Genomic DNA, 54,187 nt, shown 5'->3' with positions numbered 1-54,187 from the left:
TGCAAATCTGTATAAGAATTGCAAAAGTTAAAATTGAAATCCGTTTAATCGAAAAACCTCTGTAACTAACTATATTTCAAATATTTCAAAGAACTATTTTAGATTTTAATGGGACAGTAATGATTTAAACTGTTAAATAAATTAATAAAATCATGTGAGGTCCAGCTTTGGTCAATACAGATTCTTAAAATTTTGTTTTCGGTCAAAGTTTTTGTCTTACTCAAAATTAGTTATTTAATTAAATACAAAGTACGCATGTAGTACGAAGTTACAATATTCCTATATACGCTAATTTAGTAATTTTTGACCGGGTATTTCCAGTTTGAAACTTGATCTTCTACATCGCAACCTAAGCTTTAATTATAGGGGTCTTTGTTTGCTTCCACTTATAGAAACAATACAAATAACATTTGAAACTATATTCTTTTCAATGGAATTGCCAATTCCAGTATCCTGCTCTGCGGAGGATAATGGCTATTCTCAAGATACAGGAAAACAGCTCCCTTTTTTAATTCCCTTTGTTGCTTACCCGTCTGTTTCAAACGGCAGTCCGTTTTCTTTTATAATTTCTTCCAAACATTCCATTTCTTCAAATGGGAGCAACTGTAGAATATGTTCCAATGCCGTTTTAACATTAATATTAGGTTGAGGGATAAGCTTATTGAAATAACTATCAGTATAACTTAAGGTTATGATACAGATTTTCATAATACTGGCAATGTCATAAAGTACATCAGTAAGTCCGGTTACCATAAATTCGGCTTTATAAAAACTTTCAGTTTCACCAGGTCTTAATTTGTATTGCTTTTTATTGATCATGTCACTAATCTTTGCCATAATCAAATCATCTTTCTTAGGAGAATCATTTTTCGTTTCTATTTTTTTGGTATTATTGACCTTGTTGTCCGTTCCATCAATACTTTGTGTGCAATGGTTCAGGTGCTTGTTGTACAAGGTTTCGATCTCTTTGATGAAGTCATTGAATTCAGAACGTATTTTACCGACCTGGACTTCATTTATTTCATATTCATCGCTGTATCTCGCCACACTATAGGCATGTTCCAATAAAAGAAGCAGTTCATTATTGTTGGTTTTTGTTACTTTCAAAAAGGGTTTGAGCATTGGAAAGAACGGTTCACAATATTTGATATGGCTAATGATACTATGGGTAGTTTTGCTTTTGCCCAGACATATTTGTTCAATAAACCGAAAGCTAAGTTCAAAGGCCTGATGCAGGTTGAAGGCAGCAATCCCTAATTGTTTTTCAGAAATAAGTTCGTCAGCAGCTTTAACAAAAGCATTTACTTTCTTCATTTCTGTATTATAATATCTAACAGCCCTTTTAAGTAGAGTGTTCAATGCCAGGTTTTTATAATCCAAAATGATCTCCCCTCCAGAATGGGCAAATAGTGTAAACCCCAAACAACAATGTTCAAGAAAATAGAGACTGCCCCGCTCCAATGCCTTTTCTGAGGTGGCCTCTGTATAAATACGTATTTTAAATTCAGGGAATTCTTTTTCTATTTTGGCAATTAGATTAATGACTTCATTGGGGATAGGGTCAATATTGGCATCTACCAATGCTGTGATAAAATAATACGGATTTTCTCCTTCGATTTGAAGTTCTGATAGAAAAATAATATCGAGGGTCAGTATATTGAGCATGCTATCCAGTAAAGTCGATAGCCTTTCTGCCATTTCAAAATTCGCCGGCACGTTAATGTAGTGGTTCATGATTATAAGTTTTAAGTGTTACCATTGATTTATTATTTGATGAATCTAGACCTTGGATACCCTGCTTTTTATTATATCCCTAAATCCCATACGTTCTCAAACAATACCTTCGTTAAGCCTTAATTCCCCTTCAAGGTGGCCTGTTTTTGAGTTTACAAAAGGCAATTCATTAAAAGGAATGTCAATTTCATCGAAATCATTATGTTTCTTATTAACCCTAAGTATTATATACCTCGTATTGGCATAATTATTTGAAAATATTGGCCATTCGTGATATTTAATGATGGCAGAGGGTTCTTGGCTATTGATAATTTCCTGTATAAGGTTGGAATCCATTTGATTTTCCTCTTTATAAAGTAACATTGCTATTCAGGCGTACCGAACCAAAACTTTTGGTTTTTTACCAAGGAAACGGTGTATCTTACCAATAATGTTTGAGGATTTTCCACTATCTTTACCTACACAACATATAGGATAAGTTATTATATTTGAGATATGAGTACAGCAACAAAATCAAACCATATCGGTAGAAAGATTGGCCGTATTAGGGAATTACGCGGTATGAAACAGGAAGCCTTGGCTTTGGAGCTTGGCATTAGCCAACAGAGCGTTTCTTTAATAGAACAAAGTGAGGCCATTGAGGAGGAAAAGTTGGAACAAGTTGCCAAAGCCTTGGGCGTTACCGCAGAGGCCATTAAGAATTTTTCTGATGAAGCTGTTTTTAACATTATTGGTAATACAGTTACCAATCACGATAATTCTTCACTTTTTGCTTACCAACCTACATTTAATCCTATTGACAAAATTATAGAGCAATCTGAAAAGATTGAAGAACTTTATAAAAAATTGTTAGCTGCTGAAAAAGAAAAAATAAGCTATTTGGAAAAGTTGTTGGATAAAAAATAATACTCTTTTTTACAGAGGTTTCCAAGTTATAAACCATAAGTGATTTCAGAATATACGAGTCGCTTATGGTTTAATTTTTTATTCAATAATGAAGCACTTTGCAACCATCGGGCGCAAAGCAAGATCGTTTTTGTGGCAACAAAAACACATCTTGAATTCCTTCCCCGATGGGTCATAGTTTTTCCGACATCCACCATGCGTTCACATCCTTATAATCCTTGTATAAGTTTGACATGTCACTGCATTTTGGGCTCTGTTCCAATAATATTTCAACTGCTCTTTTACCGGCTTTGTCATTGTCCAGGTAGAGTGCTATGGATACATGTTTTTCAAATAGTCCAGGTATTTTTTCCGAAAAGTTCAGGGAGTTCAAAGTCAATAGATCATTTTCACCCCGTAGTTTGTTATTCTTGTCCAACGGGCTCAATAGGTCTAACTTGCCCTGGGTAATGTTTGGTTTTTGGTTGTTTTTCTTAAAGCATTAATATCGTTGGCGAGCTGGAATTTTTATAATATTTATGACGCTGTTGCTTTCACTATTATTTTTGATATCATCTAGCCTGATCTCATTAATATGTTACTGGTGAAAAGAAAAAGAGATCTGGCCATTATCCAACCAGCCCAATGCTTCCCTTACGGTTGATCTGTTAAGAAGACAAACCAGGTCGATCCCATTGCCCCCTTTCCCTGCCCCATGGTCGTACCATCTGTTCAATGGCCTTGAGACCTTGAAAGAGGCTTGGGTTTCTGACCTGAAAGGACTCAGGAACCAAGCTTCTTTGACCGATGTCCGTGTGGGAAAGTGCCCGAGTTTTGCCAGCGCTTTTTTGATGGGAAAATCCCGGGCTGTTTCACACCGTGTCCTAAATGTTTTTTTCTTTTCATCAGCCGGTTCTTTTTTTGGGTTTTCTCTTACCTTCTTACCTAAGTCCCTGTTTATATAGGTTAGGAACCTAGGTAGTACTGTTTTTGATGTTACCCATCCTACCCTAAAAGGTAGGTTAGGTAATACCTAGGTAACTAGTGGTTAATGTATCCTACCTAAAGGTAGCTCCCGCTGTTGGGGCGGTCATGGCCCATTAGGTAACTAGGTAGGTGCTTTTGCACTTTTTCTAAACTTCCATCTCCAAAGGGCTATTGGTAAACACAGGTTTCGCCAGATACCCGTATACCTGCCGCTAGGGATGTTTCACTCTTTGGACGTTAAATCCGGAGAGGGCAAGACCGAGATTTATCTCGTTCAACTTGAGGTTAAGCCCTTGTATAATAGCCATTGTAAGAAACCGCAGCCCCAGACCCAAGATATGCTTCCATTGCAGCAGTTATATTAATTTCAAATGCTTCTGTAACTTCTGCTGCCGTCATATATAGATTAGTTTTAAATTGGGTATTTGTAATCTATATAGCTTATTATATAACCTGAGCAGTTAATGTAGCCACAACCTGAAAATAGCTATCCTAAGGCAATAAAATATTGAGGTACTCTTGCTGTCAAGGCAATGAAGGTCAGATCAGCCTTTTTAAAAACTCTCGCTTCCAATTGGAAATTTGACAATTGCGTTATCCTTTTTGAACTTCCGACTATCAACAAAGTACCTTGATATTTTTTCCTGTTTCAATATGGATGGTGGAATTGTCTTTATTCTCAAACCTCAATTGAAGATTACTGATATCCTCCGCAAGTTTGGTATCCAGTATTTTGGCGTAATGCTGGGTTGTCTTTAAAGATTTGTGCCCCAGCATTTTACTCACAGATTCAATGGGAACGCCATTGGATAAAGTTATAGTAGTGGCAAAGGTGTGTCTTGCAACATGAAAGGTTAAGTTTTTGGTTATTCCACATAGGTCTGCTATTTCTTTAAGGTAGCCATTTGTTTTTTGATTGCTATAAACTGGTAATAATTGATCCTTGTCACAAGGTATAGAGGAATACTTAGCGATGATTCTTTCGGCAATCGGTAATAGAGGAATACTGCTTAAGGATTTGGTCTTGGTTCGTTTTACTTTAATCCATCGTTTCCCATCTATTCCTATTACAATATCACTTGCAGTCAGTTTTGCAACATCTATATAGGCCAAACCAGTATAACAACTAAAAATGAAAACATCCCTTACCTGTTCCAATCTTGAAATCGAGAATTGTCTTTCCATAAGGGCATTTATTTCTTCTTTGCTTAAAAATTCCTTATCAATTGATTTTGGGCGAAGCTTAAAATTGTAAAAGGGGTCCCTATCGATCCATCCATTGGCATAGGCCTGGCGAATTATCTTTTTGAAGTAGGCTATATATTTTAAGGAAGAATTGTGTGACAGACCTTGAACGGCCTTTAGGTAGTAAATAAAGCTGTTGATGAACTTAACATCTACCTGGTGTATAGGCTGGTCCCCGGAGTTATAGTTCGATATAATAAATTTTTGGAGGTGCTTCTTGGTGGTTTTATAACGTTGAAGTGTCCTAAAGGAAAATTCTCTTCCTACCAATTTTTCCATTCTTTGGTTATGTTCGTCAAACATTTCCAAGATCAATTTTTTATTGGTATTTGCCCCTATAAATTCATCCCTGATTCCTTTTGCCGATATATAATTATTATCATCGTACAAAAACTTTTGATAGATCTCATATATGCGATTTTTAATGATATCCAGTTGACGGTTGGTTTGTTTGGCTTCCGGGGTGTAGCCTATAACCTTGTTCGACTTAGCATCCCACTTGGAAATAGCAACTTTTCTCATGGTACTAACTTCAGCTCTTTTGCCGTTGTACGTTATTCGTAGGTAAATTATGGCCTGAGAGGGGTCACTCACCCCCTTTTTCCGGATATAAAACAGGATTGACAATAGATCTTGCATAATTTTGATTTTTAACCACTTAAATATAGTGAATTAATAACAAAAGCATACGATGTAACATGTTGTATATAAGGTGTTTGTGGTTAATTCGGTGGCACTAAATAATGATTTATTGGTGCCACCGAATGGGACACTTTTTGGATGGTATTAAATGATATTAAATGGGGTTTAATAAAATGAAAAACCCTGTAAATATTGATATTTACAGGGTTTTGATTGAATTTGATATTCAAATCGTACTCGAGGTGGGAATCGAACCCACACTCCGAAGAACTGGATTTTGAATCCAGCGCGTCTACCAGTTCCGCCACTCGAGCAAATTACTATTTTTTAAATTTCAATTTTCTCAGCTGTTCTTTTAACCCCTGATTCATTTGAGACTGCAAAACTAAAAAATATTTTCTTTATAACACCAAAAAAATAACAACAATTATACTTTAGCAACCCAAATTAATTTCTAAATTTGCACCTCCTTATAAAAAGGAGTGCCAATAAACTAATAAACAATACGTTAACAATGCCATATCAAGTGCCAGAGCCTAAAATTTTTACCTGCACCCAAAGTACAAAGCTATCTGAAAAGATAGCCGAACACTTTGGTTCCAATTTAGGCAATGTTATTTTTTCTAGATATAGCGATGGGGAGTTTCAACCATCCTTTGAGGAATCCATACGTGGAATGCGCGTATTTATTATAGGTTCTACAAATCCTAGTTCTGAAAACTTGATGGAAATGTTGTTGATGTTGGATGCGGCAAAAAGGGCATCTGCCAGGCACATAACCGCAGTTATGCCTTATTTTGGGTGGGCCAGACAGGATAGGAAGGACAAGCCCAGGGTTCCTATAGCCGCCAAATTGGTAGCTAAAATGTTGGAGGCCGCAGGTGCTACACGGATTATTACCATGGACCTTCATGCGGATCAAATACAAGGTTTTTTTGAAAAACCGGTGGATCATTTATTTGCCTCTACGCTGTTTTTGCCCTATTTGAATAGTCTAAATTTGAGTAATCTTACTATTGCTTCGCCAGATATGGGCGGCTCCAAAAGAGCCTATGCCTATTCCAAGGCACTTAATTGCGATGTGGTTATATGTTACAAACAAAGGGCACAGGCCAACGTTATTTCGCACATGGAACTTATTGGTGATGTGCAAGGGAAAAATGTGGTTTTGGTAGATGATATGGTAGATACGGCGGGAACCTTGACAAAAGCAGCTGATTTAATGATGGAACGGGGAGCTCTAAGTGTCAGGGCCATTACTACCCATGCACTTCTTTCAGGTGATGCATATGAGAAAATTGAAAATTCGAATTTGTCGGAACTTATTGTTACCGATTCCATCCCACTTAAGAAGGAAAGTAAAAAAATAAGGGTTATAAGCTGCGCAGAGTTGTTTGCGGATGTAATGCACAGAGTGCACCACAATACTTCCATAAGTTCTAAGTTTCTTATGTAAGTAATACCGAATAAAAGAGTAAATTAATTAATATTTAATACATACAATGAAGTCAATTACAATTAAAGGATCAGAAAGAGAAAGCGTAGGCAAAAAAGCAACAAAAGCCTTACGTAATGCTGGAAAGGTTCCTTGCGTTATTTACGGAGGGGAAAAACCATTACACTTTGCAGCAGACGAACTAGCGTTCAAAGATTTAGTGTACACTCCAAACGCACATACTGTTGTGGTTGATTTGGAAGATGGTAAAAAGTTTGATGCTGTTATGCAGGATATCCAATTTCATCCCGTTACCGATAGCATTTTACATGTAGATTTTTATCAGTTGTTCAAGGATAAGGAAGTTACTATGGATATTCCTGTAAGGTTGTTGGGTAACTCTCCAGGGGTTAGAAATGGTGGTAGGTTATTGTTTAGAAAAAGAAAACTTGCCATTAAGGCGTTACCGGACAATTTACCAGATTTCTTCGATGTTGATATTTCTAAATTGAAAATCGGTGGAAATATTTCCGTATCCACATTGTTGAAAGATGAGTTTACCATCCTTCACCCTGAAAATACCGTGGTCGTTCAGGTTAAAGCTGCACGTAATGCTGTCTTGACCGATGAAGAGGATGAAGAAGGAGCAGAGGGAGCAGAAGGAGCAGAAGCTGCTGCAGAAGCATCAGCTGAAGGCGGTAACGAATAGATTTTATCCAAAAAAAAAGTAAAAGCATCCCGTAACTGCGGGATGCTTTTGTATTTTTATGAGTTTCAAAAATAGGGCTATGTTCCAGTTTTTAAATTGGTTTTTTAAATTGAAGGGGGCGTGGTTGGACGAAAAAGACGGCATGAAAAAATTTTTAGTTGTGGGGCTTGGCAATATTGGGGAGGAATACGCCGACACCCGACATAATATTGGGTTTAAAATATTGGATTCCCTATCCGTAGAAGAGGATTTTACCTTTGAAACGGTTAAGTTGGGGGATGTGGGTACCTTTAAGGTCAAGGGTAGAAGTATATTATGCCTTAAGCCATCTACCTATATGAACAGAAGTGGAAAAGCCGTAAAATATTGGATGGACAAGGAGAAGATCCCTCTTGAAAATGTTCTGATCATCACAGATGATATCAATCTTTCTTTCGGAACCATCCGTTTAAAGACCAAAGGTAGTGATGGAGGACATAATGGGTTGAAGGATGTTCAGCACTATCTTCTTACTACCAATTACAATAGATTGAGGTTTGGTGTTGGATCCGATTTTGGGAAAGGTAAACAAATTGATTATGTCTTGGGTGAATGGAGCCAAGAGGAAAAGGATGCCCTGAATGAACGATATGAAAGAGTCAATGCCCTAATTCGATCATTTGTGCTTTCTGGTGTCAATAGAACAATGAACGAATACAATGGCACCTAATAATAAAGCTGGCTTTAGCGAACTTTAAATTCTGAAATACTATTGGTGGCTGTATTTCCTTCCCTGTCCATAGTAGTTATTCTCCAGTAATAAACAGTATTGGCTTCAACACTGACCTTTAGATCGGATTTACCCGATGTTAAGGTGCTTATCAAAGTAGTTGGTGGGGTTTCAGTTGAAAAATATACCTCGTATCCTTCCAGATCATTATCCACATCTGCACCTTCCCATTCCAAAAGAACTTCATTATTAAGGTCTTTGGAGATATTGGTTCCAGTTTTGGGAGATATAACTTCTGCAGGAAAAGGCGCGTGGGTGGTTTCCGCACCTGCATTGAAAAACCGCCAAGTTTCACTGCGGGCCGTTTCTGAAACTTTGGTGTTTTTGGAAACTACCAACCAAGAAAATGGGGCTCCTCTTTCAATAGTTAAATTAGCCGAGGTGCCTTTTACCACAATAGTTTCGGTGGTGTTGGTGTTTAAGTTGGTGGCCCTAAGTTCATAGGATTCCGTATGGTCCGAAGTTTGCCATCTAAATTCCACGATGGAATTATTGGTTCCTGTTACGTTCTGGCCCGTTGTGCATTCCGAGTTTTTTAAGGGAAAGACCAGCTGGGTAGACAAGGGGGGCTTGGGAGAATCTTTACCACCACATCCCACTAGGGCCAAAAAGCATAAAATTATGGCTGTTGGTTTCATCCTTCTATTTTTTTACGACCTTAAAATTACTATTCACACCCTCTCCTTTTACCTTCAGGATATACATACCCTGGGACAGGCCTGTAAAATTAACCTTAATTTCATTGCCATGTAGGGTGTAGTCCTTATTGCCCACCAATTGGCCTGCATAATTAAAAATTTGGGTGTTTACGATATCCGGTCCGTTGTTGATTAAAATGGTAACTTCCTCCTCAAATGGGTTGGGGAATACCACGGGTTTGTCCATGAGTAACAATTGATCCTCGTAGACACCTTGACATGGTAGGTTGGTTGATACCTTAATTTGGTTGATTCCTTGTTTAAGCTCCAATGTAATACTGGATGATTTTGTTTGCGTAACAATACCATTTAATTCAACATTGTACAAGTCGCCCCCTTCCAGGTTCAATATGGTCTGATTCCCCGAAGCCGATAGCTTTGAGGTAACCGATAAGGGTGGAGGTTGTGTAATGATGGCCTTAAAACAATAGGGCTCGTATACCTTGTCATCTTCGGTGCCTACAATACATATTTCATAAGTGCCAGCCGAAAGGCCTTCCCTAAAAAAGAAATTGGTAAAGTTAATGTCCTCATTTATTCCGTTACCGCTAAGGGTAATTTCGTAGTCCATATTAACGTTGGCTACGATACGTAAGGAGCCGTCATTTTGATTGCTACAGGATTCACTGTTGATTTCTACCTCAAAATTGTCTATGGGAAAAATATAAACGGCACATCCGTTTAAATCAACCGTGGCGCCCATGGGAGTGTTGAGGCAGAGGTCATCCCCATCATCAAAAACACCATCTTTATCCTCATCCGCCCTAAAGGTGCCTTCTACACAAATGTCCATGGAAAAGGCATTTAATGTTCCTCCGTCCGAAGCTGCTATATCCTTGACTTCCAATATCCAATCCCCATAAGTAGATTCCCCGTTAAACGCCGCCAAGGAGCCTAGTGGTCTTACCGTGCCCATAATAGCTGGAGTTGTTCCGCATATAAATCCTTCTGCGCTATCATCAAAAGTTGCCAGTATATCCTGATTTCCTCCACAGGAATTGGATACGAGAATTACCCTGGTTCCAGCAGGTGATATAAGGGTTACTTCCAAATCGGCAAGAAAGCTATGGCTAAGGTCTAAATTAACATTTATGTCCGCCACCGGTAGATCGTTCAAAAGGGTGATTTTAGAAGTAATTGTGGGTGCCCCGGTAGTTGATATGTCTATGGGTAGATCCTTGGCAGCTTCCAAGGCACAGTTCAATTCCAGGGTGGTAAAGCTAAAAGCAGGGCCAAAAGTTCCCTCTCCACAACTATTCTTGGGTTTAACCCGCCAATAATAAGTAGTTTCCTCTACCAGATCGGTAGTTATATAGGAGTTGAAAATAACGCTCGCAGTCTCAATAATATTGGTAAAGGCCGCATCATCGGCAATCTCAACATCATAGGAGGTATAGGAAGTATTGGATTCCCATTCCAGTTGCGATGCTATACGTGCAGAAGTAGCGCCATTGGTCGGTAATTGCAGGACCACATCCGTAAATGCAGTTTCCAATATTTTTACATCTATGACAACTTCCTTGGTGACATTTTCTGTAGTGGCCACTATGTTTATGGGGTAATTGCCAGGATTTACCAAATCTGTATTGGAAAAAGTAACGTTCACCGTAGTGCCGTTCACCGCTGTAGAGGTGGGAGAAAAATCAATAGACAATCCCGGGGGCATACCGGTTGCGGAAAAGGTGGCTTCCTCCGTAAACCCATTATAAGTTTGGTAGGTAAAGGGCACAATTAAATCATTGCCTTGGCAAACTTCGTGCTGCAATTGGGTAAAATTAAGCACTATGTCCGATGGTGTAATGGTAAAATTGGAAGCGTTTACCGCTAAAAAGATATTGTCGTGTGCGCTGACCATTATTCGGCCCGTAGGAGTGGCAAATCCAGGGATCAATATATCCTGTTGGCCATCATTGGGCACGCTATCGGCTAATTTTATGGGAAAGGAAGCTCCGCCATTGGCGGAAAAAAAGATGTCTACTTTTTGAGTGTTTACTGGGCCTTGATTGGTTTTTGCCACATCCCAGACAACCTGTTGCCGTGTGCCGGCAGCATAAGTCTCATTGGTAGATTGGGAAGTGATAACAAAGGGCCCTGCATTGTCTATGACCATGACCTTGACCAAGTCCGATGTAACCTGCCCCCCCCCTAGAGCGTTGTCCCTGACAGTAAGTGCAAATTCAAGTTCCCGTTCTACATCGGAAACGGTCTCCCATGTAGTGTTGACATTGGGATTGGTTTGGGTAAGATTGCCCGATACAATACTGCTTAGTTTTGGGAAATATCTGGAAGGTGCTACCGTAGGTTTAAGGGATCTGAAATTGGCCCCACTTAGATTTGTTGGCCCAAAGGTGTTATGGGTAACGATACCATCATTTATTTGTTCCCAATTGTATGTAAGTATATCATCTTCATCCACATCCGTTGCATTGCCTTTTAACCTAAAGGCAGTGGATTTTGGAATGGTATAGTTACCAGTGGGCACTATTTCTGGTGGATTGTTCAGCAAGGAGATCTCCTGGGCACAACTCGTTGTTTTGATATATTCCAATATTTGAAAAATACTGTAATAGTGAAAATAATCATCTCCGTTCAGGGCCACATTATTGTTGCCGGAAATGCCGGCATATCCCATTATGGTTGTTCCGCTTCCTGGTTCGGCCTGTACCAGAGTGCCTTCAGATTCAAAGGACCATGTGTGGTTGGCACCAAACTGATGTCCCATTTCATGTGCCACAAAATCCAGGTCAAAAATGTCCCCTTGTGGAATTAAGGCCGAAGAATAGGCACTTCCTTTTCGGGAATCTATACATACAGAAGCAATAAATCCGGCATTACCTCCATTTTCATCCTTTTGGAACAAATGGCCTACATCGTAGTTTTCGGCACCAATAACCGTAGTCAAGGTATTTTGTACTTCAGAATTAAGATTTGTTCCATAGGGATCAGAATTCTTATCCGTGTAGATTACCTGATCGGTATTGGCCACAATCTCCAAACTGATTCCCAAATCGGTTTCGAAAACTTCATTTACCCGGGTAATGGTAGCATTTATGGCGGCTAGTGCATCAGGTACGGTTCCACCGTGGAACTCGGTATACTCCCCTGTTGCCGAGATGGCCACCCTGAATTTTCTTAATACTTGGCCGTCCACCAACTTTAAAGCGGAAGGTCCTTTGTCCTTTTCTATCAGGGAAGTGGTTTCGCAAATGAAGTTGGTGTTCATCATATAGGCGTCCTTCCTATTGTACACTACATATTCATTGTCCGAATCCGATACTTTTTGCATAAAGGTGGCATTTTTGCTTTCACCGTATACGATCATGCTTTGTATGCCATTTTGGGAAACACTAAATCTTACCCTGTCCTTTTTGTTATTTAAACTTCTGCCCACATATGACTTTATCTGGGGATATTTCTTGGAAAGTTCTGGAGACAGTACGGAGGCTTCATGAACAGCGAAAGGTATCAATTCCCCATCTTCGTTAGGAAAACTTATAGTTTTGGATGATTTTTGGATATGGGTGGCCTTTAGTTCATTGAAAAAAGCTTCCTTTTGCAAAGAAAAGGTAAGGCCGTTATTTACCTTCAACTCCGCCGTTTGTCTTTGGGAATTCCTGCTCCTAGAATCGGCTTTTTGCCAATACTTGGTTTGCCCGAATCCGCAAAAGCAAAGAAAAAATATGGATATTGAAAAAACAAGACGTAATTTTACAACCATCAAGCGGGTATTTGTACAAACTCAAAGATAAGTTTTTTTTATTATTCCAATTTGTGATAACAGTTCAAAGCATCTCCAATTACGATAAAGCGTACCCTACTGCCATTACTATTGGCACTTTTGATGGGGTACATATTGGTCACCGTAAAATATTGGAACGTCTCATAAATAATGCCAAAGTGCTCGAATTGAAATCTACGGTACTTACTTTTTTTCCCCATCCCAGAATGGTGCTTCAAAAAGATGTCTCTATAAAGCTTTTGAATACCATTGATGAAAAGATCAAAATTTTGGAGCAAATAGGTATCGATTATTTAATTGTACACCCCTTTACCAAAGAATTTTCGCGCTTATCGGCAACACAGTTCGTGAGGGACATTTTGGTGAATGATTTAAAGACGAAAAAAATCATTATTGGCTATGATCATAGGTTTGGCAGAAATAGGAATGCCAATATAAATGACTTGATGGCTTTTGGAAATGCGTTGGACTTTGAGGTGGAAGAAATATCGGCACAAGAAGTGGATGACGTTTCCGTTAGTTCCACCAAAATTAGGAAAGCCTTGGATGAGGGGGATATGAAAACGGCCAATTTGTATTTGGGGTATAAATATATGCTTACTGGGGAGGTTGTGAAAGGAAAGGGTTTGGGACGTACGTTGAACTTCCCTACGGCCAATATTTCCATCCCTGAAGAATACAAACTTATCCCTAAGAATGGAGTTTATGTAGTGAGCAGTGTATTGGATGGCAATACTGTATTTGGAATGATGAATATCGGTTTTAATCCTACCGTGGAGGGCAAGACAAAAAGTATCGAAATTAATTTCTTCGATTTTGATCAGGATCTTTATGGGAAAAAAATTCAGATCGATATTATTGATCGTTTAAGGGATGAAAAAAAGTTCAATTCCCTAGAAGGCTTACAGGCGCAATTAAAAAAAGATAGGGAAACTTCCCTTTCCATAATCTCCAAGTAGATGTTGGATCGGTTTCTTTTTAAGCAAATCGATAATAGTCCGCTCCTAATTTTCAGGATATTTTTTGGTATTTTGGTAAGCCTTGAATGTTATGGGGCCATTGCCACGGGTTGGGTCAAAAAAAACCTGATAGATCCGGAATTTACTTTTAATTTTATTGGTTTCGACTGGTTGCAGCCTTTGCCCGGTATAGGAATGTATTTGTATTTCATTGCCATGGGCACCTTGGGAATTTGTATTGCCCTGGGATATAGGTACCGATTTAGCGCCGCTGCCTTTGCCATACTTTGGACGGCAGTTTACCTTATGCAAAAAACCGCATATAACAATCATTATTACCTGTTGATTTTGATTGCGATGATAATGGCTCTGATGCCTGCTAATAGGAATTATTCGCTGGATGCCAAGAGAAATCCTTCCATAAGGACCAATCATATGTCCTCCTATTTAAGATGGGCAATTATCTTGCAATTGTTTATAGTCTATTCCTATGCCTCCTTGGCCAAGTTGTACGGGGACTGGTTGGATTTTAGTATTATCGAGATTCTTTTCAAGAATAAAAAATCCTACCCTATCATTGGTGGTCTTCTCCAGGAACCTTTGGTTCATAAAGTGGTTGGGATTTCGGGTATCCTGTTCGATTTGTTGATTGTACCTGCCCTCTTGTGGAAACCTACTAGAAAATTGGCTTTTGTGGCTTCCCTGTTCTTTCATTTGTTTAATTCCATTGTTTTTCAGATTGGCATTTTTCCCTATTTGGCCTTGGCTTTTACAGTCTTCTTTTTCGAGCCTGAAGTCATTAGGAAATTGTTTTTTAAGAAAAAGGAGCCCTATAAAGGGGATGCCCTTGTTGTACCACCCCGAAGAGAATGGGTTTTGGGTCTGTTGTCCCTGTATTTTTTGATCCAATTGGCCTTGCCGGTCCGACATTATTTTATAAAGGACGATGTGTTGTGGACAGAGGAGGGGCATAGGCTGAGTTGGAGAATGATGTTACGGAGTAGGACCGGAATTACAACGTTTAAAATAGTAAACCATACCAATGGCAATTCGTATCTGGTAAATTTGGACGATTATTTAACAAGGGGACAGAAAAGTAAAATTAAATCCTATCCGGATTTTATGTGGCAGTTTGCCCAACGCTTAAAACGGGAATATAAGGAAAAAGGGGAGGATATCTCGGTTTTTGTGAATTCCAGGGTCAGTGTAAACGGTAGACCGTACCAAGAATTTATAGATCCCAAAATAGACATTGGCAGTGTGTCCTGGAACTACTTTGGACATAATGATTGGATCTTGCCTTCCCCGTCCAAAAATTAAGGGCACAGGAATGCCGTAAGGCTCCCTAAAACGGTTTGGCCCTGTGGCAAAGTTGCAATGGCATGCCCCAGGGGTCCCGAAGCATTACCAAATGGCTGCCGTCTTCCTTTCTTATTTCCTCTATAAAACTAGCGCCCTTCTCCAATAGCCTAATCTTATCTTTTTCAGCATTTGGGGAAACAAAGGCCAAATGAAAGGTAAGAGGGTGCTTGGTTCCAAAATCTGTAATTTCTTCATCTGGTCTATGGTAAAGTTCCAAAATTACACGTCCGGATGAATCCTCAAAAAAGGTCATGAAAGGAGCTTCGGTTTGTTCAAAAACTACTTTTAATCCCAAATTGGCAACATACCAATCCTTAATGTCCTCAATGTTTTTTACGTTCAGGGCGAGGTGTTCAAAAATCATATTTTTTAGAATTACGTTTTATATCTAGGCTAAATTTATGCCGAAAATCCGAAGATTAGGTTAAATTTGCACGATAAAAATTAAAAAAAATGTTGCAGTTACAGGCTATTCGTGAAGACAAGGAACAAATTGTTGAGGCTTTAAAAAAACGTAATATCGAAGCCCGTCCACTTATTGAAAGCGTACTTCAATTGGATGAAAAGCGACGGTCCCTACAGACACGCCTGGATAATACACTTGCAGAATCCAATAGTATTTCAAAAGAAATCGGCCTTCTATATAAAAGCGGTAAGGCAACGGAAGCCAACGCTTTAAAGGAAAGAACAGGTAGTTTAAAGGAGGAGTCCAAGGAATTGGGCGAGGTTTTGGCGGCAACGGCAACCGAACTTCAAAATTTACTGTACCAAATTCCCAATGTTCCACATAAATCAGTACCTGCTGGTAGCACAGAGGAGGATAATGAAGAGGTGTTCCGGGAAGGGGAAATTCCTGCGCTAACGGAGGGTGCACTTCCGCATTGGGAATTGGCAAAGAAATTTGATATTATAGATTTTGAACTTGGGGTAAAAATAGCTGGTGCCGGATTTCCGGTGTACAAGGGTAAGGGAGCCCGATTGCAAAGGGCCTTGATTTCCTATTTTTTGGATAGAAATTCAGCCGCTGGATATAATGAAATTCAAGTGCCACATTTGGTAAATGAAGCTTCAGGTTATGGTACCGGACAGTTGCCCGATAAAGAAGGGCAAATGTATCACGTAGGGGAGGATGATCTTTACTTGATCCCTACGGCCGAGGTACCGGTAACCAATATTTTTAGGGATGTGATTCTCAATGAGGCCGATTTCCCTATTACGCATACGGCATATACGCCATGTTTCAGGAGGGAAGCAGGGAGTTACGGAGCCCATGTGCGCGGACTGAACCGCTTGCATCAATTTGATAAGGTTGAAATAGTACGGGTGGAGCATCCCGCTAAATCATACGAAGCCTTGGATGATATGGTAGAGCATGTGAAGAATATCCTTAGGGAACTAAAATTGCCTTATAGGATCTTACGCCTCTGTGGTGGGGATTTGGGCTTTACCTCTGCCCTTACCTATGATTTTGAGGTCTTTTCAACGGCCCAGGACCGTTGGTTGGAAATTAGTTCGATTTCCAATTTTGAAACCTTTCAGGCAAATAGATTGAAATTGCGCTATAAGGACGAAAATGGTAAAAGTCAATTGGCACATACCTTAAATGGCAGCTCGTTGGCTTTGCCCAGGGTTTTGGCCGGAATATTGGAAAATTATCAGACCGAGGATGGAATCCAAATTCCCGAGGTCCTTATCCCTTATACCGGGTTTGATAAAATTAGCTAAAACTGGATAGACTAAAACTTGTATTTAAAGCCTAGAAGATAGTTGTCATCACTACTGTTAAAGGTGATTTCCAAATGTTCTTTTTGATATTGGGTGGTGAAAATGTACGAACTGCCAACACCTATTATGGCGCCTGCCAAAACATCCCAACCATCGTGTTTATCGGCCTGTATTTTTGGATAGCCAGTATAACTCTACAGAAACATCAATCCAAATAACTTATAATGGATTGTTGTAGGGAAATTTCGTCTTCTGCAATTAATAGTTTCATCAACTTGGAATATATACAAAGTTACATCTTAAATCTAAGCTGAATTTAAAGTTAGGCCTACTTATAATTCTTTATATTGGCCTTGACTCCCACTTTGGACATTCTGCGTATCTTTGAAAAAAAAAAGAATCGTTGCGACTATCTATCTTCATATTTATATTTTCTTGTTGCCAACTGCTTTTTTCCCAGGAAGACTTTTTGGCGAAACAGTATTTTGAGGATGGTGCTTTTGATAAGGCCCTGGTGTTCTATGAAAAGTTGGTCGCCAAAAATCCGATGCGGACAGATTATGGCGAAGGCCTAGTGGCCTGCTACCAACAATTGGAACAGTATGATAGGGCCGAAGAATTTTTGTTGAAGGTGGTCAATGGGAAAAATATCTATCCTACCATGCTCATTGAGCTGGGATATAATTATACGTTACAGGACCAACCGGAAAAGGCAATTGAATACTACGATAAAGCACTCCAAAAAATAAATGAGAACCCTAATTTTGGCTATGGTCTGGGTTATAGGTTTCAGAAATATGCCTTGTTGGATTATGCCATAAAGGCGTATTCCACAGCCATGGAGCTAAATCCAAAATTGGATTATAATTTTCAAAAAGCCAGGATTTACGGGGAACAGGGGGATATAGAGGAGATGTACGAATCCTATTTAAAATTAATAAGTGAAGGCAAGGCTTCACAGGCAAATGTTCTTAGAAATATTAACGATTTTATTAGCTCGGAAGCCGAGAACCCTAATAACATTAAGTTCAAAAAGGTATTGCTACAGAATGCACAAAGAAGCCCGGATATCCTTTGGAACGAATTGTTGAGTTGGCTTTTTGTTCAACAAAAACAATTTAAGAGTGCCTTTAACCAGGAAAAGGCCATTTACAAAAGGAGCGGGGAAACCTCTTTGCAGCGTTTGCAGGGATTGGGGAAACTTGCCATGGAGGAACAGGACTTGGATACGGCTAAGGAAGTATTTATATATATATCGGAAAATAGTGCCGACGATGTAGTGGCCTTGGATGCCCAACTAAATCTTATTGAAATGGATTTATTGGAAACCGATGAAAAGGTTTTGGAGAAGGTCCAAAAGAAATTTGATGACTTACTAAGTATTCACGGCTACAAAACCGAGACCTTGCAGCTACAGATAGCCTACGCCAAATTTTTAACCTTCAATAAGAATAAACCCGAACCCGCCATTGGGATATTACGCCGAAGTTTGGAGCTGCCCTTGAATAATTATGGCAAATCCTATATTAAAAGTACTTTGGGTGATATTTTAGTATATGATCGGCAGTTTAATCAAGCCCTGATCTATTTTTCGCAGATTCAGAAAGATTTAAAAAATGATGTCCTTGGGCAGGATGCCCGTTTTAAGGTGGCACAAACTAGTTTTTATAAGGGGGATTTCGATTGGGCATTAACGCAATTAAAGATACTAAGAGGATCTACCTCTCAATTGATTGCCAATGACGCCATGCAATTAAGCCTGTTGATATCCGATAATTCATTGGAAGATTCCACCCAAACCGCCCTAAAAAAATATGCCCGTGCCGATTTTTTGGACTATCAAAACAAAAAAAAGGACGCAGTGGATCTTTTGGAGGATATCCTTCAAAATCATAAAGGGGAAAAAATAGAGGATGAGGCACTTTTGAAACAGGCCGAAATATTAATGGAATTAAAGGATTATGAAAAGGCGGAATTTAATTACCTTAAAATAGTGGAATTCTATGCCAGCGATATTTTGGCCGATGATGCCAATTTTGCCCTGGCGGAATTGTATCGGAATGTCCTGAACCAACCGGAAAAGGCCAAGAGGCATTACGAGAAAATTATCTATAACTATCAGGATAGTTACTTTTTTCCACTGGCAAGAAGGAATTTCAGGATGTTACGGGGAGACAGTATCAACTAGTGCCCAACACCTTGGCCTGTCCAAAAATGAATATAAATATTCCCATTCGGGAAAGTAAAGAAACGGCATGTATATTTACAATGTTACCATGAATATTGAAGAATCTATCCAAGAGCAGTGGCTGTCCTGGATGAAGGAGGTGCATATCCCCGAGATGTTAAAATCTGGTAAGTTTACCAAGGCCTTGATGACCAAAGTATTGGTGGAGGAGGAGATGGGAGGAATTACATATTCCATACAATACACCACAGATTCCAAAGAAACCCTTCAAAAATATTATGACCAAGATGCAGAAAGAATGCGCAAAAAAGTGATGGAGCTCTTTGCGGGCAAGTTCGTCGCCTTTAGGACAGAGTTGGCGATTATAAGCGAACATTAATTAAATAACGCAGCGCCATGAGCAAAAAAGGGAAAAAGGCCTTTCAGACCAAGAAGGAAAAGTTCAATAGAACTTGGCAGGAGGAAAGCCCCGTTAAGGCAAAAAAACATTTGGGCCAGCATTTTTTAAAAGATGAATCTGTTGCCCGTCAGATTGGCGGAACATTAAGATTCAACGGCTATCGCAATGTTTTGGAAATAGGGCCTGGTACCGGGGTGCTCACCAAATATTTGTTGGAAAAGGATATCGATTTGGTGGCCATGGACCTGGATGAGGAATCCATTATTTACCTCAAACACAGTTTCCCTTTGGAACACAATACCCTAATGCAGCGCAAAGGCGTATTCAAGGTTTTGGAGGCCGATTTTTTGAAGTACGACCTATGGACACTTTTTGGGGAAGAGCAGTTTGCCATTACCGGGAATTTTCCCTATAATATTTCCACCCAGATTGTTTTTAAGATGTTGGAATTCAAGGACCGGATTCCCGAATTCTCCGGAATGTTCCAAAAAGAAGTGGCCGAAAGGATTTGTGAAAAGGAAGGGAGCAAGGCCTATGGAATTCTATCCGTCTTGGTACAGGCATTTTACGATGCGGAATATTTATTTACGGTTTCGCCCCAGGTTTTTGATCCGCCTCCCAAAGTGCAGTCCGGAGTGTTGCGACTCACCAGAAAGGAAAATTTCCATTTGGACGTGGATGAAAGGCTGTTCAAACAGGTGGTAAAGGCGGCGTTCAACCAGCGCAGAAAGACCATTCGTAACAGTTTAAAAACATTCAATCTTTCAGATGTTCTCAAAGAAGATGCTATATTTGGCCTGCGTCCGGAGCAATTGAGCGTTGAGGACTTCATTTCGTTGACACAGAAGATAGCAAATGATACCATTTAAACTCACTGAGGAATATTTAGCTGAAATAGAACAGCTAATAGACAACCAACAGGACGGGCAATTGTCCGCGCTCTTGGCTGAGGTGCATTATGCGGATGTGGCAGAGATCATCAACGAATTGGATGAGGACCACGCTACCTATCTAATTAAACTTCTGGACAGCGAAAAAACATCGGAAACCCTTACCGAGCTTGATGTAGATGTTAGGGAGGCCATCCTTGCCAATCTTTCCGCCAAGGAAATTGCCGAAGAATTGGACGAGCTGGATACCGATGATGCCGCTGATATTATAGGGGAACTACCCAAAAATATGGTCCAAGAGGTTATCTCCGAATTGGAAGATAGAGAGCATGCCAAGCATATTGTGGACCTGTTGCGATATGATGAAAATTCTGCGGGCGGACTTATGGCCAAAGAGCTGGTAAAGGTCAATGAAAATTGGAACGTACTCACCTGCGTAAAGGAAATGAGGGCACAGGCGGAAAATGTTACCAGGGTGCATTCCATTTATGTGGTGGATGATGAAGGTAAACTGAAGGGGCGACTTTCCCTAAAGGATTTGTTGACCACCTCCACCAAGACCCATATCAGTGAAGTATATATCCCAAAGGTAGACGCTGTAAACGTAAACGAAAAGCCAGAGGAAGTGGCCAAGATTATGTCCAAATACGATTTGGAAGCCATTCCGGTGGTCGATGAAATTGGCAGGCTGGTAGGCCGTATTACCATAGACGATATTGTGGATGTTATTAGGGAAGAGGCGGAAAAGGATTATCAATTGGCGGCCGGTATTTCCCAGGATGTAGAGGCAGATGACAGTATTTGGGACCTGACCCGTGCAAGATTGCCCTGGTTGTTTCTGGGCCTTTTGGGAGGCGTAGGGGCTGCGGCCATCATGGGAGGTTTCGAGACCCTTATGAGCGATTATGGGGTGCTGTTCTTTTTTACCCCGCTAATAGCGGCAATGGCCGGCAATGTTGGGGTGCAATCCAGTGCTATAATGGTACAGGGATTGGCCAATGACGATCTTAAGGGGAGTATTAGTGGGCGACTTATAAAGGAAATGTTGTTGGCCTTGCTAAATGGGACCGTTTTGGCGTCCATACTATTATTTTTTACCTGGCTTTGGAAAGGCAGTTTTCTTACCTCCCTGGCCATTTCCATCTCCTTGATCACCGTAACCGTGGTGGCAGGAATCATAGGAACCTTTATACCGCTGTTTCTGCACAAAAGGGGCATAGATCCCGCCATAGCTACGGGACCGTTTATTACCACAAGCAACGATATATTCGGAATTTTGATCTATTTTTCCATCGCCAAGGTTATTTTGGGTATTTAGGGCACTCCGCCTTCTTCGGCGGCGGCGGGCTTTCCGCGCTACACGGTAGCTAGCTGCAATCCCTAGTGCACATACATCCCTAAATTTGTGTTTGCACCTCAAAATAGTCCGGTTTCTTGTTTCCAATAGCAGCGCGGTCGTGTATCTTTGCCATTTAATATTTAGTTTATGAAAGTTCTCCATTTAGATGTAAATCACCCACTGATCATTGAGCAGTTTAATGCCCTGGGGTTTCAAAATGACGAAGATTATACCTCCACTAAGGAGGAAATAGAAAAGAAAATTGCCAATTATGATGGTATTATCATCAGAAGTAGGTTTACTATTGATGCTGCATTTTTGGATAAGGCCGTCAACCTAAAGTTTATAGGGCGCTTGGGAGCCGGTTTGGAAAACATAGATACCGATTATGCCAAGCGACTGGGAATTTTTTTGGCTGCTGCCCCAGAGGGGAATCGGAATGCTGTTGGGGAACACGCCTTGGGAATGTTATTGTCTCTCTTCAATAAATTGAACAAGGCCGACCAGGAGGTAAGAAACGGAAAATGGGACCGGGAAGGTAACCGTGGAATAGAATTGGATGGTAGAACCGTGGGTATTGTTGGTTATGGCAATATGGGCAAGGCCTTCGCCAAAAAGCTAAGGGGCTTTGATGTAGAAGTTATTTGTTACGATATTGTTGGGGGTGTAGGCGATGAAAACGCTAGGCAAGTAGGGATAATGGAATTAAAGCAAAAGGCAGAGGTACTTAGTCTTCATGTGCCGCAGACAGACCTTACCAAAAATATGATCAATGCCGATTTTCTAAAAGATTTCAAGAATCCGTTATGGCTGATCAATACCGCAAGGGGGAAATGTGTGGTAACAGAAGATCTTGTGGCCGCAATGAAAGAGGGCAAGGTGCTCGGAGCTGGTTTGGATGTCCTTGAATATGAAAAAAAATCCTTTGAAGATATGTTTAGCGGGTCAGAATTGCCAGAGGCCTTTACCTATTTGATCAATGCCAATAACGTACTTCTTACTCCCCACGTAGCAGGATGGACCGTGGAGAGTAAAATAAAATTGGCACAGACGGTGGTAGACAAGATCGAAGAAAAATTCTGCTAAACACGGCCTGTAACCTCGGATTTTGATCTTTTAAAGTATAGGGTCATTTTGCTATTGTATTGGGCATTCGCCCTTCAAAGTTGAGATAATTAAAATAGAAGATCATGAAAAATAGAGTTACAGGACTTGGTGGGTTTTTCTTTAAGACCAAAGATCCCAATGCCATTAAACAATGGTACAATAAACATCTCGGACTTAATACCGATCAATATGGCTGTACTTTTTGGTGGAAGGACAAGGAAGGACAGGACTGCTCAACCCAATGGAGCCCCATGAAAGAGGATAGCAATTACTTTAAACCTAGCAATTCCCCTTTTATGATGAACTTCCGGGTAGAAAATTTGGAGGAACTGTTGGAAGTTCTAAAGGAAGAAGGGGTAACCGTTATTGGGGAAATTGAGAAATACAATTACGGTAAATTCGGCTGGATTTTGGACCCGGATGGCAACAAGTTGGAATTGTGGGAACCCAATGATAAAGCGTTTCTTTGATTAGAAAATAATTGTTACATTTAGAACCATTATTAATCAACTAAAATACAACCATGTCAGAAGAGAATAAAGATTTGGGCGATAAGGCCGAAGATGCTGCAAAAGGGGCCAAGGAATCCGCAAAAGAGTTTGCCAATGACGCCAAGGAATCGGCTAAGGAATTTGCTGATGAAACCAAAGAGGCCGCCAAGGATTTTGGAGAGGAAGCCAAAAAAACTGCGAATGAATTCAAAGAAGGATTGGCAAATGCAGGAGGGGATAACAAGAAGATTCTAGCTGGGGTCCTTGCCATTGTTTTTGGTCAATTGGGAGTACATAAGTTTATACTGGGTTATCAAAAAGAGGGTATCATCATGTTGGTGGCTACAGTAGTTGGCTACGCTACCATGTGCCTCTTTATCGGGACTTTTATTGTAATGGCTACCGCAATTATAGGCCTTATAGAAGGTATTATTTATTTGACCAAATCGGATGAGGAATTTTACAATACCTATCAGGTAGGAAAGAAACCTTGGTTCTAAAAAAACTATAAAGTCGGGTTCTTTTGATCCGACTTTATTTTTATCAATATTTATCGTAATATTACGATAAATAGAAACGGTAATCCAAGGGTCTGTATACCACTGAGGTTTGTTCTAAAAAGTATATTCATGGAGATACGGAAAATGAAAAATAGCGATTGGCCATCGGTTGCCGAAATATACCGGCAGGGAATGGATACTGGTTTTGCTACCTTCGAGAAAGTGGTCCCTTCCTTTGAGGTTTGGGATGCAGCTCATCTACAGATAGGAAGATTGGTGGCGGCAAAAGGAGAAACTATACTGGGTTGGGCTGCCCTTTCCCCGGTATCGAGCAGATGTGTTTATGGTGGGGTAGCAGAAGTGAGTGTTTATATTGGGCAGGGCAGTAGAGGCCAGGGAGTGGGAAAATTGCTTATGCAGCAGTTGATTGTGGAAAGTGAAAAAGCGGGTTTATGGACTTTGCAATCGGGAATATTTCCCGAAAATAAGGGGAGCGTGGAATTACATCGTAAAATGGGATTCCGATTTATTGGCAAAAGGGAGCGTGTGGGCAAGCGGGACAATGTCTGGAAGGATAATCTTCTTTTTGAAAGGAGAAGTACCATTATAGGTGTGGATTAATCCGCTAGGAGTGCTTTAAGGACTGCCTCGGGAGAAAATCCTAAGCAGGGTTTCCATCATCCTGTTGCCCCTCGGCCAACTTCCGTTCCAATTCTGCCTGAAATTCTTCCATTACCGGCTTCACTGTACTTTCTGGTAAGTCGGCTATTTTAATGTACATTAAGCCGTCCACTGAGTTGTTGAATAAGGGATCCACATTAAAGGCCACCACTTTGGCATTTTGCTTTATGTATTTTTTGATCAATACGGGTAGTCTTAAACTACCTGGTTCCACTTCCTCAATTAGTTTGTCAAATTTATTGAGATCGGCCTCGGTTTCATCAAATATAAAATCCTTGTCGGCATCGTTTAGTTTCACCTTAAACTCCTTTTTTGGCCTGATGTATTGGGCCACATAGGGATCCCAATAATTACTTTTCATAAATTCTATCATTAAGGATTTTGAAAAGTTGGAAAACTGATTGCTTATGCTAACCCCTCCGATTAAAAATTTGTGGTCCGGGAATCTTAGGGTAGTATGTACAATGCCTTTCCACAAGAGGAATAGTGGCATAGGCTTTTGTTGGTATTCCTTGATGATGTAGGCCCTACCCATTTCAATGGATTTGGACATCATACCGTACAGTTCTGGTTCAAATCTAAACAGGTCCTGTAAGTAAAACCCGTCTATTCCGTATTCTTCAAATATTTCCGAACCCATGCCCATCCGGTAGGCCCCAACGATTACTTTGTCCTCGTCGTCCCACAGGAAGAGGTGTCGGTAATAATTATCAAACTTATCCAGATCAATGGCATTATTGGTGCCCTCGCCTATGGCCCTAAAAGTAACTTCGCGCTGTCTGCCTATTTCCTTTAGAATAAAGGGCATATCTGCAGCCTTGGCCAAAAAGACCTCATAATTTTTGCTCTGCAACAGCCTACAGTCTTTTTCCCTTAGACGTTCTATTTCTTCCTGTATGACCTCTGTGCGTACCGCTGTGGCTATTTTTCGCGGGGCTTTCGGTATTTTTAAACTTGTTGGAATCTGGTCCAATAACCTTTCTTTCTCATAGGCATTGGACAACATATAGGTCTTTCGTCTTAAAAGATCCGCAAATTCTGCTAAATTTTCCTGTTCGTTCTGTGTTTGTACGGAAATGGGTTGCCCAATGCGCACCTTGATAATCCTGTTTTTTTGCGTGGTTACCTCAGAAGGTAGTTTGGCCGTGCGGAATACATCGCTTATCTTGGAGAGACGATAAAACAACCGACTGTTTTTAGCGTGAAAATAGATGGGAACTACGGGTACCTCTGCCCGTCGTATTAATTTTAAGGCGGCCTCTTCCCAAGGCCTGTCCACAATTAATTTCCCATCCCTGTAGGTTGAAACTTCCCCCGCTGGAAAAATTCCCAAGGGGTGGCCGTCCTGCAAATGCTTCATGGCATTTTTAAACCCGGAAATACTGCTCTTGGCATCCTTATGGGTCTCAAAAGGATTTACGGGTAGTATATAGGGGGACATTGGTTCTATCCTGTTCAGTAGGAAGTTGGCGATTATCTTAAAATCGGACCTATGTTTTAAAAGTAATTTTAAAAGGAGTACCCCATCTATCCCACCAAGTGGATGATTGGAAATGGTAATATAGCAACCCTGTTTGGGCAAGCGTTTAAAATCCTCCTCTGGAATTTCAAATTTTATTTCATAATGTTCCAAAATGGCATCCAGAAAGTCCGTCCCGTTCAAATGCTTATGTTGGTCGTAAAATTGGTTAATGCTGGAAATTTTGGTTACTTTCATGAGTACCCATCCAATAAACGTTCCCAGAAAGCCGTATTTATCCAGGTTGATAGCCTTGGCTACTTCCTTTGCGGTTACTAAACCCATACCTTAGTGTAATTTGGTAGACGCTAAGATAGGAAAATCACTACAGCTATCCTTATATATACTTTCCAACAAATTATTTCATTGCCTATTGAACCACCAATTGTACGGTTTCCTTCCCGCGTTGTTCAAGCAGGATTTCCTTGCCTTTTTGTAGACTTGTTATGGCTTCCGTATCAAAATGTCTAATGGTATATAGGGAAACACCCTCTTGATGCACTACTTTGAACCTACTTTTCAATAGGTTTAAAAGCTCTTCCAATTTGTCAAATTTATTATCGACGCATACAGAAAAACTAATGGCGGAATTTTGGATCAGATCTACTTTCATCTGATGATCGTGCAATAATTTAAAGAGTTCACTGATGCTGTCTTCCACAATAAATGAAAAATCCAGGGAGGACAGTTTCATGAGAACAAGGTTCTTCTTTACAATAAAACAGGGGACCTTAGGTTCAATTCCTATACCTTTTCCAACGGTGGTACCTTTGTCCTTGGGATTGATAAAGGACTTAACGTGTAAGGGTATTTCCTTTCTTTGCAGAGGTTGCAAAGTTTTTGGGTGAATAACGGAAGCCCCGTAAAAGGCCAATTCAATAGCTTCTCTATATGAGATTTTGTTCAACAATTCCGTTTTTTCAAAATATCTGGGATCCGCGTTCAAAACCCCGGGAACATCCTTCCATATAGTAACCTCCTCGGCATTTAGACAATAGGCCAAAATGGCAGCGGTGTAATCCGAACCCTCGCGGCCCAAAGTTGTGGTAAAGTTGTTGTCGTCACTGCCCAAAAAGCCTTGGGTAATATTAAGCTTGCGCTTGTCCACTTTTTCAGTAACGTTTTTTTGCGTCTTCTCCCAATTTACAATGGCATCACGATAATCATCGTTGGTCTTGATCAGGGAGCGGACGTCCAACCATTGGTTGGGGATTCCAATTTCATTTAAATAGGCACTGAGAATGGTCGTGGAAACCAATTCGCCATAACCCACAACTTGGTCATAAACAAATCCGTATTTAGGCGATTTGTTCCAGACCAAAAACCCTTGTACTTCATCAAAAAGAGTTTTTACCCGTGCAAAAACAGGGTGCTTGTCATTGGAAAACAAGTCATTAAGAATATGGTCGTGGTATTGGATCACTTCATGAACTACAGAGGGTAATAAGGATTTATCCTTGAAATACGCATTTACAATATCTTCCATGGCATTGGTCGTTTTTCCCATGGCCGATACTACCAATAGGGTGTTATTGTGACCAACTTCCTCTAAAACCTTAACAACGTTCTTTACACCGCTTGCATCTTTTACAGATGCACCCCCAAATTTAAAAACCCTCATAACTTATTTAAAAATGTTTTAATTCCTTTTTCGTCCAAATGCACAACATTCCAATCCCTCAAAACATTGGCACCTCTACTTTCATAAAATAAAATAGCCGGTTCGTTCCAGTCCAACACCTCCCAGCTAATGCGTTTAACCCCCAGGCGGTATCCGTGTTCAACTACTTTTTCCAACAGGGCGGCACCAAGACCGCTGCCTCTCATGGATTCAGTTACGATCAAATCTTCAAGGTGTATAATAGGACCTTTCCAAGTGGAATACCTGTTGTACAGTAGTGCCATCCCAACCACCTTGTCATTTGCCTCAGCTACATAACAATGAAATAATTTGTCGGAGCCAAATCCATCCCTCTTTAAATCCTCTTCCGTCACCTCTACGGCGTTGTCCTCCTTTTCGAAAACGGCCAACTCCTTTATCAGTTTATGTACTTGGGCCATATCCTTGGCCTCGGCATCTCGAATATTATATTCCATAATTGTTACAAATAAAACACAAAGTTATAAATTTAAAAAATCAATATTTTACGAAAACGTTGTAGTTTCACAAATTAACCGATATTTGTGCTCAAATAAACAAAGCTTTCGCGATGTATAGAAAAAATACGACCCTAGGTGAATTCATAATTGAAAACCAATCGTCATTCCAATATTCCTCCGGAGAACTTTCGAAACTTATCAACGCCATTAGATTGGCGGCAAAAGTAGTAAACCACGAGGTTAATAAGGCGGGTTTGGTAGATATTATTGGAGCGGCCGGGGATACCAATATCCAAGGTGAGGACCAACAAAAATTGGATGTTTTGGCCAACGAAAAGTTCATTCAGACCTTAATAAATAGGGAAATAGTCTGCGGGATCGCCTCGGAGGAAGAAGATGATTTTATCAGTATAAACAGTAGTGATAACCAGCATCAAAATAAATACGTTGTGTTGATAGACCCCTTGGATGGATCTTCCAATATAGATGTAAATGTTTCGGTGGGTACCATATTCTCCATCTATAGAAGGGTTACCCCTATTGGTACCCCAGTGGGTATGGAGGACTTTTTACAACCTGGCAGGGCTCAAATAGCGGCCGGTTATATTGTTTACGGTACTTCAACCATGTTGGTATATACTACAGGTGATGGGGTAAACGGATTTACCCTAAATCCGGCCCTGGGGACCTTTTATCTTTCGCATCCCAATATGGAGTTTCCTGAAACGGGCAAAATATACTCGGTAAACGAAGGTAATTATGTACACTTTCCCCAAGGTGTAAAGGATTATATTAAATATTGTCAGAAGGAGGAAGGGGATCGGCCCTATACCTCAAGATATATAGGTTCTTTGGTGTCGGATTTTCATAGAAATATGATCAAGGGCGGTATTTATCTATATCCCAAGAGTAGTGTTGCGGCAGAAGGCAAATTGAGACTGTTGTACGAGTGCAACCCTATGGCATTTATAGCGGAACAAGCCAATGGGAAAGCGAGCAATGGGTATGGGCCTATCCTGGATATAAAACCCACGGAATTGCACCAAAGGGTGCCCTTCTTTTGTGGTAGCAGAAAAATGGTGGAAAAGGCCGAGGAGTTTATGCAGGCCACAAAATAAGAAAAGGAGCCCCAAGCTCCTTTTCTAAATCATAACTACACGGAATACTAGTGTTTTAAAAGGTACAGATAGTCCTCAAAATCTATTCTTCCGGAAAAAATATCTATAGATCTTTTAATGATCAGATTGGCACTTTCAGACCTGTACCCCAAACCTATGGCATATTTGGTAATAAGGGCTCTTTCCTCTTCATCAATTACATTGTCAACAAAAATAATTCTGAACAAATCGAATAATCTTTCCAAACGCTCTTCGGAACTGGCAGGTGGATTTATGGGATACTTATTATCCGATTTCATAACCTCCTTATACTCGTCCTCCGTAATATCAAGCTTATTGGCAAAACGGTCCAATAATTCCTTTTCCTGAGAGTTTATTTCGCCGTCAATGGCGGCCAAAGTAGCAATGGAGGCAAAATGCGCCAAATTTCTTCTGTGCGTTCCACTACTATATAAATCTACATAAGACATATTCATGATTTTTATTTGGGGCAAAGATAAATTTTTAGAAAAGTTTATTTATAAATTTCTTAAATTATTTCACAGGGGGTTTCTTCCCTAAGGTTATGGTCATGGGGCCAAGGGAATAATGGATTGTTTAATGGGGGAACAGTGATTGTATTGTCCCAGTATTATAAGCCGAATAAAAAAGAGGAGTTTTTTATTTATTGTGATATCTTTGGCTAAAGCAACCACTAATTGAACTAATTCAGCTTTAGAGCGCCCCTAATATGTCCCTTAAGATTCCCAAGAAAGAAATAATTTACCCTTTTTCTGTTTTTGTGCTATTGATGATTGTGGTAGTTGCGCTTTGGAAGAGCTCTTTGGATTCCAACAGGGAGCTGCTCAAGAAAGAAATTGAGACCAATGGACATATCCAGTCCCAAGGATTTTTGTCCTCTGGCCAAAAAAGTATTATTGTCCTTGAGAATCTTATGGAGAGGCTTGAAATGACCAATGGAGATTATTTTGAGTATTGGGAAGAGGATGCCAGACTTATTCTAAAGGAAGACCAATCTTTTAAATTCGTAGAATGGATCGATAGCTCCTTGGTTATCAGGAGGATTGTTCCGTATAAGGGGAACGAGGCCGTGGTTGGCATGAATTTATTCAACCACCCGCGTCGTGAAGAATGGTTGCGCCATGTGAGGGATTCCACAACTAACTTAACCTCTTGGATACCTTTAATACAGGGAGGGCATTCCATATTGATCGATGTTCCTGTTTTTTTTGGGGGTAAATTCCAGGGAACCATAACCGCTGGTATGGATTTTACGGATACTTTTGATACGTTGTCCGCTGGAATGGACAATTATGCCATTGAAATAAAGGACGATAAGGGAACCACTTTTTATAAACTCAATGACCCTACGCCAAGCGATTTTGGCGATGATTTGGTCTATGTTAGGTCATATGAGGTTGACGAGGATGATAAACAGGTGTGGACCTTTTATTTAATGCCCCGTAATAAAAACGTTTTGGCCGAAAGGAATAAGTCTTCTTCCAGCATTTTAATTTTTGGGGTCCTAATATCCCTACTTATGAGTTTGTTGACCTATTTTTATCAATCTTCTAGAAATGAAAACAAACGTTTTAGGGATTTAAATATTAAGCTTCGGGTAGCCAATAGAAGTTTGAGGGAAGAGCGAACCAAGGCGGAAAAAGCCTCCAAGGCAAAAACCGAGTTTGTATCCAATATGAGCCATGAAATTAGAACCCCTTTAAATGCAATTATGGGCTTTATCGAGGTCCTTAAGGAGTCCAAATTGGATAGTTCCCTACAGGAATATCTTTCTTTGATGGACGTCTCTTCCAAAAAATTACTTTTATTGGTGAATGATATTCTGGAAATAGATAAAATAGAATCTGGCCAAATAAGTTTTAAAAAGGATATCTTTTCCCCATCGGACGAGTTACGGAATATTATAAGTATTTATAGACCTAGTATTGAGACCAAGGGGCTTTACGTAAATTTGTATGTGGTCTCGGATTCCAAAACCCATGTTATTGCGGACATAGGAAAATTTGGCCAGATACTCACCAATCTTTTGAGGAATGCCCTAAAGTTCACGGACGCCGGAGGAATAGATATTACGTACGACGAAGACATAATCCAAAGTGACCTAAATATTAGTATCGCCATTAAGGATACGGGAATCGGAATACCAAAAAGTAAACTTAAAACCATTTTTGATAGGTTTACACAAATAGATTCGGGTATTACCAAAAGGCATGAAGGTAGTGGGCTGGGATTGTATATAACCTATTTGTTGATAGAATTGTTGGAAGGTCATATTGAGGTGGAAAGTTCAGAAAATATTGGCACGGAATTTAAGATTTCAATAAAGTTTCCTATTACAGAGATGAAACCGGATGTTAAAGCTCCCATTTCCAATGGGATAGATTTGACCGGGTTTAAGGTTTTGATCGTGGACGACAATAAGGTAAATGTAGTGGTACTCAAAAAGACCTTGGATGCATTTGGCATAAAGACCTATTGGGTAGGGAACGGAAAAGAAGCGGTAAAGGCAGTGGCCGAAAACCAATACGACCTGGTCTTTATGGATATCCATATGCCGGAAATGGACGGATATGAGGCTACCGTGGAAATTAGAAAAACCCAGAAAGACTTGATTATTATTGGCTTCTCGGCAGATGTGACCAAGGAAACTATTCAAGGTGCCAAAGAGGTTGGAATGAACGATTATTTTACCAAACCGATTACCTTTGATAAACTTAGACAGAATTTATCCAAGTATCTTGTTCGTACATAGGCTGATTGGACCCCAATATCTGCGGCAAGGGGCATTTTTCCATTCTTGAACCTTAGGTGTTTCCACTTCTATTAAGTGCCCATATTACGACTTTTCTTGTGTGGATATGATGCTGGATCCTACCATTGCCAGCGTTGAAAACAGTCTGTTAACAATCATATAACCTAATTTTAAACTCATAATTGGCTTATTGTCAGTCTGAAATGCCAATCTTTGAATATATATCGATTTTCTGTGCATGAAAATTATTGCCAATTCAATATTGACCACAATGGTCAAATTTTTAAATCCAGGATCAAGGTCCATTTGCGCTCCCTACCAATTTCATATCATAAACCGATCAAATATTGCTCCATGAAAAAAAGACCTGTGGAATTAGTGGTTTTATCCGATGTACATTTAGGTACCTACGGATGCCATGCCAAAGAATTAGTCAAATATCTAAAATCGATAATACCCAAAGAAGTGGTTTTAAACGGCGATATTATTGATATATGGCAATTTAGTAAGCGTTACTGGCCAAAATCGCACATGAAGGTGGTAAAAATAATTATGCAATGGGTGGCGGAAGGAATCCCCGTGCACTATGTGGCCGGCAACCATGATGAAATGTTAAGGAAGTTTCTAGGGTTTAAATTGGGATCCTTTAGTATTGTCAATAAAGTGGTCTTGGAAATAAATGGTAGCAAGGCCTGGATGTTCCATGGGGATGTTTTTGATGTTACCATGCAACATTCCAAATGGATTGCAAGACTGGGAGCTACGGGTTACGACATGCTTATTTTGTTGAACAGTGCCATAAATTATTGCAGTAAAAAAATGGGAAAAGGCCCGGTTTCCATGTCCAAGAAGATAAAAAGCAGTGTTAAATCGGCGATTAAATTCATTAATGATTTTGAACAGATTGCTGCTGATATCGCAATAGAAAATGGATATAATTATGTGGTTTGTGGGCATATTCACCAACCCGAAATGAGAGAAATAGCTACTTCCAAAGGGTCGGTCATGTATCTTAATTCCGGGGATTGGATAGAGAATTTAACTAGTTTGGAATACAATAATGGGGCATGGAGATTATACCACTATATGGAGGATGTTATGATTATCAATGATGACGAAAACATTATGGAGCCAATGGAGATTCCCGATAAAAACCAACTTTTTCAGAATTTGGTGAGGGAATTTCAGTTTTTGACCTCTGCAGGGAATGAATGACCTTTCTTTTCCTTTTGATCTCTTAGAACTCGGATACTATGAAAATACTTTATGCCATTCAGGGAACTGGCAATGGTCATCTTAGTAGGGCGCGCGATGTTATTCCGGCACTACAGAAAAAGGGAGTGGAATTGGATATACTTGTGAGCGGAATACAGGCGGATATTCGGATTCCCCACCCTGTCAAGTATCAGTTAAAAGGACTTAGTTTTATTTTTGGAAAGCAAGGCAATGTTGATGTATGGAGGACTTATCTGAAGTCCAATGCCGCTAGATTTCAGAAGGAGATAAAAAGTATACCCATAGAAGATTATGACTTGATCATCAATGATTTTGAACCCGTTTCTGCCTGGGCATGTAAACTAAAAAATAAGCCTTCCATAAGTTTTAGCCATCAGGCGGCAGTGCTTTCCCCCAATTCCCCAAAACCGGACAAAAACGACCTTATGGGTAAATTTATTTTAAAGAACTATGCGCCCACCACGCTACAGTTTGGCCTGCATTTTAGAGCCTACTCGGATAAAATTTATACGCCTATCATCCGAAAGGATATTAGAACGGCTGAGGTTAAGGAAGGGAATCATTATACCGTGTATCTGCCGTCCTATAGCGATGGCAGGATTTTGAAAACCCTCTCAGAGGTACCCAATATTAAGTGGGAAGTTTTTTCCAAACACAATAAAACGGAGTTTTTTGGCAAGAATATCAGTATTAGGCCAATAACCAATGAAGCATTCGTGCAAAGTATGGTCACTGCCAAGGGGATATTGACCGGCGCGGGTTTTGAAACCCCTGCCGAGGCTTTGCACCTGGGTAAGAAGTTGATGGTAATCCCCATGAAAGGACAGTACGAACAACAATGCAATTCCGCCGCATTGAGGGAATTGGGGGTTCCTGTAATCAAATCCCTAAAAAATAAGCATTTGGAAAAATTAAGACAATGGGTAGATAGTGAAACCAAAATTGAGATACACTATCCCGATATCACAAAACAGATTATTGACCAGTTGCTTGAGGAGGCCGTTCTGGACTAAACAATCTTTGTTGGTATGTCGAAAAATTTGGATTATTTCAATTTGCAAGCAGATGATTTTGGGGAGAATTTTGTTTGGGGCGTATCTACGGCGGCCTACCAGATTGAAGGGGCACACGATAGGCACGATAAAGGGCCCTCCATTTGGGATGAATTTACCTCAAAAAAGGGAAATACTTACCAAAATCAGCATGGTAACCATGCCTGTGAATTTTATCATAGGTTTCAAGAAGATATCCTCTTGATGAAGAAAATGAATATTGATCACTTTAGGCTCTCCCTGTCCTGGCCCCGGATATTACCAAATGGAACAGGTGCTATAAACAACAGAGGAATTGAATTTTACAATGATGTAATCAATTTTTGTCTGGAATGCGGTATAACGCCTTGGGTGACATTATATCACTGGGACCTGCCCCTGGCACTGGAAGAAAAAGGAGGGTGGGCCAATCGGGAAATCGTGGAATGGTTCCAGGAATATGTAACAGTTTGTGCCACTAATTTTGGGGATAGGGTCAAGAATTGGATGGTATTGAACGAACCCATGGTTTTTACGGGTGCGGGTTATTTTCTAGGGGTACATGCCCCAGGAAGGAGAGGTTTGAAAAATTTTTTGCCCTCAGTGCACCACGCGGTATTGTGCCAGGCCGCTGGAGGTAGGATTTTGCGCAGTCTGGTGGCCAATGCCCATATTGGCACCACCTTTTCCTGTTCCCAAATATCACCATATAGGAACAATCCCAAGGACCTTAAGGCTGCAGAAAGGGTGGATGCCATGCTTAACCGACTCTTTATTGAGACTTCCTTGGGAATGGGATACCCTTGGGAGACAATGCCCGTTCTTAAACGAATGCAATCCTATATATTGCCAGGGGACGCCGAGAACTCTGTTTTTGATTTCGATTTTGTGGGGATCCAAAATTATACGCGGGAAAAAGTAAAGCATTCCTATCTCGTACCCCATATAAGGGCCAAAATAGTAAGGGCAAGTAAACGCAAGGTTAGGGCTACCCTAATGGATTGGGAAGTATATCCTCCCAGTATTTTTAAGATGATAGAAAGATTTAATGGCTACGAGGGGGTAAAAAAAATAATAATTACGGAAAACGGAGCGGCCTTTGCAGACGAAATTTATAAAGGCAGGGTAATGGATAAGGAAAGGCTTTCCTATTTGCAGGCCTATTTAAAGCAGGTTCATAGGGCGAAAATGGAAGGACTAAAGGTGGATGGGTATTTTGTATGGACATTTACCGACAATTTTGAATGGGCGGAAGGGTATAACCCTAGATTTGGTTTGGTATATGTGGATTTTGAAAATCAGCAACGAATTATAAAGTCTTCGGGACAATGGTACAGCCAATTTTTAGGCAACAGGAAGTGAGAGTTTTAAAAGTACTCTTTGAATGGTTTTGTACGGCTTCATTTTTGTGGAAGGGGACTCAAGGCTGCACGGAGTCTTATGAACAAATAAAAGGGCTCAATTTTATAAATTAAAAAACCGATGGTAGCATCGGTTTGGAGTAGCTGACTCAAATTGTATTATAAGAACGTATCCATTGTTTGGTTACCGTAAATATATACTTTGGGGTTGTTTCCAATGTTACCTTAGGATAATCCATTGGTTAGTGCGCTATTAATTATTAGACCATTTTTAAAAATGAGTATCAAAACTAAAAATATAGTACCTTAGTATACGGCCGATAAGGTATAATTCGCTGTATTTATCATTAACCAATATTTTTATTATGCTAAAAAAAATTTTGTTAGGCTTGGGTGTAGTATTGATCCTGATCCAGTTTTTCCGACCCGAAAAAAATGAATCCAACGACAATACGGACGACATTTCAACGAAATATAATGTTCCTGAGGATGTAAACCATTTGTTGAAAGTTTCCTGTAATGACTGTCATTCCAATAAGACGGAATACCCTTGGTATTCCAACGTGCAGCCGGTGGCCTGGTTCTTGAACAATCATGTTGTGGACGGTAAAAGGCATCTGAATTTTTCCAATTTCACCAAGTTGCCATTGGCCATACAATACCACAAATTTGAAGAGGTTGTGGAAATGGTGGAAGAAAAGGAAATGCCAATACCTTCCTATACCTATTTAGGACTTCATTCGGAAGCTAACCTTACCCAAGAGCAACGGGACAAAATTATGGATTGGTCCAAGGCCCAAATGGCCTATTTAAAGGCCAATTATCCTGCGGATAGCTTGGTGCGGAAGAAAAGGTCCAAGCCTGCGCCAACGAAATGATGGGGAATAAGAAGTGCTGTTAGGGCGATCTTTGAGAAGCCAGCTTTAAGACGTTTCAAAGTTTGCCTATTACATTTGGTTTGTATTCACCTACTGAAAAGCAGGAAGCCCTGTAATGTCCGCACCGGTTATTAGTAGATGGATGTCATGGGTGCCTTCATAGGTGATAACGCTTTCAAGATTCATCATATGGCGCATAATACTGTATTCTCCAGTGATGCCCATTCCTCCCAAAACCTGTCTGGCCTCCCGGGCTATTTTGATCGCCATGTCAACATTATTCCGCTTGGCCATAGAAATTTGCGCCGTAGTGGCCCTTCCTTCGTTTTTCAATTGCCCCAATCGGAAGGCCAATAATTGTGCTTTGGTGATTTCTGTAATCATCTCCGCCAGTTTTTTTTGTTGTAGTTGGGTAGCAGCTATTGGTTTTCCAAATTGGATGCGTTCCTTGGCATATCTCAAGGCGGTATCATAACAATCCATTGCAGCGCCTATGGCACCCCAGGCAATTCCATAGCGGGCGGAATCCAAACAGCCCAAGGGTGCTCCCAGTCCGTTTTTACCCGGCAGTAGATTTTCTTTGGGTACCTTTACGTTATCAAAAATTAATTCGCCTGTGGCCGAGGCGCGTAATGACCATTTGTTATGGGTCTCCGGCGTTGTAAAACCTTCCATGCCCCGTTCTACTATAAGTCCATGGATACGTCCTTCTTCGTTCTTGGCCCAGACCACTGCTATATCGGCAAAAGGAGAGTTGGAAATCCAAAGTTTGGCGCCGTTTAATAGAAAATGATCCCCTTTATCCTTAAACTTTGTTTCCATGCCACTGGGGTTGGATCCATGATTGGGTTCCGTTAATCCAAAACAGCCCATAAATTCGCCAGAGGCCAATTTGGGCAAGTATTTTTTTCGTTGCTCCTCATTGCCGTAGGCATAAATTGGATACATTACCAAAGAGGATTGTACCGAGGCGGTGGAGCGGACCCCGCTATCGCCCCGTTCTATTTCCTGCATTATTAACCCGTAGCTAATCTGATCCAGACCTGCCCCTCCGTATTCCTGAGGGATATAGGGCCCAAAGGCCCCAATCTCAGAGAGGCCTTTGATGATTTGTTTTGGAAACTCTGCTTTTTGGGCATATTCTTCTATGATAGGCGAGATATCCCGTTTTACCCACTGCCGGGCAGCATCGCGCACCAATTTATGTTCTTCGGATAAAAGATCGTCTAAATTGTAATAATCAGGAGCTTCAAACAAATCGGGTCGCATAGCATTAATTTTAGAATCAAAAATAAACAAATTAAGGATTTGTTTAAAAATATAACACAAGAAAGTATGATTGTTACATTTTTAAATAGTAATCCCTTGTCAGTTCTACGTATTCCTCGGTATATTGGTGTCGGGCCAACTCTATGGTCAGATTTTCAATCTCAACAGAAGTCTTTCCAAATTGTAATTCCAACATGCTTCGCTTAATCCCGGAATTGGGATTTCCTTTAATGCGCAAAAGCCGCCTGGGATAAAGGTTGTTTGCAGCTGCCAAATCCAAAAATCTTGCCTCTTCCTTAAACGGGATGATGGTGGAAAAGGTGCCATTTTTCGCCAAGAGTTTCACAACGCCGGTCAAAAGTTCCTCAAAGGGTAGGGACCGACTCTGTCTTGCGATATCCCTGGATTCATTTCCACTGGGTACCATTTCAGCGTAAAATGGTGGATTGGATACAATAAGATCGTATTTATCGTCTATTTCGGATACAAATTCATTTAGGGAAGCATGATAACAGAATAAACGATCGGCCCAATTGGAAGCTTCAAAATTCTCGACACATTGCTCATAGGCATCTTCATCTATTTCTATGCCGTCTATACTTTCTGCATGGCTTCTTTGTGCCAACATTAAAGCCACAACTCCCGTTCCCGCCCCAATATCCATGATGGAAAAGGGTTGGTGCTCCAAAGAGGTCCAGGCTCCCAATAAAACACCATCGGTACCAATTTTCATGGCACAGCGATCCTGATGTATTTGGAATTGTTTAAATTGGAAGGGTTTGCTCATGGTAAATCCAGCTTTTGATTATAGGAGATAGCTTTGCCTACTCCACTTTTCCTGCCTCCCTGTTGTTGGTACCTTCCAACTCCAGTAGGGAATCCCCCAGTTCATGGCGCATCTCATTTGCCAGGATTTTTATTTGGTCTACCACTTCCGGGTATTCTTCGGCCAGGTCGTTGGTCTCACTTGCATCTGTTGTAACATCATAAAGTTCTATTTCCTCCATTTCAACCATACGGTATTTCCCTGGTAGCCCATCCCTACCAGGCTCTTGTCCGTCCATGGTCCTGTAAGTATGGGGGAAGTACATTTTCCATTTTCCATAACGTACGCCCATGAGTTCGTTTATTCTATAGTAAAAGAAATAAGCTTCCTGTGGGCTTTCTTGGCTTTCCCCGGTGAGCAGGGACAAGGCGCTTTTTCCATCGATAGTTAAGTTGGGCAAGCGAGCTCCTGTTATTTCAGCGATGGTAGGCAAAATATCTATGGCCATGACTGGTATGTCTATGGTTTTTCCAGGGGTTATCTTGTTGGGGTATCTCATAATGAAGGGCTCGCGCTGTGCCCCCTCCCAAGCAGTTCCCTTGCCTTCCCTAAAGGGCAGGGCACTGCCCGCGTGGTTGCCATAGGAAAGCCACGGTCCATTGTCCGAAGTAAAGATAACCACTGTATTGTCTTCCAGGCCGTTCTTTTTCAAAGCAGCCAATATTTCACCTACGGACCAGTCGATCTCCATGATAACATCCCCGTATAGACCTCTTTTTGATTTTCCTTTAAATTTATCCGATACAAAGAGTGGTACGTGGGGCTGTGGATGGGGTACATATAGAAAGAAAGGATTGTTTTTGTTCCTGTTGATAAAATCAACACTCCTTTCCGTTATTTGGGTGGTAAGTTGGGATTGCTCCGTAAGCGTATCCAGGACCGTTTCATTTTCATAAAGTGGCAAGGGGCCAAAATTGAATACCGAACCCTGTTGGGGGTGGTAGGGCCACATATCATTGGAGTAGGGGATGCCAAAGAATTCGTCAAAACCATGTCTCGTTGGTAAGAACTGTGGACTATCGCCTAAATGCCATTTTCCATAGATGGCGGTTTTATAACCAATATTTTTTAGCATCTCCGCTATGGTCATTTCCGATGCATTTATTCCTGTAGGGCTACCCGGCCCCAAGGCATTGTGAATGCCAATTCGGTTGGGGTAGCAGCCGGTAAGTATACCTGCCCTTGAAGCGGAACAAATAGGTTGGGCAGAATAAAAACTGGTGAGTTTTAGCCCCTCTTTTGCCATTTGGTCCAAATGGGGGGTTTCAATATTGGGAGCGCCAAAAGTACCTACATCCTGATACCCCTGATCATCGGTAAAAATTAAAATTACATTGGGTGGAATTTCGGGCTTTGATTCTTTTTTCTTTTCCACGCAGGAAAATAAAACCAATGAAAGGAAAAGCAAGCGTAGATTTCTGAACATTATTTTAGTTTTTGATGTAAGTCCCTATTAGGGAATTTGATAAAGCTAAAATAATATTTTGAAATGTTATGCTCCAATGGCCGAAAGTGCTATGGCAAAAAATTTTGTAGTGCACCCCTAGGAGAGGTTGTTGTTCTTGTTAAGCCCCGTTGTAATAGTTGTTTTTAATGGAATCCATTATTTTTTCACCTTCGGAAATGGCCCTTACCAAATTCCAAATATTTTCTGTAATCAAAGGTTTTAAGGGTTGTTCCAACTTTGGGATTTTTGGAAATACGAGTTGTAATTTTTTGTCCCATATTTTGTAATATTTCAGTAGGTCATCTGGATATACAACCTTTCGTTTTGTGCCTTCATCAATTCCCCTGAAGGGTTGTGGGATGTTTAGATATCCATAGTCGTCCGTTAGTTGTTCCCCAATATGTATATCGCGAATGGCCACTTCAAAATCATAGGCGGTGGTAAGGCAATTGGAGTTAAAACTGTGGTTAACGTATCTCGCATTGTCCCAACAAAGTATAAATCTTCCCTTATTGTCCCTAAAGGTGTAGGTGTCCAATATGGACTGATAAAGTGGTTCCAGGGATTCAAGTTCGGCAGGGGTGAATTGGCGGTCCAACTTGTCCAATACCCAGGTTATGGTTCCTGCAGGAATAAATTCTGTGGCTACTACACCATAGCCGATCTCCCTATTGATGAATTGTAATTCTGTTTTAGGATGAATCATTTTAAGGTATAAAATAATTACGTGAATACTGAATAGTTATTTCAATTTAAGTTTTGCATTACTTTGGACAGTTCCCTTTTACAAGCAATTTTCCTAACCAAAATGAGGTGGAAAAATTATTTGGATCCGACCCGGTCAATAAGAAATGCAATAAAGAAAGATAGGTAAAATTACCATCCGTTTTATAAGGGGGTAAAAATTAAAAAGATGGGGGGTTAGGACAAGTAAAGGTCTACCAACCCCTCAGGTGTGTCAACAAAAATAGTTTTGTTTTCACGGGCCACCTTAACAATTATCTCATCCCTTACTGGAATAAGCAAATGTTTGCCGTCTTTTTCAAGTTCAAAAAGAGCTTGGGCAGTGGTGTCGTTTATACTTTGAATGATTCCTATATTACCATGGACCTTGTCTTCCACCCTAAAGCCAATTACTTCGTGGTAATAAAATTTATTGCCTTTTAATTTGGGCAAAAATTCAAGGGGAAGATATATTTCGGAGCCCATTACCTTGTCTGCGTCCGATTCATCGGCAACCTCCTCAAATCGCACTCGTAAGAGACTGGATTTGTGAAGTTGGCTTTTTTCAATAAAAAAAGGAACCAGATTGTTTCCGAGGGAAACGAATACTGATTCCAGTTTTTCGTACAATTCGGGTTCATCGGTATCCAATTTAATGAGTACCTCACCCTTAAAGCTATGTTTGGAAACGATTTTACCGAGGTAGAAACATTCTTCCTTTGTCATCGTTTATAATTAGCTATTCTTTTTCTTTAGTCTCTTCAGGAGCTTCTGCAGGTGCAGCCGTTTCTTCAGGAGCGGCCGCTTCGGCAACTTCTTCCACTATGGGAGCAGCTTCTTCAATGACTTCTTCAGCTGCAGGTGCCTCAGCTTCGGCAGCAGCGGCGATACGTTTTTCGTTCACCTCTTTTTCAGCTTTTAAAGCCTTAGCTCTAGCGTCGGCTTCCGCCTTGGCCAAACTATCTACCTTGGAACCAACAATATTTGCTTTTTCTTCCAACCAAGCATTGAATTTTTCTTCAACTTGCTCTTCGGTCAAGGCGCCTTTACGAACACCGCCTAATAAATGGTGCTTTAAAAGTACTCCTTTGTATGATAAAATTCTTTTTGCAGTTTCAGAAGGCTGTGCACCGTTCTGTAGCCATTTTACGGAACTGTCAACATCCAATTCTATGGTTGCAGGGTTGGTATTTGGATTGTAGATACCTAATTTTTCCAAGTATTTACCATCTCTTTTGGCGCGGGAATCCGCAGCTACTACCCAATAAAAAGGTTTTCCTTTTTTTCCGTGTCTTTGTAATCTAATTCTAACTGGCATATCACATTAATTTGTAGGGTGCCCGACCCTTGGTTATTAATTCTTTATTCGCTAGGTTCTTCCTAAGCGGGTGCAAATATAATATTTCTTTTTATGTGGTTGTCAAATATTTGGGCTAAAATTCAATTTATGTGTGCAAATAGCTTAACATTTCTTTAGAAAGGCTGTTAAACTTGTGTCGAGGCCAATTTTGAATTTGGAGTTGTGTACAATTCATATAGTTTATTACAAGGGCTGGCAAAGGTCGCTCCCATAATGTCCAATTAAAAATGATGAGAGGTAAAATGATGTATTCGGAAAAATCTCAAAAGGGGCTAACCTACCTATTGATAAAAAATTATGATGCCGAAAAGGGATATATATCTGCAATAGGTAAAATAAACAATCAATAGGTGCTTAAAGGACAAGGCCAAACTACTTGGGAAATTGCCAGCAAAGGGCGGAAGCCTAAAAGTGGATATGCACAGGCTGTGGATGAAGCTTAAATTTGCCCTGGACTTCAAAGAAAGAGGACAACTGATGGAAGAAGTAGGGTGAGGGGGGTATAATGGGATTTAATGTAAAAGGGAATTTGTGCTTCCGCCATCCACTAAGGGTATGAAACAGCATAGGGTTCAAATATTTAGGAATAACAAAGTGGAAGCAGATGATTCCATCCGCTTCCATGCATTTGTGAACGTTGATAACTCCTGATAAATGCCCTTTAGCTTTAGGCGCTATTTCCTTATTTTTACCACTTCCAATCCCATCATATAAAATCGCTCTATGTACCTTATTTTTGATACGGAAACCACTGGATTACCCAAACGTTGGGATGCCCCTTATACGGATACCGACAATTGGCCCCGCTGTATACAGATTGCATGGCAGTTGCACGATGATATGGGCAGGCTTTTGGAAAGTCAGGATTATTTGGTGCAGCCAGATGGATTCAATATACCTTATGACGCCGAACAAATTCATGGAATATCCACGGAATTGGCACAACAAAACGGTATTCCGATCGGAGAGGTTTTGGAGAAATTCAATATGGCACTTTCCAAAACAAAGTTTGTAGTTGGCCAGAATGTGGGATTCGACCTTAATATTATGGGGGCTGAATTCCATCGGTACCAAGTTGAAAATTCGTTACAGGAATTGCCAGTACTGGATACCTGTACCGAACATACGGCCCAATTATGTCAGATTCCCGGGGGGCGGGGCGGTAAGTTTAAATTACCGACCTTAACGGAATTGCATCAATACTTGTTTGGCGAGCCTTTTGGGGAAGCGCACAATGCCACGGCCGATGTGGAGGCAACCACGCGTTGCTTCTTGGAATTGGTTCGTAAACAGGAATATACGGCCGAACAATTGGATGTTCAGCCAGATTATTTTAAGAATTTCTCCGAGGCCAATCCCCAGGAAATACAATTGATAGGCTTAAAGCACATCAACCTAAAAAAGGCATCAAAAAAAATAGCCGATGCCTTATGGGAGAAAGATACAGGTGGGGTTTCCAAGGAAGAGATAAAAGAAAATTTGGCCACCTTGGAGGCCGCAAACTTTGCCCACCTCCATAACCATACACAGTTTTCCATTCTGCAGTCTACCATTAGTATTCCTGCCTTGATCTCGGCTACAGCAAAGGCCAGGATGCCAGCGGTAGCGATGACCGATCATGCGAACATGATGGGAGCCTTTCATTTTGTTAATGGGGTTATTAACCACAACAAGGGAGTTGTTGCCAGGAACGAAGAAAATTTAAAGCGTTATGAAGCCACTATCAACGGAACCTTGGAAGAAGGCCAAGAACCGTTGCAGGAACTTCCGGAACCAGAGTTGGAGATTACGCCGATTATAGGCTGTGAATTTCAAGTCTGTGAAGATCATACCAATAAATCCCAGAAGGATAATGGGTATCAAATAGTAATGCTCGCCAAAAACAAAAATGGGTATTTGAATTTGGCAAAAATGTCCTCCATTGCTTTCGTGGAAGGGAAGTATTATGTACCGCGTATAGATAAGAAGGTCATAGAGCAATACAAGGAGGATATCATTGTCCTAACGGGGAATCTTTATGGGGAAGTGCCCAGTAAGGTCTTAAATGTTGGGGAGAACCAGGCGGAAGAAGCCTTGTTGTGGTGGAAGGAGACCTTTGGGGATGACCTTTACATGGAAATTATGCGCCACGGTCAGGAGGATGAAGACCGAGTAAACCAGGTGTTGATACAGTTTGCCCAAAAGCACAATATAAAATTGGTTGCTACCAACAATACCTATTACCTGGAAAAGGAGAATGCGCATGCCCATGATATTTTACTATGTGTAAAGGATGGTGAAAAACAGGCTACTCCTATAGGTCGAGGGAGAGGTTACCGATATGGCCTGCCCAATCAGGAATATTACTTTAAGTCCCCTGATGAAATGAAGGACCTCTTCAAGGATATTCCTGAGGCCATTACCAATATTCAGGAGGTTATAGACAAGGTAGAAACATTTACCCTTGCCCGTGACGTGTTATTGCCTGCTTTTGATATTCCGGAGGAGTTTAGGTTTGAAGAAGATAAGTTGGATGGTGGTAAACGGGGTGAGAATAAATATCTTAGACACATAACTTATGAAGGGGCTAAAAAAAGATATGGTGAGATTACCCCTGAAATTGATGAGCGACTCGATTTTGAGCTTAAGGTAATTGAGAAGACCGGATATCCGGGTTATTTCCTGATTGTGGAGGATTTTATCCGGGCCGCACGTAATATGGATGTATCGGTTGGTCCTGGTCGGGGTTCCGCAGCGGGGTCTGCCGTTGCTTATTGCTTATGGATAACCAATTTGGACCCTATTAAGTACGATCTACTTTTTGAGAGATTCCTAAATCCAGATCGTGTGTCCATGCCCGATATCGATATCGATTTTGATGACGAAGGCCGTGGTAGGGTAATGGATTATGTGATCAATAAATACGGATCCAATCAGGTGGCCCAGATCATTACCTATGGTACCATGGCAGCAAAGTCATCCATTAGGGATACGGCACGGGCCTTGGATCTGCCGCTGGGGGATGCGGATCGTATGGCCAAACTGATTCCCAATATGTCCAAGTTAAAGAAGATTATTGGGGTAGACGAAAAAACTTTAAAGGAAAAATTCAATAGCGAGGAACTGATAAAAATCAATGAGTTGCTGGCGATCTCCGAGGGTGATGGTCTGGAATCTGAAACCCTGAATCAGGCGTATATTTTGGAGGGTTCCGTACGTAACACCGGTATACACGCCTGTGGGGTGATTATTACGCCCGATGATATTACCAAGTTCGTCCCTGTGGCCTTGGCGAAGGATTCCGATATGTATTGTACCCAGTTCGACAACTCGGTGGTGGAAAGTGCTGGATTGTTAAAGATGGATTTCCTGGGGTTAAAAACCTTGACCCTTATCAAGGATACCGTAAAAATAGTAAAGGCCAAACACGGTATAGAATTGGATCCGGAGAATTTTCCCTTGGACGACGAAAAGACTTACGAGCTTTTCCAGCGTGGGGAAACCGTAGGGGTGTTTCAATATGAATCTCCCGGCATGCAAAAACACATGCGGGCGTTAAAACCTACCGTTTTTGCAGATCTTATAGCCATGAACGCTTTGTACCGTCCAGGCCCTATGGAATATATTCCCAGTTTCATTGCCCGTAAGCACGGTACGGAAGAAATTATATATGACCTTGATGCCTGTGAGGAATATTTAGCGGAAACCTACGGAATTACAGTATACCAGGAGCAGGTGATGCTACTTTCTCAAAAGCTTGCCGATTTTACCAAGGGCGAGGCGGATGTTTTGCGTAAGGCGATGGGGAAGAAGCAGAAGCATGTCTTGGACAAAATGAAGCCACAGTTTATAAAACAGGCTTCGGAAAAAGGTCATCCCGTAGACAAGTTGGAGAAGATTTGGAAGGATTGGGAGGCATTTGCAGCCTATGCATTTAACAAATCGCATTCTACCTGTTACGCTTGGATTGCCTATCAGACAGCATATTGTAAAGCACATTACCCAGCAGAATATATGGCGGCCGTGCTTTCCAATAACATGAACGACATAAAGCAGGTTACCTTCTTTATGGAAGAGTGTAAACGCATGGGGCTGGAAGTATTGGGGCCAGATGTAAACGAATCTTATTATAAGTTTGCGGTAAACGATGCCGGTGCAGTGCGGTTTGGCATGGGAGCTGTAAAAGGGGTTGGCCGTGGTGCGGTGGAAACCATCGTGGAGAATAGAAAGAAAGACGGACCATATAAATCTGTTTTTGACCTGGCCAAACGCATCGATCTAAGAGCAGCGAATAAAAAGGCTTTTGAGAATTTGGCGGTGGCCGGTGGCTTCGATTCCTTTGGGGATACACATAGAGCTCAATATTTTTATGATGAAGGGGACGGAATTACCTTTTTGGAAAAAGCCATGAAATATGGGGCCAAATTTCAAGAGAATGAGAATTCCTCACAAGTGAGTTTGTTTGGCGATGCCAGTAACGTGCAGATTCCGGAACCCGTGGTGCCTCCCTGTGAGGAATGGGGTACTATGGGGAAATTGCGAAGGGAAAAAGAAGTAGTGGGAATTTATATTTCCGGCCATCCCTTGGACGATTTTAATGCAGAAATAAAGGCTTTCTGCAATGCGAGCCTCTCCAATTTAAATGATTTGGAGGCAATAGTCAATAGAGAGGTGTCCTTTGCTGGGGTCATAACCGATGTGCAGCATAGGGTTTCTAAAAATGGCAAGGGATGGGCCATGTTCACTATGGAGGATTATACGGATACCTTTGAATTTAGAATGTTTGGGGAAGAGTATTTAAAGTACCGCCATTTCTTGATGATCAATTCTTTCGCCTATGTCAAAGTGTTTGTGCGCGAAGGCTGGGTAAACCGTGATACCGGTAAAAAAGGAGATCCCAGAATGCAGTTTAATATGATCATGATGTTGCAGGACGTGATGGAAACCTTTGCCAAAAAACTCACCATTAAGTTGGATATATCCCAACTGAAGGAGGAAAGCATATTGGACCTTAAGGATACTTTGGTCTCACATCAGGGGAATCATCCCTTAAGTTTTGTGGTATACGAGATGGAGGAGCAGATAAAAGTAAATATGACCAGTAGAAAACAAAAAATTCAAATATCGAGTGAATTACTCCTGCAGCTCAATGAAAAGGATGTACATTACAAGTTGAATTAAATGTTTTGTAGTTGATGAATGGGAAGGTGGGGAATATCACCTAAGTCCAAAGTGTTAAAAAGAATAGGTTTTATCAATTTGACCATAGTTAAAACGAATATATCGTTAGTAAGGAAAAGGCAAAATAATTGTCTAAATTTGTATAATATTTAAAAATAACGAAACATGGCATTAGAAATAACAGATGCTACTTTTGATGAAGTAGTTTTAAAAAGTGATAAACCGGTAGTAGTGGATTTTTGGGCGGCATGGTGTGGTCCTTGTAGAATGGTAGGTCCTATTATCGATGAGGTAAGTACCGAGTATGATGGTAAGGCCGTTGTTGGTAAGGTAGATGTGGACGCCAATCAAGAGTTTGCCGCTAAGTACGGCGTAAGAAATATCCCCACGGTATTGGTGTTTAAAAATGGTGAAATAGTGAACAGACAGGTTGGTGTTTCCCCTAAAAAGGTTTATACCGATGCAATTGATGCATTGCTGTAGCCTACACTGATTTCCGAATAGGAATATAAAAGTTGAAAAAAGATCCTGCTTTAGCGGGATTTTTTTATGCCCAATTTTCAAGGAATATAATATTTGAAACCTAGAAAAAAGGAGTTGACTACCAATTAATTAGTTTGGTCTCCCTTTTTTTGGCTTTTCTATTTTTTAACCCGGCCATATCTTCATTATCTTAGCATTATGGAGCTACAATCGGAATTACATAAGGCAAGTTTGTTTCAAAACTTGGAATTATTGGCAGGACAGGTGGTGGAAGGATTTATCAGTGGCATCCATAAAAGTCCCTTTCATGGATTTTCAGCGGAATTTGCAGAACATAAAATCTATAATAAGGGGGAAAGCACCAAGCATATAGATTGGAAGTTGTTTGCCAAGACAGATAAGTTGTATACCAAGCGCTACGAGGAAGAGACCAATTTACGATGTCATATGATCCTGGACAATTCGGCTTCCATGTATTATCCGGAAGTTGGAGCCTTAAGCCTTAAAAACCTTAATAAAATTGGTTTTGGGGTCCTGGCTATTGCCGCATTGATGAATATTCTTAAAAGACAGCGGGATGCAGTTGGTTTAAGTGTATATAGCGACCAATATAATTTTTATTCTTCGGAAAAGAGTAGTGAAAGGCACCACCAAATGTTGTTGGCCATATTAAGCGGGATTAGTCAGGAAACTAAACCTGCCAAACAGACCGAGACCTATACCTATTTGCACCAGATTGCCGAAAAAATAAAAAGAAGAAGTTTAATCGTACTTTTCACAGACATGTTCCAGACTTCCGAAGATAATGGACAGTTGTTCGAGGCCTTACGTCATTTAAAGTACAATAAACACGAGGTAGTTCTTTTTCATATCATGGACAAGGAAACAGAATATTCATTTGATTTTGAAAATACACCCAAGCGTTTTTTAGATGTGGAGACAGGATCCCATATTGATCTTTATGCCGATTCTGTAAAGGAAGCCTATGAAAGAGAGGTGGGGTCATACTTCGCCGCATTGAAACTTAAATGTGCCCAATATAAAATTAAATATGTGGAGGTGGATGTAAAAGATAGTTTCTCGTTGATAATGAACACCTTTATGGTGGAGCGCCAAAAATTTACGTAGAAACTTGCATTATTTTTAGAAAATTGTTTGTGCAATTAAATAAGGGGTGTATATTTGCACTCGCTAAACGCCACGGTTCGGTAGTTCAGTTGGTTAGAATACCTGCCTGTCACGCAGGGGGTCGCGGGTTCGAGTCCCGTCCGGACCGCCAACAAACAAGGCCCTTCAAGAGATTGAAGGGCTTTTTGTTTTTAGTGTTGCACGCAGATTGCATGCAGAATTTGTGATTTTCTGGGGTCAAGAACAATTGTTGTGTTTATGCAAATATTGTAGTTAATCTATAAAGGAAGAATTCTACATTCTTGTACCAATGCCCAGTTTTGTATACGCCGTTTGCATTTTTATACTCGAACGTCTGGACCTGTTGGAAAGACAGTTGACGGCTGATGAGAGCGTCCTTGATTTGAGCCCAATAGTGGCAGCTGGTTATAGCGAGGCTTAAGAGAGTTTACACTCCTGGAGCCTTTTTTATTGGCCATAAATCCGTATTATGGATTAATCCAGGATCATGCCTAATTTCTGGGTATTTGGATATTTATGCAAATAACTGAGTTAATCTAAACAGAAAGAATTCTGTGTTTCTAACCCCTCTGAACTGTGCCCTGAATGCCTTTATTTTGGCATTGAACGATTCCGCGGATGCATTTGTGCTTCTGTTTATAAAATAGTTCAGGATCGATCTATAGTTGAGCGATATCGTGTTTGCAATAGTGTTGAAGGCTCTAAAGCCCGTGTTCTCTACGTCTTTGTACCAATGGGCCAGCTTGGTATATGCCGTTTGAATGGAAGTTGCCGTATTGAATATGTTCCTGAGTCCTTGGACCAGGTCAAAGGCAGTCTTTATATCAGGGTATTGATCGAACAATATCCTGCTTCTTTCGGATTGGTTCCGGGTCCAATTGTTGGGCGATTTATAAAGCAGGTACCTACTTCTGGCCAAGAGTTGTTTTCTGGTGTCCCCGTTATTGAATTCTTTTGGGACGAAGGCCCTGTTCTTTTCTTTTGCCCGTTTTATCTGTTCGTTCTCCAGGTCTATGGCGTCCCATCTGTGCTTGATCCGGATATCCTGAAGGGCCTCCAGTGCCAGCTTCTGTACGTGGAACCTATCCGTCACCTGTACCGCTTTTGGAAAGCATTTTTTGGCGATGGTCTTCATCGAGTTCGCCATATCCAGGGTGATTTCCTTGACCGTTGCCCTTTTCTTGGCGGGTATTTTCATCAGTTGTTCCATGATGGGCTCCACCTTGGTGCCGGAGAATATGGCCACTATAGACCCTTTTTTACCCTTGGCTTTTTTGTTGGTGATTATGGTGTAGAGCTCCCCCTTGGAGAGTGCCGTTTCGTCAATGGAGAGGTAAGGTCCCATATTTTCGGGAAAGACGAGCCATTGTTTGGCATGTCCCTTTTGCTCCCAATGCTTGAACTCGCTCAGATAATTCCTGTACTGCCGCTGGAGTTTCTTGCCATTTACCCCGAAGAGAGACCCAAGTTGTTGGCCGCTCAGGGCCGTATTATCCGTTGATCTCTTTTAAAAAAGCAGCGAACTCCTTTGACATGCGGGTCCCCTGTGCAATAAATTCGTCCCAATCACGGCTGGTCTTGGTCCACTTTCCATCCTCCAGGACATCCCAGCGCCTGCGCTTGAGACTCAAACTGACCAGATTGCTGCGGATCGGATAATCATCGATGACCCTGGGCTCCATAAAGCCACTGGCCTTAAAGGTGTGCTCTTTGTAACGCTCCGGTATCTGCTTTTTCTCCTCTAGAAATACAGTCAGCCGATTGTCGTATAAGGGATTCTTTATAGGTTTTTGTTCAAAGCCGACGATATCAAAAAAGTCGAGTAATCCCTCTGGTAAAAATAAGCTCAATAACGATAAATCGGTTCCTTTGTCCATCCATTAAATTTAAAGTGCAAAGAAATAAATTATTCACTTCAGACCCAAGTTTTGTTCTTGATCCTTAATCCAAAAAAAAACCATTCCACATTCTCACGGGCAGGATATTATGTATTTCATAGAATGGTGTGTCGGCTAATTTGGGTTTCAAAAACGGATTATATATAAGAAATGTCTGAAAAGGAAGGTGTTAAAAAGCCATTAATATAAAAACTATACCTCCTGCTTTGCGCCCATTCCAAAAAATAAAAGGAAAACTCCGTTCATTTTATCATCGAGGGTTTTACGCAAAATGGCGAAGGCCTTGGTCATATGTGCTTCAACAGATTTTGTGGAAACATCTAAATATTCGGCAATTTCTATGTTATTAAGGCCATCTTGCTTGCTCAATAAAAATACTTGTCTGCATTTTGGAGGGAGACTTTCAATTTCTATTCTAACCAGGGCAATTAATTTTTCCAATGAATTTTCATCTTCCTCTTCAACAACTGCGGTTAATGCATCAATATTTTTCTTATCCAATGGAACTACAAATTTTATATTTCTATTTTGATTGATAAATTCATTATAAACCGATCTAAACAAATAACTTTTAACGGCAAAATCATCTTTCAGTTTAAAACGGATCCTCCAAATATTGATAAAAACATTTTGGACAATATCTTTTGCTAAATCACCGTCATTAGCAAGCCCATAGGCATAAGAACAGAGCATATTATGGTATTTGTCGACTAAAAAAGTGTATGCTTTGGAATCTCCTCTTTTAATACCTTGTATTAGTTCAATATTCGTCATCGGAAAGATATAATGGATTTGTGTATTTAGGAATACAGGCTATATATTTTTACGAAAATAAAAATAAAGTTGGTAAAAAGTTAGGGTTGTGTAAATTTCTTGTGTTATAGTGTTATAAAATGGATAAAATGATTTCCAATAAGATACAAAGATTAATCACACAATATGTTACCAAACAAGCCTCGGATATAGAATTGGAAGACTTGGAATCATGGCTCGAAAACCCCAAGAATTATTCGGTGTTCAAAAGATACTTAAAAATTAACTACCTAATCGACCTAACTATGGATTTGTTCGATTCCGAAAATTCAAAAAAAGAACTACTCGATTTAATTAAGAAGGAAAAGAGAGTAAATAGATTATATAAGTTTTTTAATACAATGAAATATGCGGCAGCTGTTGCCCTATTTATAGGAATAATATATACTGTTAAAAATGGATATTTAATAGAAAAACCTAAATTACTAATACCTGCAAATGTTATTACGCTGCAATTGGAAAATGGGAACATAGAGGTGCTCCATGAAGATGGAACTACAAAAATAATTGATGTCAATGGCAAGGTAGTCGGGAATCAAAGTGGTAATCAATTACGATACGACAGTAATACCAAAATTGAAAAGATAGTCTACAATACTTTAACAGTTCCCAATGGAAAGCGTTTTGAAGTACAATTATCCGATGGAACAAATGTGTATTTAAATGCAGGGACATCCTTGAGATATCCAGTGAAATTTATTCAGAATAATAAAAGGGAAGTGTTCGTAACCGGGGAGGCATTTTTTGATGTGGCTCCCGATAGGGAACATCCTTTCATTGTTAATGCCGATAGTTTAAATATTGAAGTATTAGGTACCGAGTTCAATGTAACTGCCTATCCTGAAGATTTGTCTACAGATGTTGTCTTGGTCGAAGGGTCTGTAGGAATGTACATGAATAACAAAACTATGGATGAAGGGATGCTAATAGAACCAGGCACGAAAGGCTCACTTAATAAAAATCTGGAAACCTTTACATCGGAATTAGTAGATACTTCTCTATATACCCTATGGATGGATGGCGATTTGGTGTTTAGAAATATGCCATTCAGAAATATTGCAAGGAAACTAGAGCGAAGATTTAATATAACTATAATAATTAAAAATTATAAACTTAACGACGAGGTTTTTAACGCCACATTTAAAGAAGGGGCAACCATTCAGAATATTTTACATTCCTTCAAGAATAGCTTTGGTCTAGACTATACAATTAAGGACAGTACAGTGTACATTAATTAACTTAAAATACAAATTATATGGAATAAAATCAATTTAAAATTTTTCAAAGAAAAAATCACTTAATTACTCTTAAAAGGATAAAAAAAACCGGAAGATGCTACGAACATCTCCCGGTAGTTGTAAGTGATCAACCAACTAAATTAGTCATTCACTATTTATACGCATTAAAATTATGAAAAAACTTCATGATGGGAAAGGTAGTTGTCTACCTTTTGTCAAATTTGATTTAAAAATGAAATTAACCTTAATCCTAACATTTGTATCCTTTATTGGAATGTTTGCAAATTCGGGATATTCCCAATCACTCACTTTAGAGGTCGAGAACATGACAATAGATAATGTAATTAATAAAATTGAGTTAACCTCAAAGTATACATTTGTTTACAATACCAGATTTGTTGATTTGCAGCGTAGAGTATCCTTAAAGTTTAATGATGCTTCTATTTCCGAGGTTCTGGAGCAATTGTTCGAGAATGCAAGACCTAAAACATCGTTTCATGTAATTGATACCGAAGTTTTTTTAAATGAGGGAAGTACTTTAGAGGAAAATTCCAAAACATTCGATCATACCCAGAAGCAGGCTATTCAAATTACCGGATCCGTAATAGATAATACCGGTCAGCCCCTTCCCGGTGCCAATATTTTGGAAAAGGGAACCACCAATGGAACCCAGGCGGATTTTGACGGGAATTTTTCTATTTCCGTGGAAGATGAAAATGCCGTTTTAACGGTTTCCTATATTGGATATGCCACCAAAGAGATCTCCATTAATGGCCAAACCAATATTATGGTTAGCCTGGAAGAAAGTGCCGTTGGTATGGACGAAGTAGTGGTAGTAGGATATGGTACACAGAGTCGGCATAATGTTACAGGCGCCATTTCAAGTATTTCCGAGGAAGACATCTCTGGCCGTCAAGTCAGAAGTCTTGATCAAATGATGCAAGGCAAAATGGCCGGTGTCGCTATCAAAACTAATTCTGGAAAACCAGGTAGTGAAGGAGCCGATATAATAATTCGAGGAGTAAATTCTTTTGGGACGAGCAGTTATCCTCTTGTTTTAATTGATGGAATAGAAGGGGAGATAAATTCGGTAGCCCCGGAAAATGTTCAAAGTGTTAGCGTAATGAAAGATGCCGCATCTGCCGCCATCTACGGATCAAGAGCAGCTAATGGGGTAGTCCTAATAACCACGAAAAGAGGCAGGGCAGGAGAATTAAATATTACATATAACGCTAATTTTTCTAACCAAACCAATCTTTTTAATCGCAATATACATTATAAATTAAGAGGACGGGACGGAGAAAAGCACCAATAATCCTG

General features: G+C 40.4%; 46 protein-coding genes and 2 tRNA genes. 27 read left to right on the top strand and 21 right to left on the bottom strand.

The features are described 5' to 3' along the window. Positions 1–525 precede the first annotated feature (525 nt). Both QSE00_RS05835 and QSE00_RS05830 read right to left on the bottom strand, forming a co-directional pair. Complete coding sequence (locus QSE00_RS05835) at positions 526–1,734, bottom strand: HEPN domain-containing protein (protein WP_286105259.1); 1,209 nt, start codon at positions 1,732–1,734, stop codon at positions 526–528. Between the two features lie 96 nt (positions 1,735–1,830). Continuing rightward, positions 1,831–2,070 (bottom strand): hypothetical protein, encoded by a 240-nt coding sequence (locus tag QSE00_RS05830; protein ID WP_286105258.1) that lies wholly within the window; start codon positions 2,068–2,070, stop codon positions 1,831–1,833. 159 nt (positions 2,071–2,229) lie between these two features. Between QSE00_RS05830 and QSE00_RS05825 the strand changes: the two genes are divergently transcribed. Then, positions 2,230–2,640, top strand: coding sequence for a helix-turn-helix domain-containing protein (locus QSE00_RS05825; protein WP_286105257.1), 411 nt, complete (start codon positions 2,230–2,232; stop codon positions 2,638–2,640). A 172-nt stretch (positions 2,641–2,812) separates the two neighbouring features. On the opposite strand, the gene QSE00_RS05820 is transcribed toward QSE00_RS05825, so the two are convergent. From QSE00_RS05820 to QSE00_RS05810, 3 genes are all read right to left on the bottom strand, one after another. Then, positions 2,813–3,091, bottom strand: a complete 279-nt coding sequence (locus tag QSE00_RS05820; RefSeq protein ID WP_286105262.1) for a toprim domain-containing protein — start codon at positions 3,089–3,091, stop codon at positions 2,813–2,815. Positions 3,092–4,224: 1,133 nt separating this feature from the next. Beyond that, a complete protein-coding gene (locus QSE00_RS05815) occupies positions 4,225–5,490 on the bottom strand; it encodes a site-specific integrase (RefSeq protein WP_286105256.1) in 1,266 nt (421 codons plus the stop codon). A 237-nt stretch (positions 5,491–5,727) separates the two neighbouring features. Beyond that, a tRNA-Leu gene (locus QSE00_RS05810) sits at positions 5,728–5,807 on the bottom strand. Between the two features lie 200 nt (positions 5,808–6,007). Between QSE00_RS05810 and QSE00_RS05805 the strand changes: the two genes are divergently transcribed. From QSE00_RS05805 to pth, 3 genes are all read left to right on the top strand, one after another. Next, positions 6,008–6,949, top strand: coding sequence for a ribose-phosphate pyrophosphokinase (locus tag QSE00_RS05805; RefSeq protein ID WP_110355154.1), 942 nt, complete (start codon positions 6,008–6,010; stop codon positions 6,947–6,949). A 46-nt stretch (positions 6,950–6,995) separates the two neighbouring features. Further along, the gene (locus tag QSE00_RS05800) at positions 6,996–7,637 is read left to right on the top strand and encodes a 50S ribosomal protein L25/general stress protein Ctc (RefSeq protein WP_110355098.1); all 642 of its coding nucleotides are present in this window, start codon (positions 6,996–6,998) and stop codon (positions 7,635–7,637) included. A 79-nt stretch (positions 7,638–7,716) separates the two neighbouring features. Next, a complete protein-coding gene (pth, locus tag QSE00_RS05795; RefSeq protein WP_286105255.1) occupies positions 7,717–8,346 on the top strand; it encodes an aminoacyl-tRNA hydrolase in 630 nt (209 codons plus the stop codon). 14 nt (positions 8,347–8,360) lie between these two features. Here pth and QSE00_RS05790 read toward each other — a convergent pair whose 3' ends face one another. Further along, the gene (locus QSE00_RS05790) at positions 8,361–9,044 is read right to left on the bottom strand and encodes a hypothetical protein (RefSeq protein ID WP_286105253.1); all 684 of its coding nucleotides are present in this window, start codon (positions 9,042–9,044) and stop codon (positions 8,361–8,363) included. 4 nt (positions 9,045–9,048) lie between these two features. Continuing rightward, the gene (locus tag QSE00_RS05785; protein ID WP_286105252.1) at positions 9,049–12,822 is read right to left on the bottom strand and encodes a reprolysin-like metallopeptidase; all 3,774 of its coding nucleotides are present in this window, start codon (positions 12,820–12,822) and stop codon (positions 9,049–9,051) included. Between the two features lie 53 nt (positions 12,823–12,875). Between QSE00_RS05785 and QSE00_RS05780 the strand changes: the two genes are divergently transcribed. After that, the gene (locus QSE00_RS05780; protein ID WP_286105251.1) at positions 12,876–13,802 is read left to right on the top strand and encodes a bifunctional riboflavin kinase/FAD synthetase; all 927 of its coding nucleotides are present in this window, start codon (positions 12,876–12,878) and stop codon (positions 13,800–13,802) included. Further along, complete coding sequence (locus QSE00_RS05775; protein WP_286105250.1) at positions 13,803–15,122, top strand: HTTM domain-containing protein; 1,320 nt, start codon at positions 13,803–13,805, stop codon at positions 15,120–15,122. Between the two features lie 25 nt (positions 15,123–15,147). Here the strand turns inward: QSE00_RS05775 and QSE00_RS05770 are convergent, their stop codons facing one another. Then, positions 15,148–15,528: a VOC family protein gene (locus QSE00_RS05770; protein WP_110355103.1), complete on the bottom strand. Its 381-nt coding sequence runs from the start codon at positions 15,526–15,528 to the stop codon at positions 15,148–15,150. A gap of 89 nt (positions 15,529–15,617) precedes the next feature. Here QSE00_RS05770 and serS point away from each other — a divergent pair, with 89 nt between their 5' ends. From serS to QSE00_RS05725, 9 genes are all read left to right on the top strand, one after another. Beyond that, the gene (serS, locus tag QSE00_RS05765) at positions 15,618–16,889 is read left to right on the top strand and encodes a serine--tRNA ligase (protein ID WP_286105249.1); all 1,272 of its coding nucleotides are present in this window, start codon (positions 15,618–15,620) and stop codon (positions 16,887–16,889) included. Between the two features lie 403 nt (positions 16,890–17,292). Further along, the gene (locus QSE00_RS05760; protein ID WP_286105248.1) at positions 17,293–19,077 is read left to right on the top strand and encodes a tetratricopeptide repeat protein; all 1,785 of its coding nucleotides are present in this window, start codon (positions 17,293–17,295) and stop codon (positions 19,075–19,077) included. Positions 19,078–19,144: 67 nt separating this feature from the next. Next, positions 19,145–19,456: a DUF4286 family protein gene (locus QSE00_RS05755; RefSeq protein WP_286105247.1), complete on the top strand. Its 312-nt coding sequence runs from the start codon at positions 19,145–19,147 to the stop codon at positions 19,454–19,456. Positions 19,457–19,473: 17 nt separating this feature from the next. After that, positions 19,474–20,346, top strand: coding sequence for a 16S rRNA (adenine(1518)-N(6)/adenine(1519)-N(6))-dimethyltransferase RsmA (gene rsmA / locus QSE00_RS05750; RefSeq protein ID WP_110355111.1), 873 nt, complete (start codon positions 19,474–19,476; stop codon positions 20,344–20,346). Continuing rightward, positions 20,333–21,685 (top strand): magnesium transporter, encoded by a 1,353-nt coding sequence (mgtE, locus tag QSE00_RS05745; protein ID WP_110355112.1) that lies wholly within the window; start codon positions 20,333–20,335, stop codon positions 21,683–21,685. Before rsmA ends, mgtE begins: the two co-directional genes overlap by 14 nt. Positions 21,686–21,853: 168 nt before the next feature. Continuing rightward, complete coding sequence (locus QSE00_RS05740) at positions 21,854–22,792, top strand: 2-hydroxyacid dehydrogenase (RefSeq protein WP_286105246.1); 939 nt, start codon at positions 21,854–21,856, stop codon at positions 22,790–22,792. Between the two features lie 104 nt (positions 22,793–22,896). Next, on the top strand, positions 22,897–23,283 hold the full coding sequence (locus tag QSE00_RS05735) for a VOC family protein (RefSeq protein WP_110355114.1): 387 nt from the start codon (positions 22,897–22,899) through the stop codon (positions 23,281–23,283). A 53-nt stretch (positions 23,284–23,336) separates the two neighbouring features. Continuing rightward, complete coding sequence (locus QSE00_RS05730) at positions 23,337–23,804, top strand: NINE protein (RefSeq protein WP_286105245.1); 468 nt, start codon at positions 23,337–23,339, stop codon at positions 23,802–23,804. Positions 23,805–23,933: 129 nt separating this feature from the next. Beyond that, on the top strand, positions 23,934–24,425 hold the full coding sequence (locus QSE00_RS05725) for a GNAT family N-acetyltransferase (RefSeq protein ID WP_286105244.1): 492 nt from the start codon (positions 23,934–23,936) through the stop codon (positions 24,423–24,425). 40 nt (positions 24,426–24,465) lie between these two features. Here QSE00_RS05725 and QSE00_RS05720 read toward each other — a convergent pair whose 3' ends face one another. The 3 genes from QSE00_RS05720 to QSE00_RS05710 all read right to left on the bottom strand — a co-directional run bounded on the left by QSE00_RS05720 (position 24,466) and on the right by QSE00_RS05710 (position 28,101). Beyond that, the gene (locus tag QSE00_RS05720; protein ID WP_110355117.1) at positions 24,466–26,289 is read right to left on the bottom strand and encodes a GNAT family N-acyltransferase; all 1,824 of its coding nucleotides are present in this window, start codon (positions 26,287–26,289) and stop codon (positions 24,466–24,468) included. Positions 26,290–26,374: 85 nt separating this feature from the next. Next, a complete protein-coding gene (locus tag QSE00_RS05715) occupies positions 26,375–27,625 on the bottom strand; it encodes an aspartate kinase (RefSeq protein ID WP_286105242.1) in 1,251 nt (416 codons plus the stop codon). Beyond that, positions 27,622–28,101 (bottom strand): GNAT family N-acetyltransferase, encoded by a 480-nt coding sequence (locus QSE00_RS05710; protein WP_286105241.1) that lies wholly within the window; start codon positions 28,099–28,101, stop codon positions 27,622–27,624. The genes QSE00_RS05715 and QSE00_RS05710 overlap by 4 nt, the downstream gene beginning before the upstream one ends. 113 nt (positions 28,102–28,214) lie before the next feature. On the opposite strand from QSE00_RS05710, the gene fbp reads away from it, so the two are divergent. Continuing rightward, positions 28,215–29,222, top strand: a complete 1,008-nt coding sequence (gene fbp / locus QSE00_RS05705; RefSeq protein WP_286105240.1) for a class 1 fructose-bisphosphatase — start codon at positions 28,215–28,217, stop codon at positions 29,220–29,222. 47 nt (positions 29,223–29,269) lie between these two features. Here fbp and QSE00_RS05700 read toward each other — a convergent pair whose 3' ends face one another. Beyond that, the gene (locus QSE00_RS05700) at positions 29,270–29,692 is read right to left on the bottom strand and encodes a tellurite resistance TerB family protein (protein ID WP_110355158.1); all 423 of its coding nucleotides are present in this window, start codon (positions 29,690–29,692) and stop codon (positions 29,270–29,272) included. Between the two features lie 260 nt (positions 29,693–29,952). Here QSE00_RS05700 and QSE00_RS05695 point away from each other — a divergent pair, with 260 nt between their 5' ends. The 5 genes from QSE00_RS05695 to QSE00_RS05675 all read left to right on the top strand — a co-directional run bounded on the left by QSE00_RS05695 (position 29,953) and on the right by QSE00_RS05675 (position 36,501). After that, the gene (locus QSE00_RS05695) at positions 29,953–31,995 is read left to right on the top strand and encodes a response regulator (RefSeq protein ID WP_110355122.1); all 2,043 of its coding nucleotides are present in this window, start codon (positions 29,953–29,955) and stop codon (positions 31,993–31,995) included. 354 nt (positions 31,996–32,349) lie between these two features. Further along, on the top strand, positions 32,350–33,210 hold the full coding sequence (locus QSE00_RS05690) for a UDP-2,3-diacylglucosamine diphosphatase (protein WP_286105239.1): 861 nt from the start codon (positions 32,350–32,352) through the stop codon (positions 33,208–33,210). A 38-nt stretch (positions 33,211–33,248) separates the two neighbouring features. Then, positions 33,249–34,244 carry a glycosyltransferase family protein gene (locus QSE00_RS05685; RefSeq protein ID WP_286105238.1) on the top strand — a complete coding sequence of 332 codons (996 nt, stop codon included), beginning with the start codon at positions 33,249–33,251 and terminating at the stop codon, positions 34,242–34,244. 15 nt (positions 34,245–34,259) lie between these two features. Further along, positions 34,260–35,624: a GH1 family beta-glucosidase gene (locus QSE00_RS05680; RefSeq protein ID WP_286105237.1), complete on the top strand. Its 1,365-nt coding sequence runs from the start codon at positions 34,260–34,262 to the stop codon at positions 35,622–35,624. A 364-nt stretch (positions 35,625–35,988) separates the two neighbouring features. Then, on the top strand, positions 35,989–36,501 hold the full coding sequence (locus QSE00_RS05675) for a heme-binding domain-containing protein (protein ID WP_286105236.1): 513 nt from the start codon (positions 35,989–35,991) through the stop codon (positions 36,499–36,501). A 90-nt stretch (positions 36,502–36,591) separates the two neighbouring features. Here the strand turns inward: QSE00_RS05675 and QSE00_RS05670 are convergent, their stop codons facing one another. The 6 genes from QSE00_RS05670 to QSE00_RS05645 form a co-directional block, all read right to left on the bottom strand. Continuing rightward, positions 36,592–37,770, bottom strand: coding sequence for an acyl-CoA dehydrogenase family protein (locus tag QSE00_RS05670; RefSeq protein ID WP_110355128.1), 1,179 nt, complete (start codon positions 37,768–37,770; stop codon positions 36,592–36,594). 73 nt (positions 37,771–37,843) lie between these two features. Further along, a complete protein-coding gene (locus QSE00_RS05665) occupies positions 37,844–38,557 on the bottom strand; it encodes a tRNA1(Val) (adenine(37)-N6)-methyltransferase (RefSeq protein ID WP_286105235.1) in 714 nt (237 codons plus the stop codon). 37 nt (positions 38,558–38,594) lie between these two features. Next, a complete protein-coding gene (locus QSE00_RS05660; protein WP_286105233.1) occupies positions 38,595–40,022 on the bottom strand; it encodes a sulfatase family protein in 1,428 nt (475 codons plus the stop codon). A gap of 139 nt (positions 40,023–40,161) precedes the next feature. Further along, on the bottom strand, positions 40,162–40,749 hold the full coding sequence (locus tag QSE00_RS05655) for an SET domain-containing protein (RefSeq protein WP_110355131.1): 588 nt from the start codon (positions 40,747–40,749) through the stop codon (positions 40,162–40,164). Between the two features lie 215 nt (positions 40,750–40,964). Further along, on the bottom strand, positions 40,965–41,492 hold the full coding sequence (gene rimM, locus QSE00_RS05650; protein ID WP_286105232.1) for a ribosome maturation factor RimM: 528 nt from the start codon (positions 41,490–41,492) through the stop codon (positions 40,965–40,967). A gap of 13 nt (positions 41,493–41,505) precedes the next feature. Next, the gene (locus QSE00_RS05645; RefSeq protein ID WP_286105231.1) at positions 41,506–42,084 is read right to left on the bottom strand and encodes a 30S ribosomal protein S16; all 579 of its coding nucleotides are present in this window, start codon (positions 42,082–42,084) and stop codon (positions 41,506–41,508) included. Between the two features lie 765 nt (positions 42,085–42,849). On the opposite strand from QSE00_RS05645, the gene dnaE reads away from it, so the two are divergent. The 4 genes from dnaE to QSE00_RS05625 all read left to right on the top strand — a co-directional run bounded on the left by dnaE (position 42,850) and on the right by QSE00_RS05625 (position 49,048). Next, positions 42,850–47,286, top strand: a complete 4,437-nt coding sequence (gene dnaE, locus QSE00_RS05640) for a DNA polymerase III subunit alpha (protein WP_286105230.1) — start codon at positions 42,850–42,852, stop codon at positions 47,284–47,286. A 165-nt stretch (positions 47,287–47,451) separates the two neighbouring features. Further along, entirely contained in the window at positions 47,452–47,769 is a 318-nt protein-coding gene (gene trxA, locus QSE00_RS05635) for a thioredoxin (protein WP_031442126.1), read from the top strand. Between the two features lie 198 nt (positions 47,770–47,967). Continuing rightward, positions 47,968–48,897, top strand: a complete 930-nt coding sequence (locus tag QSE00_RS05630; protein ID WP_286105229.1) for a DUF58 domain-containing protein — start codon at positions 47,968–47,970, stop codon at positions 48,895–48,897. A 74-nt stretch (positions 48,898–48,971) separates the two neighbouring features. Further along, positions 48,972–49,048, top strand: a tRNA-Asp gene (locus QSE00_RS05625). Between the two features lie 384 nt (positions 49,049–49,432). On the opposite strand, the gene QSE00_RS05620 is transcribed toward QSE00_RS05625, so the two are convergent. The 3 genes from QSE00_RS05620 to QSE00_RS05610 form a co-directional block, all read right to left on the bottom strand. Beyond that, on the bottom strand, positions 49,433–50,401 hold the full coding sequence (locus QSE00_RS05620) for an ISAon1 family transposase (protein ID WP_459076833.1): 969 nt from the start codon (positions 50,399–50,401) through the stop codon (positions 49,433–49,435). Between the two features lie 7 nt (positions 50,402–50,408). Next, positions 50,409–50,795 (bottom strand): ISAon1 family transposase N-terminal region protein, encoded by a 387-nt coding sequence (locus QSE00_RS05615; protein ID WP_286105227.1) that lies wholly within the window; start codon positions 50,793–50,795, stop codon positions 50,409–50,411. A gap of 213 nt (positions 50,796–51,008) precedes the next feature. Next, positions 51,009–51,590, bottom strand: a complete 582-nt coding sequence (locus tag QSE00_RS05610) for an RNA polymerase sigma factor (RefSeq protein ID WP_286105226.1) — start codon at positions 51,588–51,590, stop codon at positions 51,009–51,011. A gap of 128 nt (positions 51,591–51,718) precedes the next feature. Here QSE00_RS05610 and QSE00_RS05605 point away from each other — a divergent pair, with 128 nt between their 5' ends. Further along, on the top strand, positions 51,719–52,867 hold the full coding sequence (locus tag QSE00_RS05605) for a FecR family protein (RefSeq protein ID WP_286105225.1): 1,149 nt from the start codon (positions 51,719–51,721) through the stop codon (positions 52,865–52,867). Between the two features lie 232 nt (positions 52,868–53,099). After that, entirely contained in the window at positions 53,100–54,182 is a 1,083-nt protein-coding gene (locus tag QSE00_RS05600; protein WP_286105224.1) for a SusC/RagA family TonB-linked outer membrane protein, read from the top strand. The last annotated feature ends 5 nt before the right edge of the window (positions 54,183–54,187 follow it).

It is taken from the genome of Arenibacter flavimaris, from assembly GCF_030291335.1.
Taxonomy (GTDB): domain Bacteria; phylum Bacteroidota; class Bacteroidia; order Flavobacteriales; family Flavobacteriaceae; genus Arenibacter.
Note: the sequence above shows the minus strand (reverse complement) of the source record. Positions and strands in the feature narration are given on the sequence as shown.

Excerpts from the sequence above, each read along its gene's own strand:
- QSE00_RS05615 (WP_286105227.1), bottom strand. The coding sequence starts at position 50,795 with ATGGACAAAGGAACCGATTTATCGTTATTGAGCTTATTTTTACCAGAG.
- QSE00_RS05830 (WP_286105258.1), bottom strand. The coding sequence starts at position 2,070 with ATGGATTCCAACCTTATACAGGAAATTATCAATAGCCAAGAACCCTCT.
- QSE00_RS05665 (WP_286105235.1), bottom strand. The coding sequence starts at position 38,557 with ATGAGCAAACCCTTCCAATTTAAACAATTCCAAATACATCAGGATCGC.
- QSE00_RS05800 (WP_110355098.1), top strand. The coding sequence starts at position 6,996 with ATGAAGTCAATTACAATTAAAGGATCAGAAAGAGAAAGCGTAGGCAAA.
- QSE00_RS05740 (WP_286105246.1), top strand. The coding sequence starts at position 21,854 with ATGAAAGTTCTCCATTTAGATGTAAATCACCCACTGATCATTGAGCAG.
- QSE00_RS05730 (WP_286105245.1), top strand. The coding sequence starts at position 23,337 with ATGTCAGAAGAGAATAAAGATTTGGGCGATAAGGCCGAAGATGCTGCA.
- serS (WP_286105249.1), top strand. The coding sequence starts at position 15,618 with ATGTTGCAGTTACAGGCTATTCGTGAAGACAAGGAACAAATTGTTGAG.
- QSE00_RS05600 (WP_286105224.1), top strand. The coding sequence starts at position 53,100 with ATGAAATTAACCTTAATCCTAACATTTGTATCCTTTATTGGAATGTTT.
- QSE00_RS05720 (WP_110355117.1), bottom strand. The coding sequence starts at position 26,289 with ATGGGTTTAGTAACCGCAAAGGAAGTAGCCAAGGCTATCAACCTGGAT.
- QSE00_RS05775 (WP_286105250.1), top strand. The coding sequence starts at position 13,803 with ATGTTGGATCGGTTTCTTTTTAAGCAAATCGATAATAGTCCGCTCCTA.
- QSE00_RS05605 (WP_286105225.1), top strand. The coding sequence starts at position 51,719 with ATGATTTCCAATAAGATACAAAGATTAATCACACAATATGTTACCAAA.
- QSE00_RS05660 (WP_286105233.1), bottom strand. The coding sequence starts at position 40,022 with ATGTTCAGAAATCTACGCTTGCTTTTCCTTTCATTGGTTTTATTTTCC.
- QSE00_RS05700 (WP_110355158.1), bottom strand. The coding sequence starts at position 29,692 with ATGTCTTATGTAGATTTATATAGTAGTGGAACGCACAGAAGAAATTTG.
- trxA (WP_031442126.1), top strand. The coding sequence starts at position 47,452 with ATGGCATTAGAAATAACAGATGCTACTTTTGATGAAGTAGTTTTAAAA.
- rimM (WP_286105232.1), bottom strand. The coding sequence starts at position 41,492 with ATGACAAAGGAAGAATGTTTCTACCTCGGTAAAATCGTTTCCAAACAT.
- QSE00_RS05695 (WP_110355122.1), top strand. The coding sequence starts at position 29,953 with ATGTCCCTTAAGATTCCCAAGAAAGAAATAATTTACCCTTTTTCTGTT.
- QSE00_RS05610 (WP_286105226.1), bottom strand. The coding sequence starts at position 51,590 with ATGACGAATATTGAACTAATACAAGGTATTAAAAGAGGAGATTCCAAA.
- QSE00_RS05655 (WP_110355131.1), bottom strand. The coding sequence starts at position 40,749 with ATGATTCATCCTAAAACAGAATTACAATTCATCAATAGGGAGATCGGC.
- pth (WP_286105255.1), top strand. The coding sequence starts at position 7,717 with ATGTTCCAGTTTTTAAATTGGTTTTTTAAATTGAAGGGGGCGTGGTTG.
- QSE00_RS05790 (WP_286105253.1), bottom strand. The coding sequence starts at position 9,044 with ATGAAACCAACAGCCATAATTTTATGCTTTTTGGCCCTAGTGGGATGT.
- QSE00_RS05645 (WP_286105231.1), bottom strand. The coding sequence starts at position 42,084 with ATGCCAGTTAGAATTAGATTACAAAGACACGGAAAAAAAGGAAAACCT.
- fbp (WP_286105240.1), top strand. The coding sequence starts at position 28,215 with ATGTATAGAAAAAATACGACCCTAGGTGAATTCATAATTGAAAACCAA.
- QSE00_RS05805 (WP_110355154.1), top strand. The coding sequence starts at position 6,008 with ATGCCATATCAAGTGCCAGAGCCTAAAATTTTTACCTGCACCCAAAGT.
- QSE00_RS05690 (WP_286105239.1), top strand. The coding sequence starts at position 32,350 with ATGAAAAAAAGACCTGTGGAATTAGTGGTTTTATCCGATGTACATTTA.
- QSE00_RS05785 (WP_286105252.1), bottom strand. The coding sequence starts at position 12,822 with ATGGTTGTAAAATTACGTCTTGTTTTTTCAATATCCATATTTTTTCTT.
- dnaE (WP_286105230.1), top strand. The coding sequence starts at position 42,850 with ATGTACCTTATTTTTGATACGGAAACCACTGGATTACCCAAACGTTGG.
- QSE00_RS05675 (WP_286105236.1), top strand. The coding sequence starts at position 35,989 with ATGCTAAAAAAAATTTTGTTAGGCTTGGGTGTAGTATTGATCCTGATC.
- QSE00_RS05825 (WP_286105257.1), top strand. The coding sequence starts at position 2,230 with ATGAGTACAGCAACAAAATCAAACCATATCGGTAGAAAGATTGGCCGT.
- QSE00_RS05710 (WP_286105241.1), bottom strand. The coding sequence starts at position 28,101 with ATGGAATATAATATTCGAGATGCCGAGGCCAAGGATATGGCCCAAGTA.
- QSE00_RS05755 (WP_286105247.1), top strand. The coding sequence starts at position 19,145 with ATGTATATTTACAATGTTACCATGAATATTGAAGAATCTATCCAAGAG.
- QSE00_RS05630 (WP_286105229.1), top strand. The coding sequence starts at position 47,968 with ATGGAGCTACAATCGGAATTACATAAGGCAAGTTTGTTTCAAAACTTG.
- QSE00_RS05770 (WP_110355103.1), bottom strand. The coding sequence starts at position 15,528 with ATGATTTTTGAACACCTCGCCCTGAACGTAAAAAACATTGAGGACATT.
- QSE00_RS05725 (WP_286105244.1), top strand. The coding sequence starts at position 23,934 with ATGGAGATACGGAAAATGAAAAATAGCGATTGGCCATCGGTTGCCGAA.
- QSE00_RS05715 (WP_286105242.1), bottom strand. The coding sequence starts at position 27,625 with ATGAGGGTTTTTAAATTTGGGGGTGCATCTGTAAAAGATGCAAGCGGT.
- QSE00_RS05680 (WP_286105237.1), top strand. The coding sequence starts at position 34,260 with ATGTCGAAAAATTTGGATTATTTCAATTTGCAAGCAGATGATTTTGGG.
- QSE00_RS05670 (WP_110355128.1), bottom strand. The coding sequence starts at position 37,770 with ATGCGACCCGATTTGTTTGAAGCTCCTGATTATTACAATTTAGACGAT.
- mgtE (WP_110355112.1), top strand. The coding sequence starts at position 20,333 with ATGATACCATTTAAACTCACTGAGGAATATTTAGCTGAAATAGAACAG.
- QSE00_RS05685 (WP_286105238.1), top strand. The coding sequence starts at position 33,249 with ATGAAAATACTTTATGCCATTCAGGGAACTGGCAATGGTCATCTTAGT.
- QSE00_RS05815 (WP_286105256.1), bottom strand. The coding sequence starts at position 5,490 with ATGCAAGATCTATTGTCAATCCTGTTTTATATCCGGAAAAAGGGGGTG.
- QSE00_RS05735 (WP_110355114.1), top strand. The coding sequence starts at position 22,897 with ATGAAAAATAGAGTTACAGGACTTGGTGGGTTTTTCTTTAAGACCAAA.
- rsmA (WP_110355111.1), top strand. The coding sequence starts at position 19,474 with ATGAGCAAAAAAGGGAAAAAGGCCTTTCAGACCAAGAAGGAAAAGTTC.
- QSE00_RS05835 (WP_286105259.1), bottom strand. The coding sequence starts at position 1,734 with ATGAACCACTACATTAACGTGCCGGCGAATTTTGAAATGGCAGAAAGG.